This window comes from Stenotrophomonas sp. CFBP8980, from assembly GCF_034046095.1.
Lineage (GTDB): Bacteria > Pseudomonadota > Gammaproteobacteria > Xanthomonadales > Xanthomonadaceae > Stenotrophomonas > Stenotrophomonas lacuserhaii.
Genome location: NZ_JAXCXF010000004.1, coordinates 1 through 57,671 on the forward strand (window position 1 = coordinate 1; position 57,671 = coordinate 57,671).

Genomic DNA, 57,671 nt, shown 5'->3' on the forward strand with positions numbered 1-57,671 from the left:
GGGCGGGGGCGTTGAGCGCCATGGATGGCGCGAAACGAGGCCCGCAGGAGCGGCTCTTGCCGTCCCCCGCCCAGCCCCACCGCCCGGCCCCACCCCAGCTACAGATGCCCCACCGCCAAGCGCATTGCGAATGGGTCGCAATTGCGTTGCGAATGCCGCGACAGTAGACTGTGGCCCACCTCTCCGACTGCATCGCTCGCGGCCTCCGGATCATCGACCCGGCGCACGCAGGCACGCCCGCGCACGCCCATGACCCGACCCACCGCACTCCCCTCGCCCTTCCGTTTCCGCCCGCTGGCCGTTGCCTGCGCGCTCACTGCATGCACTCCTGCAGTCCACGCGCAGCAGGCCGCCACCGACCTGGACGCCGTGCGCGTCAACGCCTACCGCGCGGCCAACAGTGTCAGCAGCGCGACCAAGACCAGCACCTCGGTCGCGGAAACGCCGCAGTCGGTTTCGGTCATCGAACGCGCCGAACTGGATGCGCGCGGCGTGCAGTCACTCAACGATGCGATGCGTTACGTGGCCGGCGTAAGCCTGGAAAGTTCGGGCATCGACAACCGCGTGGATGACTTCCGCATCCGTGGTTTCGATGCCGGCAGCTGGGCCAACAACGTGACCCTGGACGGCATGCGCGCGCCGCAGGGCAGCCAGTGGAACCGCGGCATGTTCGACAGCTGGAACCTGGAGCGCGTGGAAGTGCTCAAGGGCCCCTCAGCGGTGATGTACGGCCAGGTCGCACCGGGCGGCATGGTCAACCAGGTCAGCAAGACCCCGCAGCCGGGCCAGTTGCAGCAGCTGCGGCTCGGGCTGGACGCGCACGGCCAGTACAGCGCCGCGTTCGACGTGGGCACAGGCAGCGACGACGACGTGCACCTGGCGCGTCTTGTCGGCCTGTATCGCGATGGCGACACCCAGATCAAGCACACCGGACAGGAGCACTGGTTCCTCGCCCCCAGCTACACCTGGCAGATGGCCGAACGCACCCGCATCACGCTGCTGGGGATGTACCAGAAGGACGATGGCGGATCGACCTACCAGTTCCTGCCGATGGACGGCACGCTGCGCGCCACGCCGTATGGCCACATGAAGAACACCACCTTCATCGGCGAGCCGTCCTGGAACACGTTCAACCGCACGCTGTGGACCGCAGGCTGGATGTTCGAGCACGCGTTCAACGACCAGCTGACCTTCAGCCAGAGTGCGCGCCGCACGCATGTGGATTCGCTTTACCGCGGCGTGGTCACCAATGGCGCACTCAACGCCGACGGCCGCACGCAGGCACGCCGCGCCACCTACGGCACCGGCGATTCCGATGGCGACACCTTGGATACGCGCCTGCAGGCACGCTTCCGCACCGGCGGCGTGGACCATGTCGCCCTGCTCGGCTGGGACTGGCAACGCGCCGATTGGGAAGGCGTGCGCGGCGCGATGAGCAGTCCGCGCCCGATCGACATCTTCAACCCGGTCTACACCGGCTACGTGCCGCAGGTGACCAGCCTGAGCCCGACCGAAGGCAGCAACCGGCAGAGCGGCATCTACCTGCAGGACCAACTGGCGCTGGGGCAGTGGCGCCTCACCGTGGGCGGCCGCTACGACTGGACCAAGGACGATGCTTCGAGTGCGACCCGCAACCCGGTCACCGGTGCGACGGTGACCCAGCCGCGCAGCGTGATCAAGAACGAAGCCTTCACCGGCCGCGCCGGCGTGCTGTACGTGTTCGACAACGGGCTTACCCCGTACATCAGCTACGCCGAATCGTTCCAGCCCTCCTCCACCAGCCCGCTGAACAACTTCGATGGCAGCGCGTTCGATCCGGTCACCGGCACCCAGTGGGAGGCGGGCCTCAAGTACCAGCCGGCCCGCATCGATGGCCTGGTGACCCTGTCGGCGTTCGAGCTGCGCCAGCAGAACCTGCTCACCCAGGATCCCGACCCCAGCCACAACACCTGCGGCGCAACCGCCAATGCACGCTGCTCCATCCAGGACGGCGAAGGCCGCGTGCGGGGCGTGGAACTGGAAGGACGGATGACCCCGTTCGAGGGTTTCAGCCTGATCGGCGCAGCAACCTGGATGGATTCGGAGATGACCCGTTCGGACCAGTACCAGGGCAAGCAGCTGATCATGGTGCCTGACTACACTGCGTCGTTCTGGGCCGATTACACCTTCGCGGGCGGCGCCCTGGAGGGCCTGAGCCTGGCGGCGGGTGCACGCTACAACGGCCGCAGCTACGGCGACAGCGCGAACCTGTACCGGATTCCGGGGTACACGTTGTTCGATGCGGCGATCCGCTATGACGTCGGGCGGGTTGGCAACAGCGACCTGCAGCTTGCCGTGAACCTGAGCAACCTGGCGGACCGGCGCTATGTGTCCACCTGTACGACGGTGTCGTCGTGTTACTACGGCAGCGGCCGCACGGTGATGGCCACCGCGCGACTGGGGTGGTAGTGACGGCCGCTGGCCGTCTGCCTCTGCTACCCGGTGGGTGACGACCGTTGGTCGTCACGCTCCTGCCTTCCGCTGCGCTCGCCGACCATGGGTCGGCGCTACCCGCAAAAAAAAGGGGCGGCCGAAGCCGCCCCTTACCCGTTGGATCATTGCGCCGGCGCATAGCCGTGCAACTGCATGGTGCTGCTTGCCCGGCCCTGGCTCATCGAACGCAGTGCCGTGCTGTAGCCCTGCAGCTGCGCCAGTGGTGCGAACCCGCTCACCTGCGAACGACCTTCCCGCTCGTCGATCGCCTGCACCCGTCCGTGGCGCCGCTGCAGGTCACCCACCACATCACCGACATTGGCCGCGGGCGACAGCACCTGCAACGCCATCACCGGCTCCAGCAGCTGCGTGCCCACCTCGGCCAGTGCCGCCTTCACCGCTTCCATCCCGGCGCGATGGAACGCCTGCTCGGATGAATCCTTCGCATGCGTCTGGCCATCCACCAGCACCACGTCCAGGCCGACCACCGGATGGCCCTGCGGACCGTCCTGCAGCGCAGCGCGCACGCCCTGCTCCACCGCGCGTATGAAGTTGCGCGGCACCACGCCACCGACGATGCGGTCGCTGAATTCCACCCCGTCATCCTCGCGCGGGCGCACCTCCAGCACTACATGCGCGAACTGTCCCTGGCCGCCACTCTGCTTGACCACCCGGCCGACCACGCCAAGCGCCGCGCTACGTGGTTTCTCCAGATAGGCTACGCGCGGCTGGCCGACCTGGACCTCGACCTTCCACTCGCTGCGCAGGCGCTCCACCATCACTTCCAGGTGCAGCTCGCCCATGCCCCATACCAGCGTTTCGCCGGTTTCCGCATCGGCCTCGACGCGGAATGACGGGTCCTCCTGGACCAGGCTTGCCAGGCCCTGGCTGATCCGGATCAGGTCACCGGCGCGGCCCGCCTGCAGCCGCCACGCCAGCACCGCTGGCTGCGAGTGGATGGCTTCCAGCAGCAACGGCTGCTGCAGGGAGGACAGCGTTTCACCGCTGATCGCATCCTTCCAGCCCATCACCGCCACGATGTCGCCAGCCTCGGCCTGTTCGATGTCATGCACCTGGTCAGCCTGCACTCGCACCAGCCGTCCCACCCGACGCGCGTCGTGCCGCGAACTGGCGATGCGATCGCCCACCCGCAGCGTGCCCGAATACACCCGGATGAAGGCAAGCGCACCCTGCTGCATGTGGGTGACCTTGAACAGCAGCGCGGCCAGCGCACCCTCCGCGTCAGGCAGCAACTGCACCGTCTCTTCGCCGGCAATGGCGCTCACCGACGGCCTGTCCAGCGGCGAGGGCAGGTAATCGACGATGGCATCCAGCAACGATTCCACGCCCTTGCCCTTGAACGCCGCACCGGCCAGCACCGGCACGCCGGCACCGCTGACGGTGATGCGTCGCACCGCCGCACGTAGCGCATCGGCGTCCACCGCCGAGCCGGCCAGCCAGGCATCGGCAAGCACATCGTCCAGCTCGGCCGCGGCCTGCACCAGCGCATCACGCTGGGGCTGCCACTGCAGCGCTTGCGCATCGGTCCACGGCTGTTGCTGCAGCGAACCGGCGGCATCCCAGTGCAGCATCTTCCGGTCCACGAGGTCGACCCAGCCATCGAACGCGGCTTCGCTGCCCAGCGGCAGGCCCAGCGCAAGCGGGCGCGCCTGCAGGCGATCAGCAAGCTGCGCCACGACGCGGTCGAAGGACGCACCGATGCGGTCCATCTTGTTGACGAAGGCGAGCAGCGGCACGCCATGCCGGCGCGCCTGGTGCCAGACGGTTTCCGACTGCGGCTGCACACCGTCCACCGCCGAGAACACGGCCACCGCGCCATCCAGCACGCGCAGCGAGCGCTCCACTTCGATCGCGAAATCGATGTGGCCTGGGGTGTCGATCAGGGTCAGCCGGTGCGCTGGGAGGTCGCGCGGCGCCCACTGCGCCTGCACGGCAGCCGCGCCGATGGTGATGCCGCGTTCGCGCTCGATTGCCGAAAAATCGGTGGTCGCCGCGCCGTCGTGCACTTCACCGACGCGATGGATCTGGCCGGTTTTCCACAGCAGCCGTTCGGTCAACGTGGTCTTGCCCGCGTCGATATGGGCAATGATGCCGAGATTGGGACGCAGCGAAAGGGTCTGGGTGTTCATGAGTTGCTCCTGCAATGCCAACCACGGAGGACCGCGCGTCCCGGTTGGCGGCAGGGCGCGCGGCTAGGTCTGGGTGTCGTCGAGCGGGTGCATGGCACGTTCTCCTTCGCTTTTCAGGTAAATCGGTGGATCGGTGGATCGGAAATAAAAAAAGCGCCCGGTTGGGCGCTCTGCTGGGGGTCCAAGGCAACCGCAATGCGGTCAGCCGCCTTGTCTTCCGCCGGGCAGACGCACCCGTTCCGCGCAGGCGCGGAGCAGGATCTGAAACGTCAGCAGCGGAAAAGCGTTCATTGGACTCACCACGGATGGGAGCCGCTAGTGTGCGCCTGTTTGCGGGGGAAGCAAGGGCCTATTGACAGCAAAAATAGAACGCTGAGGGGGAGGCTTGCTATGTCACCACCACCAGCGGTACCGGCCGCCGCGGATGCTGCAGCACCAGCACGTCCTGCTGGTACACGCGGCGCAGGGTGTCTTCGGTCAGCACCTCGCGCGGGGTGCCATCGGCGGCCACACGGCCGCGTTCCAGCAGCACGATGCGGTCGGCATGGCCGGCGGCCAGGTTGAGGTCATGCAGCACCACGATCACGCAGGCACCCCGGTCCGCCAGCGCACGCACGCTGCGCAGCGTGCGTTCCTGGTGGCGAAGGTCCAGCGCGGCGGTGGGTTCGTCCAGGAACAGCAACGGCGTGTCCTGCGCGAGCACGCGCGCGAAAGTGGTGCGTGCCGATTCGCCGCCGGACAGCTGCTGCACTTCGCGCTGGCGCAGGGCCTGCAGTTCGGCCGCGTCCAGCGCCGCTTCGACGTGGCGCGCATCCTCGGCAGGCGCTGGCAAATGCGGCAGGCGCCCCATCGCCACCACTTCTTCCACGCTGAAGGCAAAGCGCACTGCATGTTCCTGCGGCATCACCGCGCGCTGGCGCGCCAATGCCCCCGCACGCAGCGCCGAAAGCGGTCTGCCGGCCAGCAGCACCTCACCGCTGTCCGGCTGCAGGTCGCCGCAGGCGATGCCCAGCAGCGTCGATTTACCCGCCCCGTTAGGGCCGACAAGCGCGGTCAACGTACCGGGCTCGAACACCAGCTCGACATCGGCCAGGATCGGCCGCTGCTGCCGCAACACGCCGACCTGCCGCAAGGAAAGCAGTGCACTGGTCATGCCCCCACCCTGCCCCGGCGCTGCATCACCAGCCACAGGAAGAACGGTGCGCCAAGTGCCGCAGAAAAAAGCCCCAGTGGAACTTCCGCCGGCGGATCCAGGGTGCGCGCGGCGGTGTCGGCCACCACGATCAACAACGCACCGAGCAACCCGGACAGCGGCAACAGCCAGCGATGGCCCGGACCGACCAGCAGCCGCGACACGTGCGGCACCACCAATCCGACGAAGCCGATCGACCCGGCGAACGCCACCGCCGCGCCCACCAGCAATGCGCTGTACGCCACCAGCCTCCGGCGCGTACGCGCGACATCCAGCCCGAGGTGCTGCGCCTGGCGCTCGCCCAGCGCCAGCATGTCCAGCGGCGTTGCCAAGCGCAGCAGGCAGAACGTGCCCACGGCGAACAGCGGCATGACCGCCGCGACGTCGCGCCAATCGGCGCTCGCCAGCGAACCCAGCTGCCAGAAGACGAGCGACTGCAGTTGCGCTTCGGTAGCGATATAGGTGAAGAAGCCGATCAGCGCCGAACAGAAGGCGGCCATCGCGATGCCGACCAGCAGCAGGGTGGCATTGCCATCGCCGCGCCCGGGTCGTGCCAGCAGGTAGGTAAGGCTGATCGCCGCCGCACCGCCGGCAAAGGCCGCCAGCGGGATCACCCAACTGCCCAGCGTCGCCGCACCCAGCACGATCGCCGCCACCGCGCCCAGCGCGGCGCCCTGGCTGACCCCGACGATGCCGGGGTCGGCCAGCGGATTGCCGAACAATCCCTGCAGGCTGGCGCCGGCCATCGCCAAGGAGGCGCCCACGATGGCACCCAGCAACACGCGCGGGATGCGCAGCTGCCACACCACCGCGACGTCGCGCGCGCTCGCGTGCGCGGCATCCAGCAGCCCCAGCTTGACCCCGATGGCCTGCAGCACGGCCAACGGCGGCAGCCGCAGCGGCCCCACCGCGAACGACGCCAGCACCGCCAGCAGCAACGCGCCCAGTACCAGCAGCAGCATCAGCTGGCCGCGACGTCGGCGCCGGTCACCGGCCATCGTCCACCGCGGTGGCGTCATGCCGGCGGCAGCGCCGCCAACGCGCGCGCCAATGCCAACGCGCCGGCACCGGACCCCACGCTGGTGTACTTCAGTTGCAGGTCTGGCATTACCCAGACCCGGCCAGCCTGGCCGGCGGGGGTCTGCTTCAGCGTCGGATAGGCCTTCCACAGCCCGTCGGCACCGCCGAACAACTGCAGGTCATGTTCGGTGACCAGGATCACTTCGGGGGCCGCTGCCACCACGCCTTCGTTGCTGAGCGCGGAGAAATTGGCGACGCCCGCTTCGGTGCCGATGTTGAGGCCGCCCGCCAGCGCGATCAGCTTACCCGAGGCGCTGTCGGCGCCGGCCACGGTCGGGTTGCCGCCTGCGCCGGTGGCCGAGACATGGATCACCCGCGGCTTGCGCGTTGTCGCCGTAGCGACCCCGGCGGCCTCGTCCAGCTGCTTCTGCACCGCATCAGCCAGCGCCACGCCGGCCTCGGCACGCCCGATCGCCGCAGCGACCTTGCGCACCTTGTCCGGTGCCGGCTGCAGATCATCGATGATCACCGCATCCTGGCCCACCGCGCGCAGTTTTTCGGCCAGGTCGCTGTGGCGACGCAGGCTGTTGCCCAGGAACAGCGAGCCGCCCAGGCTGAGCACGCCTTCCACGCCGGTGGTGCGGTTGAACAGGAACCGGTGTGGCGCGGCGCGTCCGGCGTTGGTGGTGGCATTGGTCGGTGCGGCGAATACCTGGCTGCCCTGCCCCAGTGCTTCGATCACCGCGATGATGTCGTCGCCACCGGCGATGATCCGGCTGGCATCGTCGACCTGCACGTCCACGCCATCATCGGAATGCACGGTGGCCGGCAACGTGGCCGCGCCCGCCGCCACCGAAGGGGCGGTCTCGCCGCCGACGCGCTGCCAGCCTGCCGGTAGCGCGTCGTGCTCCGCCGCAGCACCCGAAGCGGGCGGCGTCGCGCTGGCCTGTGCCGGCGCGGCAGGCTCGCCCCTGCCGGAACACGCGGCAAGCGCGAGCGCCAGCGCTAACGACGGTGGCAGCGTCCTGGCAGCGCGGATCAGATTCGAATACATGGGGACGTTACTCCTGCGGGGTTCACGGCGTGGCGGCCTCGCCACTACGGTCGGCGATGCCGTACAGCGCCGACAAGGTCGCCTTGAACGATGCCGGCAACATGGGCCCGTGGCCAAGCCCGGGGAACTCGCGGTACTGCACCTGCAGGCCGGGCAGCGCACCCAGGCGCTCGCCCAGTGCGTGCGCGGCATCCGGTGCGGCGCCCCCGATGCGACGCAGGTGCGCGACTACGCGCGGGTTGGCCATGTCACGTACGCCGCGGTTGCCGCTGCGCTCATCGCCACCCAGCATCACCCACAGCTGGGCCGGCTGGCCGGCGCGGTTTTCGACGAACTGTTTTTCCAGGTCGCCGAGAGCTGCGCCCTGGCTCCACCACAGCGACGGACTGGCCGCCACGTACTGCTGGAAGGCGGCCGGGCGGGTGTACAGGCTGCTGAGCACGAACAGTCCGCCCAGCGAATGCCCCCACAGCGCCTGCCGCTGGGTGTCCACGTTTGCGCGGCGCGTGACTTCCGGTTTGATCTGCCGTTCGATCACGTCCTGGAAGGCGAACGCCCCGCCGCCGACCACCTGCTGGGTGCCGCTTTCATCATCGGCACGGTCGATCCAGGCGGTGTAGTCGCGGGTGCGCTGGGCCGAGTCGATGCGACGCTCGTTGTCATAGCCGATCAGCACCAGCACCGGCGGCGCCTTGCTGGCGGCCAGCTGGTCCAACATCGACCGGTCCAGCACCATCGCCACAGCGTTGCCATCCAAGGCGTACAGCACCGGCGAAGGCGCGCTGGAGGCCTTGCCGGGAACCAGCAGATTGACCCGCCAACGGCGCTGGCCGTCCGCGCTGCCTATAACGAAACGTTCGACACGATAGCTGCCAGCGGGCTGGTCCAGCACCGTCTGGCCCATCATCTGGTCTGGATTGCGCTGCTGCGCATGGGTGCAGAACGAGGCGCCAGCCAGCGCGAACAGCGCGGCAAGGCCAAGGAGACGGTGAAGCATGGGGGGCACGGCTCACAGCGGGGGTCGCCGAGCAGTCTATCAAACGCGAATGGTTCTCGCTTTCGCTGGGCGCAATGCTGCGCGCAGTGAGATGGGTCGCCCCTACCCCGGGCCACACGCGCGAAGGGTCAGCGCGCCGCCTCGGCCAGCCGCGCACCCAGCCATACCAGCAGCATGCCACCTGCCAGGCTGACGCCCAGGTACAGCGGCACCATGCCGCCGCGGTCGCTGCGCGCGAACACCAGGGTCTCCAGCATCAGCGAGGAAAACGTGGTCAGCCCACCCAGCAGGCCGATCACCAGGAACGCACGTAGCAGGGTCACGTTGCCGCCGCGCTGCTGCAGCCACACCAGCAGGTAACCGGCGGCGAAGGCGCCGATGAAGTTGGCGCTGAGCGTGCCCCAGGGAAACCCTTGGCCGAAGCGCTGGAGCATGGCGTCACCGATGACGAAACGCAGTGCCGACCCCAGTGCGCCACCGGCCATGACCAGCCCCAGCTGCTGCCACCAGACCGCGGTCATCCGCCGCCCTGTCCGCTGAGCTTGGCGGCCCGCGCCTGCTCGCGCTGAGCGCGAAGGCGATCGAGTTTCTCCTTCAGCTTGATCTCCAGCCCTCGCGCCACCGGCTGGTAATAGACCTGTTCGCCCATCGCATCCGGGAAGCCGGTCTGGTCCAGCGCGATGCCGCCTTCCATGTCATGGTCGTACTGATAGTCCGCGCCGTAGCCGAGGTTCTTCATCAGCTTGGTCGGCGCATTGCGCAGGTGCAGCGGCACTTCCAGCGTGCCCGACGCGCGCACTTCGGCCTTGGCCTGGTTGTAGGCGGCATAGCCGGCATTGGATTTGGCCGTGCTCGCCAGGTACAACACCAGCTGGGCGAATGCCAGCTCGCCTTCCGGGCTGCCCAGCCGCTCGTAGATATCCCAGGCTTCCAGCGCCATCGACTGCGCGCGCGGATCCGCCAGGCCGATGTCCTCGATCGCCATGCGGGTCAGCCGGCGCGCCAGGTAGGACGGATCGCAGCCGCCATCGAGCATCCGCGTAAGCCAGTACAGCGCCGCATCGGGGTTGGAGCTGCGCACGGATTTATGCAGCGCGGAGATCTGGTCGTAGAACTGCTCGCCCCCCTTGTCGAAGCGGCGGGTGCGGTCCGCCAGCACCTGGGTGAGGGTCTGCGGGGTGATCCGGCCGCCTTCGTCGACGGCCAGTTCGGCGGCGATTTCCAGCAGGGTGAGCGCGCGCCGGACATCGCCATCGGCGGCGCTGGCGATCTGCAGCAGCAGCGCGTCGTCGACCTGCACGCCCTCCCCGCCCAGCCCGCGCTCGCTATCGGCCAGCGCCCGCTGCAATGCTTCGACGATGTCCTGCGGTGACACGCCTTCCAGCACGTGCACGCGGCAGCGCGACAACAGCGCGGAGTTCAGTTCAAAGGACGGGTTTTCGGTGGTGGCCCCGACGAACACGATGGTGCCGCGTTCGATGTGCGGCAGGAAGGCGTCCTGCTGGGTCTTGTTGAAGCGGTGCACCTCGTCGACGAACAGCACCGTGCGTCGGCCTTCGGCGAAACGCTGGGCCGCTTCGGCCAGCACCTGGCGCACCTCCGGCAGGCCGGACAGCACCGCGGAGATCGCGCGGAATTCGGCGTCGGCATATTCGGCCAGCAGCAGCGCCAGGGTGGTCTTGCCACAGCCCGGCGGCCCCCACAGGATCATTGAATGCACGCGTCCGGATTCGACCGCGCGGCGCAATGCGCTCTCCGCGGCCAGCAGGCGTTTCTGCCCGACCATTTCGTCCAGGGCGCGCGGCCGCATGCGCTCGGCAAGCGGTCGCAGGTGATCCCGATCCACGCTCAGCAGATCAGGGCCGGGGAATGAAGAAGTACGTTGTCTGGCCACGCGGCATTGTACCGCTTGGCCATACCGTCATTCACCGATGACGTCGGTACCGGCCGGCGGGGTGAAGCGGAACGTGCCGGCGGCGAAGGACGGATTGCGCTTCCAGCCGGTGAAGGCGATCACCGTGCGCTGGCCAACCGCATCGGTGATTTCCATCTTCGCCAGCCCGCTGCCATTGAAGCCCAGCGCGGCGTACTGGAAGCTGGCCTCGGTTTCGCGCTTCGGGGTCAGCGACAGCCACTGCAGGCCATCACGCGGCGCGGCTTCTTCGCTCAGGTCGTACTGCTGCTCCAGCAGCGCCGGATTGATCAGTGCGGTCAGCGGGCTGTTCTGCTCTTCCTTGCCCTGTGCACGCACGGTGGCCTGTTCCAGGTCCGGTTCGTACATCCACACCTTGGTGCCATCGGCCACGATCTGCTGCACGTGCGGACGCTGGTATTCCCAGCGGAACAGGCGCGGCGCCGACAGCGCGACACGGCCACTGGTGGTTTCCTTGACCTTGCCACGGGTATCGAACACCTGCTGGCTGAACTGCCCGTCCAGGCCTTTCAGGCCGGCGGTGAAGGTCTTCAGCTCATCACGCGCGCCGGCCCAGGCACTGGTCGAAACCAGGCACGCGGCGGCGAGCACGGAAGTAGCGAGGGTGCGGCGGAAGCTGGCGTGCATGCGGGTATCCAAGAGAAACGTGGAAGGATGGGATGAAGTGTGCCCAAAGCATCCTGAATGGGCGATCCACTGCAGTGGGCGCAGCGCTCAGCCGCCGCTTGCCGCAGGTACCCGACCGTACACGATCTGCCCGCGGAAGCCGCGCCGCACCTGCTGGAACAGCTCGCGGAAGGCGGCATAGTCGGCGGGCTGGCAGAGTGCATCGTTGCCGCGCACTGCATTCTGGCGCAGCCGGTGGCGGGCGATGACCTGCTGCCCTTCACGCTCCCAGCTGACCGAATACTGGCCGGCTGCGTTGCTGAACTGTTGGTCATGCGGCACCGCGATCAGCGGCACGCCGGGCGGCAGGGTTACCCGGTAGATTTCCTGGCGCAGGCTGGCATCGCACTGGAACGGGGTGGCATTGTCCGGCGCCGAGGTCGCCGCGTAGGCGTCACGGAACGATTCCGCGCCGGGCGGATCGGGCAGCTGCATGCCGCCGACCAGGTTGAAATCCACGTAATCGGACGCGCTGAAATCAAAGGTGTAATTGAAGGGCTGCTGAAGGTCCTGCGGGTCACCCTGCAGTTCCAGGCGGCCCTGCCCGTCGAAGCCGGAGGCCGCCACCATCGAAGCTTCGGCACGGGCACGGTTCTGCGCGTTCAAACGCGCGAACGAGGCGCGCATGCCGATTTCCGCGCTGTCGCCGGGCTGCAACCGGGTGCTGCCTTTCAGGTTGCCGGCGGCATCGAACACGAAATCCGCCTCGAAGCCCATGCCATTGCGCAGCTCATCGTTGGCAGGAGTGCGCGCCAGCTTGGCCGGCCCGGTCAGCAGCACCGGCGCGCCGAGGTCGCCGTCGGGCAGCTGGCCGGGACGTGCCCAAGCGCTGGTGGAATCCAGGTACAGGTCGAATTCCGGCACGTAGGTGATGGCGTGGTTGAAGCGCCCCAGCGTCGGTACCGCCGGCAGGGTCGGCCCACCGCCTGCGCCGATCAACACCGCCGTGCTGTCGATGCCCTTGGCCGCCAGCAGTGCTTCCAGGATCACCACGTGGTCCTTGCAGTCGCCGTAGTGGTTGTCCAGCACGCTCTGCGCGGGGTTCGGCTCCAGCCCGCCGTTGCCGAGATAAACGGCTACGTAGCGGATGTTGCGGGCTACCCAGCGGTACAGCGCATCCACCTGTCCACGGCGGTCGGCGATGCCGCGGGTGACCTCCTCGGCCAGCGCCTGCAGCTGCGGCGTGACCTTCGCCGCCTGCCCTGCCTTGAGCTGGTAAGCACGCGCCATCTGCGGCCAGTCCGCATAGGTGCTGGCCATGATGGTCGGGCTGAACTCCCACGGCGCGGCGGTCCAGTTCTGCGCCGGCAGCGGCGTGCCGCGGCGATAGGTCCAGCTCCACTGCGCGCGGCCAGCACGGACCGTGGGCGCATCGCTGCCCTGCACGCCCCTGCTCAGCACCTTCATCGGCAGGCTGGCTGGCGCGCTCAGGGTGACCTGCGCATCGTCGTACTGGTTGAACACGCTGAAGGTTTCCCACAGCCCGAAATAGCCCGGGAAGTACGGCTGCCGCTGGGTACGGCGGGTGGCATAGACCACGCGCGTGCCGGGCGCCAGGTTGGGGAACACGATCACCCGCACCTTGCGGTCGGCGTACATCGCCGCCGAGGCGCTGGAGTAGCTTTCCTGGGTATAGATGCGATCAGCCGGAACGTCGCGGCGCTGGCCATCGGCGGTCAGCGTGTAAGCCTCCAGCACCTCCAGCGTTTCCATCTTCTCGCTGTAACTCAGCCGCACCTGGCTGAACTGGTCCACCGCGCTGCGGGTCTTGAGCAGGATGTCGTAGTGCTCGGCCTGGGTGTTGCCGGCATCGGCATCGACCACGTAATCGGCGCGGTAACGGGCGAAGCTGAAGTTGTTGCTGGCCTCGGCCGGCGCCGCGCCCTGCATCGGGGCGGCGGCGGGGATGGCGGGGACCTCCACCGCCAGGGCGGCCCCGAAAGGCAGCAGCAGGGCGGCCAGCAATCCGTTGCGGAGGGGTGCCATGAGGGGTTCCGGTTGGTCAGGGGGTGGATGCCGGCCAGCGGCCGGCACTACCGGGATTGCATTATTTGGGCGGTGGCGGGGCCAGCACGGTGCGGTCGCCGTTGTGCTCGGGCGAGCTGACCACGCCGGCCGCTTCCATCGCCTCGATCAGCCGCGCGGCGCGGTTGTAGCCGATCTTCAGTCGGCGCTGCACCCCGGAAATGGAGGCGCGGCGGGTTTCAGTCACCACCCGCAGCGCTTCGTCGTACAGCGGATCGGATTCATCGCCGGACGATGCGGTTTCCGGCAGGCCGCCGGCACCGACCACCACGCCGTCGCCCATGGTCTGCACTTCGTCCAGCACGCCTTCGATGTAGTCCGCCGGCCCCATCGCCTTGAGGTGTTCCACCACGCGATGGACTTCTTCGTCGGACACGAACGCGCCGTGTACGCGGTCCGGCATCGCCGTACCGGGCGGCAGGTACAGCATGTCACCGTGGCCGAGCAGGGTCTCGGCGCCGGACTGGTCTAGGATGGTGCGCGAATCGATCTTCGAACTCACCTGGAAGGCGATGCGGGTCGGGATGTTGGCCTTGATCAGGCCGGTGATGACGTCCACCGACGGCCGCTGGGTGGCCAGGATCAGGTGGATGCCGGCCGCACGCGCCTTCTGTGCCAGGCGGGCGATCAGCTCTTCGACCTTCTTGCCGACGATCATCATCATGTCGGCGAATTCGTCGATGAAGATGACCACGAACGGCAGCGTTTCCAGCGGGCGCGGGGCCTCGCCCAGCTCCGGGTTCGGCTTGAACAGCGGATCCATCAACGGCTGCCCGGCGTCCTGCGCGTCCTTGACCTTCTTGTTGAAGCCGGCCAGGTTGCGCACGCCGACCGCGCTCATCAGCTTGTAGCGGCGCTCCATCTCGGCCACGCACCAGCGCAGGCCGTTGGCGGCCTCCTTCATGTCGGTGACCACCGGCGCCAGCAGGTGCGGGATGCCCTGGTAGACGCTCAGTTCGAGCATCTTCGGGTCGATCATCAGCATGCGCAGGTCTTTCGGGCTGGCCTTGTACAGCAGGCTCAGCACCATCGCATTGACTGCCACCGACTTGCCCGAGCCGGTGGTACCGGCCACCAGCAGGTGCGGCATGCGGGCCAGGTCGGCCACGGTCGGGCGGCCGGCGATGTCCTTGCCCAGGGCCAGGGTAAGAGGGCTGGTCGCCTTGTCATATTCCTTCGAACGCAGCAGCTCGGAGAGATAGATCATCTCGCGGGTGACGTTCGGGATCTCCAGGCCAATCACCGACTTGCCCGGAATCACATCGACCACGCGCACCGACTTGACCGACAGCCCGCGGGCAATGTCCTTGTCCAGCGTGCTGATCTGGCTGACCTTGATGCCCGGCGCAGGCTCGATTTCGAAGCGGGTGATCACCGGGCCCGGATAGGCGCCGACGACCACCGCATCGATGCGGAAATCCTTGAGCTTGAACTCGATCTGCCGCGACAGGGTTTCCAGCGTCTCTTCGTCGTAGCCCTTGGGCTGCGGCTTGGGATCATCCAGCAGCGCCAGCGGGGGCAGGTCCGAGCCATCGCCGTTGACGCCCTGGAACATCGGGATCTGGTTGTCGCGCTTGGCCCGGTCGCTCTTCTCGATCACCGGTTCCGGGCGCGGCTCGATCTTCACCGGCTCGCGCTTGGCGCGCACCTCGGCATCGACCTTGCGCACTTCCTGGCGCTCTTCGCGCATCACGCGCGTCTGCTTCCACTCGGTTGCCTGCTCTTTCTTCTTTTCCAGCAGCGGCGCCAGCGCCATCACGCCCTTGCCAATGCGTTCCATGACCATCAGCCACGACAGGCCGGTGGCCAAGGTGATCGAGGCCAGCAGCAGCACCAGCACGAACAGATTCGCACCCAACGCCCCGAAACCGACGCTCAGCGAAGAGCCCACCAGCTTGCCGAGGATGCCGCCGGCCGAGGCCACGTCGGCACTGAACAGGCGCAGGTGCAGGAAACCGGTGCCGGCGATCAGGAAGCCGACCAGGCCGACCAGCCGCAGCGCCGGGTCGAGGTCATTTTCGCCCTTGGCTTCGCGCTTCAGCCCGAACATCGCAAACCAGGCCAGCGCACCGAGGATCACCGGCAGCAGGAAGGCCATGTAGCCGAACAGCTGCAGCAGCACGTCGGCGATCCACGCCCCGGCACGCCCGCCCATGTTGTTGACCGGCGCCACGATGCTGCCGGTGTGCGACCAGCCCGGGTCGGTCGCCGAATAGGTGAACAGGCTGGCCACCAGGTACAACAGCGCCGGGGCCACGGCGATCAAACCCAGATCGCGCCACAAGCGCTGCCGCGTGGGGTTTTCAGACGGAGACGGATCGCGGCGACGGGCTTTGCCTTCGCTCGATCGGCTGCGTTCGGGGACCTGCTTCGCCACCTTGGACACTACCTTTGGAATACGCTGTTAGTGGTTGATAATAAACGAAGCGCGTCGGTTTTCCGTCACTGCTGGCTGACCGCGATACGCCATCGGCCGGCAGGCCCCGTCGAAACGGCCTGACCGGTCCCGCGTATCGCCGCGTTCCAGGCCTGCGGGTTGAAACCCCCTGCCCCTGCCATCACTCTATGGTCTGCCCCCAGCGCGCGCAAACCGTCGCCGCGCCTTGATCCCCTTACCTTTCGCGAGTCTACATGAGCACCACGCTGCCCTCCCGCCATCAGAAGCTTGTCATCCTCGGTTCCGGCCCGGCCGGTTGGACTGCCGCCGTCTATGCTGCCCGCGCCAACCTCAAGCCGGTGGTGATCACCGGGCTGCAGCAGGGCGGCCAGCTGATGACCACCACCGAGGTCGACAACTGGCCGGGCGACGCCCATGGCCTGATGGGCCCGGACCTGATGGCGCGCATGCAGGCCCACGCCGAGCGCTTCGAAACCGAAGTGATCTTCGACCACATCCACACCGCCGACCTGTCCCAGCGCCCGTTCAAGCTGATCGGCGACAGCGCCGAATACACCTGTGATGCGCTGATCATCTCCACCGGCGCGACCGCCAAGTACCTGGGCATCCCGTCCGAAGAGACCTTCAAGGGCCGCGGCGTGTCCGCCTGCGCCACCTGCGACGGCTTCTTCTACCGTGACCAGGACGTGGTGGTGGTCGGCGGCGGCAACACCGCCGTTGAAGAAGCGCTGTACCTGTCCAACATCGCCCGCAAGGTCTACCTGGTCCACCGCCGTGACACGCTGAAGGCGGAAAAGATCATGCAGGACAAGCTGTTCGCCAAGGTCGCCGCCGGCAAGATCGAAACCGTCTGGCACCACCAAGTGGACGAAGTGCTGGGCAACGACGCCGGCGTGACCGGCGTGCGGGTGAAGTCGGTGCAGGACGGCAGCACGCGCGACATCCAGGCCCATGGCTTCTTCGTGGCGATCGGCCATCACCCGAACACCACCCTGTTCGACGGCCAGCTGGCGATGAACCACGGCTACCTGGAAATCCGTTCCGGCCTCGGCGGCAATGCCACCCAGACCTCGGTGGAAGGCGTGTTCGCCGCTGGCGACGTGGCCGACCAGCACTACCGCCAGGCGATCACCTCGGCCGGCTTCGGCTGCATGGCCGCGCTGGACGCCGAGCGCTACCTGGACGCACAGGGCAAGGCGAGCTGAGGCATGCCGCAGGGCGGTTTTTGAAAGGCCGGCCTTGGTGCCGGCCTTTCCGTTTCAACAACGAGGGACTCGGGCCACCTCCCCGCTGCATCGAGTGCGGCGCGAGAGCACGGTGTCCGCCGATCACGGCGCCTGAAGAAGCGCCGTGGGAGAGTGGCCCTGACCCCGCCCCCATAGAGGATCGTCGGGTGACTTTCCTCCGAGGGACGCTGATGACGCACCCGCTGCTGCACCTGTTTCCCTCCGAGGGTTCTGCCGAGGCCCTGCGCGCCGGGCTCGGCCCCGGGCTGGATGGCCATCGCATAATGGCGCTGCCTGAGCTTTATGCCGTAGGACCGCTGCGGGACGCAGGACGGCGCAGCGACTTCTGGCGGCGGTGGCTCGCCGGCTTCCCCGACACTGCGGAACCGGGGGTGGATACCGCCAGGCCCTTTGCTGCATGGGACGCCCTGGACAGCCATCTGCTAGAACAGCCGCAGCAGCAGATCGTGGTATGGCACACCGGGTCTGGCCAGGACCAGACGTTCCTGCACATGGCATGCCACCGGCTTGCCGGATCGCTCCTGCCGATGCATGAAGTATCCGTACCTCCCGTCCAGGGCCTGTATAACATGGGCGCGAATCCACCGCGCGTGCTGGCGCCACTCGTTGCACGGGCCACGCCGCTCAGCGCCTCCCGCCGCAGGCAGCTCGCCGCCGCATTCCCCACCGTGGCGGCTGCCGAAGGACTGCGGGAATGCAGCCAGGAGGGCGTCCTCGAGCTACGCGCCATCTCGTGTCACGATCACGAAATACTCGCGCATTGCCCGCGCGAGTGGTGGCCTGCCGCTCGCGTGTGTGGCAACGTGATGGGGCACGATGACATGCGCAATCCACTGTCGGAAGCCTTCTTGGCCGGTCGCTTGGCGAAGCTGATCGATGAAGGCCACATCGAGGCCAGGCACCGACACGCCGGGTGGCATGCGACGCGCGTCCGGCGGGCCGGGTAAACGCTGGTTGCCCGTGTACCCGCGCGCTTGCCCGACGCCTACGCAGGGGCATCTTCCCGTGGCTCAGCGGCGAGGAGCCGATTTTCTGGTGGTCGTTTGAACCACGCATTGGGTTCCCGACCGACGGTGGCACCTGTCGCGGCGGCTCCAGCGTCAGCTACGCAGCCAACGCCTTCGAGCAGGAGATGCGCACCTGTGCCGAGACGCCGCGTCCAGGCCAGCACGGCACATGGATCAGCGAGACGATGGTTCAGGCCTAAGTTACGCTGCATGACCTGGGCCGTGGCCGCTCCATCGAGGTCTGGCAGCATGACGTCCTTGTCGGCGGAACTCCGGCGTGGCGGTGGGCGAGGTGCCTTCCGGCGGAAGCATGTTCAGCGCGCGCCGCGGCGGCGAAGATGCGCCCGCCCACGCGCTGGCGCTGGCCAGTGCACACCCCAGGTTGAATGCCATCTCCCGCGCCATGGTTATTCATATTGAACTCATCCGACCGCTCCCTCCTGCCAGCCGAACCGGCTTCTACGCCGGCTTTCTCGGTTCAGGGTAGCTTGCGGGCTGTCGCCGCCCCGCCATCCTCACCGTGCGTTGCCTGTGGCGCGACCATGCCCGGCCCCCGGACGCACTGCACGATATGCCGGACCGGCGGTGACTTCACCCCGTCGTCGTCAACCATCCGGGTGTCCCAGTAGATCGGCGCACTTCCGGCGTTCTCGCAACGCAGGGTGATCTGGGCTGGCTTGGTGTCTGCGTCAGGCAGCGTCACCGTTCCATCCGTGCACTTCCAGCCGGGAAGGCATCCGAGGTTCTTCGTCTCGATCACGACGGGGTACTGGGGAAAGCCGGCGAAGGCAAGATCCACCACCCGGGATTGGCCGGCCGCCACGCAGATGGTCTGGATCGGATCAACTTTCAGCGGGTCGCACCCCTTGCCCTCGCGCCAGAGGCGGTACCCCTTTTCGACGCCTTTCATCGAAGCTTCTCGAAAAACGGGATCCTGCAAGGCGAGTGCGTCGTTGGGGTTGGAGTGAAACGCTGTTTCGATGATGATCGATGCCATATTCGCTATACGGTTCTCCCTTTGTTGTCAGCACGGGGATCCGACTCAACATTGAATCCGGAATAATCATCCTGGCCGGTGATCAGCTCGCGCATGTAGCAGAGAACACTGCGCGCCAAAGCGCGATCTTCTTCTCTCCCCGTCTGATAAACCACCCTCGTTCCGCTCGGAATTTCAGAGTCGGAACCGTTGGTGTGCAGATGCAAGGCGACATCTGCACCGAGATGGTTCGCCAGCAGAGGGCGACTGCGCAGGTCCTGATCATAGTCACGATTCGAATCGCCTACTGGCGAGTTCCAGATTTCTGGGTTGGCCGGAAATCTCTCCTCCAGGTGATACTTGGCCGCGACCTGCCACCATTCCACGCCACTTTCTTCATGCAGATCAAATGACGATGTCCGGGGCCTTACCACAGGCATGCGGCCTCGCTCCTGGATCCAGTGCTTCAGCTCCTCCGCGTAAGCTGGCGTAACCAGGTCCTCTCTCACATCATTCATCAGAGGGCGCTGCCATAACCAGGCTGCTTTGCGCTGATGCCTGTAATAGCCATGCGCGGCGGAAACCATCGCCATCCCCGAACCCCGAATTCCGCGTCTGCGCGCATCAGCGTCCTCCTGTTGTTGTTCAGGGAAGTAATGCATGATCTCGCGCCCGTCGAACTTGTACTCGACGTTTCCAGGTGGCGTGTATTTCCTCACCGCCTCCGTTACGCCGTGACGGAACAGGTCCATCTGGTGCTCGAAATCGGCCCCCGCGTACTGCGGGATAAGGTCCCGTCCAAACTCAAGTGTGATGGTGGATGTAGCCAGATCAACCGATGCGTGGACGCGCCCACCGCTGCTCTGGCCCGCGATCCGATCAAGTCGATCTAGAATCCTCTGCGCCTCACGAGTCACTTCCGCATCCAAACTGCGATCACGTGCCTCGCCTGCTCCGGCCTGGCATGTTGCCACCATCGATAGCAGTGTCGCGATTGACATGCCAAGGCTCCGCCCGCCAAAGCGTGGCGATGCGCCGGCACCACCCGCCACGTCTGCAGACGCGACACATGCCGGTGCAACGACTGCCGGGTCGGTCTCGGTCAACTTACTTATCCCGTTCATTTTTCTAGATGGCTCTTGGTACTTGCAGCCAATCAGGCTGCGGGAGAGCACGAGAATGGGCCGCGCCACAGCAGATCAACGTGCTGTGATTCACGCTATTCAAAAATAGAATCGGGCTCATCAGTAGCAGTCGCCACAAGATCTGAAGCGAGTGCCGGACTCAGGCCTGGTGCTCTATCCTGTCCCCATGCCGCAGATCCGCTTCCTCGAAGACCTCCAGACGCTCACTGCGTCCCAATGGGACGCCCTCCACGACGGCGACAACCCGTTCGTCAGCCACGCCTTCCTGTCCGGCATGGAACAGTACGGCTGCCTGCGCGAGGACTGGGGTTGGCGTCCGCGGCACCTCACCTTGTGGGAGGACGACACGCTGATCGGCGCCGTCCCAGGCTACCTGAAGGAAAACTCCCACGGCGAGTTCGTGTTCGACCACGCGTGGGCCAATGCCTATGCCCGCCACGGTCACGACTATTACCCCAAATGGCTGGGCGCAGTGCCCTACTCGCCCGTGACCGGACCGCGCGTACTGGCCCGCGACCCTGGCACGCGTGCAGCGCTGCTGGCCGCGCTGGTGGAAAAGCTACCCGCACTCGGGGTCTCCTCCGCGCACATCAACTTCCATCGCAAGGACGAGGATGGCGACTTCAGCGATGCCTGGCTGCTGCGCGAGGACATCCAGTTCCAGTGGCAGAACCCGGGGCAATGGCAGACCTTCGATGACTTCCTCGGCGCGATGAACCACAAGCACCGCAAGAACATCCGCCAGGAACGCAGCAAGGTCGCCCGGCAGGGGATCAGCTTCCGCGTGGTGCATGGCGACGAGGCCAGCCGTGCGGACCTGCAGGCGATGTACCGGTTCTACCTGCAGACCTTCCTGGAGTATGGCAACGCCCCTGCCCTTACCGAGCCATTCCTGCGCCATCTCGCCAGTTCGCTCGGCAAGGGGCTGGTGCTGTTCCTGGCCGAGCAGGACGGCGAGCCGATCGCCGGCGCGCTGTGCCTGCGCGGTGGCCAGACCCTGTATGGCCGCTACTGGGGCGGCACCACCCTGCCCGGCCTGCACTTCGAAGCCTGCTATTACCAGGGCATCGAGTATTGCCTGCGCGAAGGTCTTTCACGGTTCGAGCCTGGCGCGCAGGGCGAGCACAAGCTGGCGCGTGGCTTCCTGCCAACGGTGGTGCGCAGCCGGCACTGGATGGCCGACGCTGATTTCAGCGAGGCCCTGCGCGAATGGTGCGCGCACGAGCGTGCGGACATCACGCGCTATCGTGACGAACTGCTACTGCACTCGCCCTTCCGCAGTGGCTGATCCGAACGCGGCAAGGTAATCCAGCACCGGTGCGGGATCATCCAGCGCAGCACTCGTGGCGATATGACTGTCGGGACGAACCAGCACCAGCAGGCCCGCATACGGGCAGGACGGATCGTCGATCCGAAGGACCTGCACGAAGCTCGGCATCGTGGGCACGGCACCCCGGGTACCGCATACCAGCAGCGTGAAGCAACGATAGTCCAGCAGCGGGTAAAGCCGTGAAGGACGGCCTGCATCCGGCCCCATCAGGACATCATGCACGCGCTCGCCGGCCAGCCCTTCGCCCGCGTAGCGCACCCCCATCCCTGTTACGTATCCAGACCGTTGCGCCACGATGCCCACGTAGTCCGTCGCATGCTGCTGGCTGGACGGGTCGCGGGTGGCAAGACCCAGCAGGCGCGATGTTTCCACCACGCCCAACGCCACCGGTTTGCGCTCGGCTTCGTAGCTGCCCAGAAGACCAGCCGGGACGGGCTGGTTGACCACCATGCCGATCTTCCACATCAGGTTGAAGGCATCGGCCAGCGCCGTGTTGAGGCCCTGGCCGCCGTGGACGGAATGGATGTGGCACGCATCCCCGACCAGGAAGACCCGGTTCTCCACGGCAAAGCGTGCGGCCACAGCCTCTTTGACCGAAAACTTCGAGAACCACCGTACGTCACTGAAGCGCACGCTGTAGGGCCGGGTCGCCCGGTTGATCCGCGCCATGACCTGTTCGAACGTGAACTCACGGGTATCCATGCGGACGTAGAACCGATCCAGTTCGCCCTCCCGGGGGATCCAGGCCACGTCGGAGGATTCGGCCTGGAAGACGATGATCTCCGGCACCTTCGGGAAATCGGTATCGATCACCCCGTCCACGACCGCCCAGGTCATGCGCGGGCGGGTCACTTCGAATGGGATCCGCAGCTGTTCACGGACAAACGAATGCGCGCCATCGGCACCTATCACGTAGCGTGAGGTGATCGATCGCCCGTCCGAGAGTCGGGTCAGGCATCCCCCTGCCTGCTGTTGCACGTCGGTCACCGCGGTGCCGCGCTGCACGGCGATGCCGGACGCACGCAGGCGCTGATCCAGCAGCTGCTCCACGAAAGACTGGCCGATCATCAGGAAATGCCTGTGGAAGCACCCCTGCAGGGCATCCCACCAGTCAGACTGCCGGGAGGCGAATGCACCCTCGGCCCACACGGAACTGGTGTTGCACGGCTTGCCGTGGGGATAGAGATCATCGAACAGGTCCACGATCTGCAACAGCTGCAATGTGCGCGCATTGAGCGCGTCCGCGCGCCCGGCCTGCAGCGGGCCGGCGCTGTGGTCAGCGATCAGCACCCGAAGCCCAAGCTGGCTGCCGAGGTAGGCGCACATCAGCCCCGCAGGTCCAGCGCCTGCGACGACCACATCCACGTCGGTGTCCACGCCCGCAGCCATCATGCGCTGGCCACCAGGTGCGGGTTGTCCAGCGGCGGATCACCCAGGATGTGCAGCCGACGAAGGTGGCGTGGCGCACCACTGGTGAATGCCTCACGCCCGTGCAGCAGCGTGTGGTTGTCGGCGATGACCAGGTCACCGGCCTCCCAGGCATGCGCATACAGGCAGCTGGGCGCGTGCAGCGCCTCGGCGAGACTGCAATGCAACAGCGCGGCATCCGCTTCCTCCATCCCCGTGAACGACGCCGATGCAGGGTTGATGAAGGCCTCGCCCTGCTGGTCCTGTGGTGCGCTGTAGCGGATGACCGCCGCGTCACGGTCCGGGTGCCGGGTCACGACGGGCGCCTCGGCCACGCTGTGGTAGTACTCCATCTTCCTTTCGTAACGCCCCGTGGCGCGCTCCCACAGCAGCCGGACCGACGCCGGTGCTTGATCCAATGCGCGCACGGTATGGGAGAACAGCGTCCGCCCTCCGCAGCCGGGTCCGGGTGCACGCAGGCACTGGAAGATCTGGAACTCCGGCACCTGCCGGCGGTACATGCCATCCCAGTGCAGCGGCACGGCCGAACTGTCGAAGATATGATCCTGCGGCGCTTCCCGTTCGAGAAGCTCCAGCACTTTCCCGAACGGCCATTCGGCGATGCTTCCCCAGCGCTCCCCGTACGCGACGAGGTCTGCAGGGTCTTCGGGGCCGCAGAATCCGCGCAGCAGCACCAGGTGATGGTGTCGGGCGAGGATGCGCAGTGCATCGACGGACAGGTCAGTGACGGCGTCATTCGGGGATGCGGCCTGCAGCATGACGCCGAACGGCTCAAGGGGGGTGACGGGAGTCGTCATGGCATCGGCCTTCCTGTTCTCGGGCCTGTGCCCGGCCTGGACCACGCTAGGCATCCGACCACCTGAAAGCGAGTGGTTTTCCGACGTCCACTGCAAGAACTGCCGCCTGCGCCACGGTGACGCGCAAGCTGCAGTATCCTGCCCGCATGCACGCCACCGCTTCGCCCTGGAAAGATGGCCACACCCGCCGCCTGCGTCATGTCACAGCCTGCAGCCGCGGCCTGGCCCGCTGCCACCGTGCAGCAGCCGGCCAATGAGTCGTCAGTTTCCGTGGCGCTTGGGCGAGGCCGAAGATGCTCCTTTTCCACCCGCTGAAACGGCGCTGCACCACCCCGACGGTCTGTTGGCCATCGGTGGCGATCTGCGCCCGCAGCGATTGCTGAACGCTTATGCGCAGGGCGCCTTCCCGTGGTTCAGCCAGGGTGAGCCGGTCCTGTGGTGGTCACCGGATCCCCGCACGGTGTTCGCTACCGATGGCGTGCATCTGTCACGCAGATTCCGCAGGCAGCTGCGGACCCTGGAGTGGGAGGTCACCGCCGACACCGCCTTCGAACAGGTCATCCGTGCCTGCGCCACAGTGCCGCGACCAGGTCAGGACGGCACCTGGATCGGTACCGACATGATCCACGCCTATACCGAGCTGCACCGACTGGGGCACGCCCACTCGGTCGAAGTGTGGCAAGGGTCGGAGCTTGTTGGCGGCATCTATGGCGTGGCGCTGGGCAGCATGTTTTTCGGCGAAAGCATGTTCAGCGCACGCAGCGGGGGCTCGAAAGTGGCCTTGGCTGCGCTGGCCTCGCTGCTCCATGCGGGGGGCGTGTCCGTACTGGATGCGCAGGTGCACAACCCTCACCTGGTGCGGATGGGGGCGACGCAATGGCCACGCGAGCGTTTCCTGGCGCACGTGCGGCAGGCCATCCAACAGCCGGTGGCGCCTGGCAACTGGTCGGCGGCAGGGGCCCGGCTCCCGTTGCGGCATTACCTCCCCGACTGAGCACGGACTCAGGCTGCGGCACGCTCGTGGAGCGCGCTTGGACGTCCGTCCGTCCACGCGCTGTAGTGGCTGGGACGACCATCCACATGGATCAGCCTGGCTCCTTGGCTCTCCGCCTGGTGCCGTTTCATCAACACGGCGCGGTCCCCGAGATCGACCGCCACCGCATGCCAGGGCGTCAGCCAGGCATCAGCGGTGGGCAGCATGTGGATGCCCAGTTTGTCGCTGCTGCGCGCCTGTGGATGGATGGACAAGCGGACCGACCGCGGAAAGACCGCCTGCAGAAAACTGCCCCATGCCAGGCTGCGCTGCACGACCTGGTACGCCCGCGCCTTGGCCTCGCGCTGGACCTGCGTGGCACTTCGCGCATCATCAGCGCGCCAATCATCTTCGGCCATGAAGCGGATGATGCCGCGCAGCTGCCGCACTCCGTCCTCGGACCGCAGCAGTCCAGTCCGGATGTCATCCAGCGACTGGCCATGCCGCGCCAGCAATGCCGCACGGCGATCGTCGTGGCTTGTGCTGCCGGCAAACACTGAAGTGCAGTCACACAGGCAGAAAGTGTCCAGGTGGGCCAGGCTGCGACGAGCGATCATCGCGCGGATGGCCGCCTGGTAGTGATCGATGACCGGGTCGGAAACGCCGATGGTGGGTCCGAATACATGGCCATCCGAGCAGATCGTCAGCCGGGCGCCTGCAGGGTGGATCGCGGCAATACGGGCGCACATCCGATCCAGTGCATCCAGCGACAGCGCTTCGGCCAGGTCAGGCAGCGGCCCCAGGACCTTTCGAAGGGAGGGCGATTTGGCGGGAAATGCGGGGAGGACCATGTGGACCGGTTCCCCCGCCCGGACGAAGCCGCGTAACCGCGCCGTGACCGGATCCGACAACGCGTTGGTGGGGGCCCTCGCCCGGTCGCACCGCTGGTGAAAGGCCAGCGTCCGGGCAATGGCCTGGACAACGGCCTCGGCTGCGTGCTGAGGATGGCTCATTGCTCGCTCTCCCTACAGATGCGCTGCGCCAGGTGGCCGCGACGTCGGCGACCTGGGCGAATTGACGGATGAATCCTGTGATGAGAGGCACGATAGCAACGAGATATGGGGCTCGAAATAGCTCAACCCGGCAAATTCTGACCCCGCCAAGAGAGAATGGTGGGCCGATCCCGGGAGGGGCCTATCCCGCAACGGAATGACGGTTAACGCAATCTTTGCAAAATGGGGTGCATGTGCGTAAAATGCAGCGGCTTAGGCCCCCGTGGCCGCTCTCTGAACCGCACAGGATTACATGTCGAAAGACGACTCCATCGAGTTCGAAGGCACCGTCAGCGAGACGCTGCCGAACACGACGTTCCGCGTCCGCCTGGAAAATGGTCATGAAATCATTGCCCATATCTCCGGCCGCATGCGCAAGAACTACATCCGCATTCTGACCGGTGACCGGGTCAAGGTTGAAATGACCCCGTACGACCTGACCAAGGGCCGTATCACCTACCGCATGAAGTAAGCGGTCCGACGCATCCGCGTCGACGAGAAAGGCCAGCCATCGAGCTGGCCTTTTGGCGTGCCTGGATGTCGTTGGTGTCGAACCCTGCCTGGCGTCCAGCCGCCCCAGCGCCGGGCAGGACCCGGCGCTGCAGCATGGAGCGGATTATTCCACCGTGGCCGGCAGCAGACGCTCCGGTTCGGCGAAGGTTTCCACGAACAGCTCGTTGTCGCGCACGTCGATGCTGGCCCTGCCGCCGTTGACCAGCTTGCCGAACAGCAGTTCGTCGGCCAACGGACGCTTGACCTTGTCCTGGATGACACGGGCCATCGGGCGTGCGCCCATCAGCGGATCGAAGCCGTGCTGGGCCAGCCAGTCGCGCGCGGTCGGCGTGGCCGAGAGGCTGACGTGCTTTTCCTGCAGCAGCATTTCCAGTTCGATCAGGAACTTGTCCACCACGCGCAGGATGTGCTCGAAGCCCAACGCCTGGAACTGCACCACCGCATCCAGCCGGTTGCGGAACTCCGGGGTGAAGCTGCGACGGATGGTCTCCATCGCGTCGGTGGCGTGATCCTGCTTGGTGAATCCGATCGAACGCCGTGAGGCCTGCGCCGCACCGGCATTGGTGGTCATCACCAGCACCACGTTCTTGAAGTTCGCTTCACGGCCATTGGTATCGGTCAGCACGCCGCGGTCCATGACCTGCAGCAGGATATTGAAGATATCCGGGTGCGCTTTCTCGATTTCATCCAGCAGCAGCACGCAGTGCGGCGTCTTGACGATCTTTTCGGTCAGCAGGCCACCCTGGTCGAAGCCCACGTAGCCCGGAGGCGCACCGATCAGGCGGCTGATCGAATGGCCTTCCATGTACTCGGACATGTCGAAGCGGACCAGCTCGATCCCCAGCTGCAGGGCCAGCTGCTTGGTGACTTCGGTCTTGCCGACTCCGGTGGGGCCGGCGAACAGGAAGTTGCCGATCGGCTTTTCCGGGTTGGCCAGGCCGGAGCGGGCCAGCTTGATCGCCGAAGACAGCGTTTCGATTGCCGGATCCTGGCCGAAGATCACCATCTTCAGGTTGCGCTCCAGGTGCTTGAGCACGTCCTTGTCGGTGGCGCTGACCTGCTTGGCCGGGATGCGTGCCATCTTGGCCACGATCGCCTCGATCTCCTCGATGTCGATGAGCTCCTTGCGCTGTCCTTCCGGCATCAGCCGCTGGCGCGCGCCAGCCTCGTCGATGACGTCGATCGCCTTGTCGGGCAGCAGCCGGTCGCCGATGTGCTTGACCGACAGGTCCACCGCCGCCTGCAGCGCATCGTCGGCATAGGTCACGCCGTGGTGCGCTTCGTACTTAGGCTTGAGTCCCTGCAGGATCTCGTAGGTTTCGCCCACGGTCGGCTCGACGATGTCGATCTTCTGGAAGCGCCGCGCCAGCGCGCGGTCCTTTTCGAAGATGCCGCGGTATTCCTGGAAGGTGGTCGAGCCGATGCAGCGCAGATCACCGGAGGCCAGCGCCGGCTTGATCAGGTTGGAGGCATCCATCGTACCGCCGGACGCCGATCCGGCACCGATGATGGTGTGGATCTCGTCGATGAACAGCACCGCGTTGGGCACCTTCTTCAGCGAGGTCAGCACGCCCTTCAGGCGTTTTTCGAAGTCGCCGCGGTACTTGGTGCCGGCGACCAGCGCGCCCAGGTCCAGCGAGTAGATGACCGCATCGGCGAGCACCTCCGGCACGGATCCTTCGACGATACGGCGGGCCAGGCCCTCGGCGATGGCGGTCTTGCCGACGCCGGCTTCGCCGACATACAGCGGATTGTTCTTGCGGCGGCGGCACAGCACCTGGATGGTGCGCTCGATCTCGTCGGCACGGCCCACCAGCGGATCGATCCGGCCGTTGCGGGCCTGCTCGTTGAGGTTGCTGGCGAACTCGGCCAGCGCATCGCCCTTGCCCTCGCCTTCCCCGCCTTCGGCACGGCCCTCGGGATCGGCCGGCGAGGACGGCTCGCCTTCCTCGCCGAGCTTGGCGATACCGTGGGAGAGGTAATTGACTACGTCCAGCCGGGTGACATCCTGCTGGTTGAGGTAATAGACCGCGTGCGAATCCTTCTCGCCGAAGATCGCCACCAGCACGTTGGCGCCGGTGACCTCCTTCTTGCCGGAGGACTGCACGTGGTAGACCGCGCGCTGCAACACGCGCTGGAAGCCCAGGGTCGGCTGGGTGTCGCGCCCATCGTCTTCGGCAAGCCGCGAGACGGACGCCTCGATGGCCTGCTCCAGCTCCTGGCGCAGGCGCTCGGGCTCGGCCCCGCAGGCCTTCAGGACGGCCTGGGCCGAGGGATTGTCCAGCAGCGCCAGCAACAGGTGCTCGACGGTCATGAATTCATGCCGCGCTTCCCGTGCCCGCTTGTAGCACTGGCCAATGGTGTGTTCGAGGTCTTTGCTGAACATGCTCTACTCCGGCGGCAGTTGAAGACAATATGCGGCCTGACCACACGTTTTCCATCACCCTAGCGGAACTGCCCGTTCATACGGCGTTAGCATCCCGTCGCGCGTCCGGCGAAGGTGATTCCACCATAACCTAAACCGATTTCCCGGCGGGCACGGCCTGCCCGCCCTGAACCACCCATGATGAGGCGATCCACGGCCAGTCGCGCCGCAAACCAAGGGAGGAGAGGCGCATTGCTGCCGCCAACTGCGTCGTCGGCGGAAAGCCCGATCGTGCCGTACATGGAACGCACCGGACTACCACGCTGCGGTCATGCCCGCCTGATCAGGCCTTTTCCATCGTGCAGAGCAACGGATGCTGGTTCATCCGGGCATATTCATTGACCTGCGCCACTTTGGTTTCGGCCACCTCGCGGGTGAACACACCGCAGACGCCGCGGCCCCGGGTGTGCACATGGAGCATCACCTGCGTCGCGCGGTCCAGGTCCAGGTTGAAGAACTGCTGCAGTACATCGACCACGAAATCCATCGGGGTGTAGTCATCGTTCAACAGCATGACCTGGTAGAACGGCGGGGGGGCGACCTCCGGGCGTGCCGGCTCAAGCAGCACGCCATGGTCGGAATGGGATTCGTGGGAAGTGTCGCGAGGCATCCGCTTATTATAGTGGCTGCCTTGGCCGGATTGGACGGCAAGCCGACGCGCCTTCACAATCTGCGCGACTCCCCGCACTACCTTCACAGGATTCTCATGGAAAGGACGCTTCGCTTCGCCCTGCTGCTGGCTGTCGCCGCAGCGGCGGCCCCCTCCTTCGCCGCCGAGCCGGACAAGGCCATCGGACGCCATCTCGACAAACTGGGCTATCCCTACGAGATCGACGAGGACGGCGACTACCGCATGGTGTTCGACATGGAAGGCGAGCGCACCCAGCTGGTCTATGTACGCTCGGTGGTGGAAGAGTTCGGCAGCCAGCATGTGCGCGAAATCTGGTCGCCCGGCTACCAGGCCAACGCCGACCAGTTCCCGGTGGCGGTGGCCAACCGCCTGCTTGAAGATGCGCAGGATGCGAAAATGGGCGGCTGGGTGAAGCAGGACAAGGTCGCCATGTTCGTGGTGAAAGTGGATGCCGATGCCTCTTCCGAAGCGTTGGACGATGCCATCGAGGCCGCCAGCCGGACCGCCGATGCGATGGAACTGGAACTGACCAAGCAGGACGAATACTGAAGTGAATGCTGCTGCGCCGCGCTGGGCACCCCGCGTCACCGTTGCCACCGTGGTGGTCGACGAGGGCAGGCTGTTACTCGTCGAAGAACGCATCGATGGTGAGCTGGTGCTCAACCAGCCCGCCGGCCACCTGGAACCGGGTGAGTCGCTGGCCGAGGCCGCGCTGCGCGAGACGCGCGAAGAAACCGGCTGGGAGGTCGAACTGACCGCGTTCATCGGCACCTACCAGTGGACCGCTCCGGATGGCACGCCGTTCCTGCGCTTCAGCTATGCCGCGCGCCCGCTCCGGCACGATCCGCTGCGCCCGCTGGATACCGGTATCGAACGCGCACTGTGGCTGCAGCCCGGCGAGCTGCTGGCCGCGCGCCAGCGGCTGCGCAGCCCGCTGGTCTGGCAGGTGGTGGCCGACTTCCTCGCCGGCCAGCGCCATCCCCTCTCCTTGGTCAAGGAGGTCGCTCCATGAGCGCGCCACGGATCATGGTCGGCGTGTCCGGCGGCGTGGACTCTTCAGTTGCCGCCTGGCGTCTGGTGCAGCAGGGCGAGCCGGTGGCCGGACTGTTCATGCAGAACTGGGCCGATGATGGCAGCGGCGAATGCCGCGCCGAGGATGATCGCCGCGACGCGGTGGCGGTGTGCGGACTGCTCGGCATCCCGTTCCACTTCCGCGACTTTTCCAGCGAGTACTGGAAAGGCGTGTTCGAACACTTCCTGGCCGAGTATGCGGCCGGACGCACCCCCAACCCGGATGTGCTGTGCAACCGCGAAGTGAAGTTCAAACACTTCCTGGATGCCGCCCGCGAGCTGGGCGCCGAGCGCATCGCCACCGGCCACTACGCGCGGATCGCCCGCGACGGCAACCAGTGGCTGCTGCTGCGCGGCGCCGACCGCAGCAAGGACCAGAGCTATTTCCTGCACCAGCTGGGCCAGGCACAGCTGTCGGCAACCTTGTTCCCGATCGGCGACCTGAACAAAAGCGACCTGCGCCGGATGGCGCGTGACGCCAACCTGCCGACGCATGCCAAGAAGGACTCCACCGGCATCTGCTTCATCGGCGAACGTGATTTCCGCGAGTTCCTCGGCCAGTACCTGCCCGCACGCCGGGGCCGCATCGTGGACCCGGACGGGGCGGAGATCGCCGAGCACCCCGGGGTGTTCTACTTCACCCTGGGCCAGCGCGAAGGGCTGAACATCGGCGGGGTCCGTGGTCGCTCGGCGGCGCCGTGGTACGTGGTGGGCAAGGACGTGGCCTCCAACACGCTGTATGTCGACCAGGACCGCGAAAGCCGCTGGTTGATGTCCACCGAGCTGGTCAGCGAAAGCGCGCACTGGATCGCCGGTGCGCCGCCCGCCACCCGCTTCGAGTGCACCGCCCAGACCCGCTACCGCCAGCCCGATGAGGCCTGTACGGTCCAGGTGCGCGATGATGGCAGCCTGCATGTCCGCTTCCCCACTCCCCAGCGGGCGGTCACCCCCGGCCAGTCGCTGGTGTTGTACCAGGGCGATGTCTGCCTCGGTGGTGCGGTGATCGCCGCCACCGACGCGCCGCTTGAACAGCGGTTGCGCCCTACTCCTTCTCCTTTCGAGGTACCTGCTGCATGAGTTTCACTGTCGACGACCGCGTACTGGCCTTGGCCGGCATAGCACAGGCCCTGCAACAGGTCCGCCGCATCGCCGATACCGGCCACTCCGAAGCGGGTGCGGTGCGCACCGCCATGGACAGCGTGTTCCGCATCGACGCCGCATCACCGCAGGACGTGTACGGCGACCGCGAATCGCTGAAGCCGGGCCTGCGCCTGCTGCACAACTACTTCCGCAACCAGGGCCAGGACCCGATCCTGCCCAAGCTGGCACTGGCGGTGCTGCAGCTGGAGCGCCGCTTCGTGCGCGAGCCGGACACCATCGCCAAGGTCACCGCCGGCATCGAGCGCGCCAGCCGCCAGGGCCGTGAGCTGGGCGACAGCGGGCACCCGGACGTGCTGGCCACGCTGGGCGGCGTCTATGCCGACACCATCAGCCACCTCAAGCCGCGGGTCATGGTGCAGGGCAATCCGCATTACCTGGGCCAGGCCGGGGTGGTGGCCGAAATCCGCGCGCTGCTGCTGGCGGCGGTGCGCTCGGCGGTGCTGTGGCGCCAGCTGGGTGGCAGCTACTGGGATTTCCTGCTGGCTCGCAAGGCGATGGTGGAAGCGGTGGACCGCGCGCTGCGCTGAGCCGCACGGCGAGCGCAGCGGCGGCAGCACGGTAGCGCCGAGCCATGCTCGGCGAGCGCAGCGGCGAACCAAACGCAGATGCAACATCGGCGTTAAAGAGAACCGGGGTACGGCCGATACTGCATTTGTGACTCTCCCGGGAACGTCCATGTACTCTCGCACCATCATCCGTCTGGCCGCACCGTTGGTGCTGACCCTGCTTCTGCCCCTCGCCTTTGCTCTGGAGTGGCCTGCGGCCCTGCGCTGGGCGATCCTTACCACGATGACGCTGAGCTGGCTCGGCCACGCCTGGTGGAGCACCCGTGCTCCGGTCGGGCGTTCGCCGGAACAGGCCCGCATCCTGCGCGAGCAGGACCAGCTGCTGACCGAACTGCGCAACTTCGTCGGCAATGAAATCGACGGCTCGCGCAGCGAAGTCGAGCGCGCCCGCGACCTGATCCGCCAGGCGGTGTCCGGCCTGGGCGGCAGCTTCGAAGCGATGAACCGCAAGTCCCGCCAGCAGAGCCAGGCATTGGCCCGCATCGTCGACCGCACCGGTGAAGACGGTTCGGCCGGACTGGACGTGGCGCGCTTCGCCCAGCACGCCAGCCACCAGATGGAACAGCTGGTGGAAGCGCTGGAACAGGTCAGCGGCCAGAGCAGCAACACCGTGCAGCACATCGACCAGATGGCGCAGCACCTGGATGGCATCTTCGCGCTTCTGGAAGACGTCAAGTCGATCGCCGACCAGACCAACCTGCTGGCACTGAACGCGGCCATCGAAGCGGCCCGTGCCGGTGAAGCCGGCCGCGGCTTCGCCGTGGTGGCCGACGAGGTGCGCAATCTGTCCGAGCGTTCGACCACGTTCAACGAGCAGATCCGCAAGCTGGCCCACAGCTCCAAGGACGCCATCGCCAAGGTCCGCGAGACGGTCACCCACATGGCCTCGCGCGACATGGATCGTTCCCGCGAAGCCCGCATGGAAGCCGCTTCCATGGTCGACAACGTGGCGCAGATCAACGCCTCACTGGGCGATGGAATGCGCGAAGTGTCCGAGTGCGCCCGCGCCATCGACGGCAGCGTGGCCGAAGCGGTGCGTGCCCTGCAGTTCGAAGACATCGCCACCCAGGCACTGGGCGGCGTGCATGTCCACCTGGACCGCCTGACCTCGATCAACCGCGAAGCGCTGGCCCTGCAGGAGCTGCTGCATCGCCATGGCGGCGCGGCCGACGAAGAAATGGTCACCGCCCTGGCCCGCACCGGCAATCGCCTGCGTGACCTGCGCAGCGAATGGGAACGCCCGCCGCACAAGCCGGTCACCCAGCAGAGCATGGGTGCCGGAACGGTGGAATTGTTCTGATCCCGCGTGGTGCTTGACGCCCCAGGTGAACCCCAAAGCCCCGGCACTGCCGGGGCTTTGTCGTGCCCGGCGCCGGCCGCGCACGCATGCGCCGCTGGCACCATGCCGCAAGCGCAGACACCGCGCCAGCAACTGCAGCAACTTGAGGTCCTGGCGCAGGCAGAGCTGGCGCAGCTGGAGCTGACGGCCGGCAGGCAGGCGGCCAAGCGACACAGCCTTGAGCAGGCCAGCCTGTGCTGGGACCTGGGGCTGGATGCAAGGGACCTGGCGCCTGCCGGCGCAGGTCACGCATCGGGGGCAACGGTGCGCTGACGCGCTCGGCAGGCCGCCACGAAGGGTGAGTCCGGAGCAACATGCGGGCGACGATCATCAGCCCCGGTAACGGGCGCCGCATGCGCGACGCCCACCGTGTTCAGCCCGCCAGCACCGCAGCGGTGTCCCGCATCGATGCCCCGGTGGCTGCATCGCGCAGCCAGTGCGCCAGCTCGCGCGGCACCAGCGGCCGCGAATACAGGTAGCCCTGGATCTCGTCACAGCCCTGGCGGCGCAGCAGGTCTTCTTCCTGCTCCGTTTCCACCCCTTCGGCCACGACCTTCATACCCAGCGCGTGGCCCAGGTGGACGATCGCCTGGGTGACTTCGGCGGTACCGGCATCTTCCAGCATGCCCTGCACGAAGCTGCGGTCGATCTTCAGCCGACCGACCGGGAACCGGTTGAGGTAGTGCAGGTTGGAGAATCCGGTGCCGAAGTCGTCCACCGCCAGCGGCACACTGTGCCGCTCGAATACGTCGAAACAGTGCCGCAGCACTTCGGTGTCACGGATCAGCGCCGACTCGGTGAGCTCCAGCTCCATCCGGGTCGGCGACAGGCCATGCGCGTGGCAGACCTCGATCACCCGCTCGGCGAATCCCCGCTCGCGCAGCTGCACCGCCGAGACGTTCACCGCGATCCGGTCAAACAGCAGGCCCGCACGGTCCCAGGCCGAGGCCTGTCGACAGGCTTCGTTGAGTACCCAGTCGCCGACGCGCACGATCTCGCCGCACTTCTCCGCGATGGGGATGAACTCGGCCGGGCTGCAGTAGCCCAGGCCGGGGCGGTGCCAGCGCAGAAGCGCCTCGATAGCGGGCGGCTGCCCGGGTTGGGCATGCATCAGCGGCTGGTAGACCAGGCTGAACTCTTCACGCTCGATGGCCCCGTGCAGGGCGTGTTCGATATCCAGCCTGCGCTGGATCCGGCTGAGCGCATCCTGGCTGTAGTACTGGTAGGTATTGCGGCCCGCCTCTTTTGCCGCGTGCATGGCCGCATCGGCGGCACGCAGCAGGGAATCGAAATCTTCGCGGCCGTCTTCCAGCATCGCGATGCCGACGCTGGCGCCGACCTTCAGCAGGTCCTGCCCGCGATGCAGCGGCTCGGCCAACGAGGCGATCAGCTTGCGCGCCACGTGCCCGGCGTCTTCGGCTTCGGCCAGGTCACGCAGCACGACGATGAATTCATCGCCGTTGAAACGCCCGAACAGGTCGCTGTTGCGCAGGTTCTGGTGCAGTCGGCTTGCCGCTGCCTTGAGCAGGGTATCGCCGGTGGCATGCCCGAAGCTGTCGTTGATGGTCTTGAAGCCGTCCAGGTCGATGAACAGCATCGCCAGCGGCGTACCGCGACCACGCGCCTCTTCGATCGCATCAGTGGTCTGCTCGCGCAGCAGCATGCGGTTGGGCAGCCCGGTCAGCAGGTCGTAGTGGGCCAGCAGCTCGATGCGTTCATTGGCCTCGCGTTCGCGGGTGATGTCACGGAACAGCACCACGAACCGCGGGGGCAGACCGTCACGGCGGTCCAGTTCGATCAACACCTGCACCCAGACGCGCATGCCGGATTGCCGGTAGAAGCACAGGTCCAGTTGTTCGGGCAGGCCGCCGGCGGCGATGCGCTCAAGTGCGGATTCGAAGGCGCTGCGCGAGTCGTCGGTGTACAGCGCCAGTGCCTGGTCCAGGCTGATCGACTCCTTGCGCAGGCCATGGATGCGATAGCACTCCTCGGTCCACTGCATCAGCCGGGTGTCCACTTCGATCTCGCAGCCGCCGATGCGCCCCAATGCCGAAACACGGTTCAACAATTCGGTGCGCCAGCGGATCAATGCATCGGTCTGGTGCTGTTCGCTGATGTTCTGCACCTGGCCGAGCAGGCGCTGGATCTGCCCATCGGCGGCCTGCAGTGGCTGCATCCACAAGCGCAGCTGCAGGGCCGGTTGCTGCCGGTGACTGCGCAGTTCCAGGTCCAGGTTGACCGCCTGGCCGTCCCGCCACAGCCGGCGCCAGGCCATCCGCAGCGCGCCGCGCGAGCGCGGCTGCAGCCGCCGCAGCCAGGCGCGCGGACTGAAGGAAGGATCGCCTGCCGTGCCCAGCAGGGCATGCAGCTCCGCCGACCACCAGAACCGACGGCAGCCGGGCTCCCAGGACCAGCTGCCCATGCTGGCGATCTGCTGCGCCTGGCGCAGGTGAAGCTGCTGGTCGTGCAGGTGGGCTTCCAGCTGCTTCTGGTGCTCGATATCGGTATGGGTGCCGACCATGCGCAACGGCTGGCCGTCGGCGGTCCGTGCCACCACCCGTCCGCGATCCAGTACCCAGCGCCAGCTCTGGTCCGGCTGGCGGTAGCGGAATTCGGCGCTGTACTGGTCGACCTCGCCACGCAGGTGGCGCTGGACCTGCGCATGCACGCCGGCGCGGTCGTCGGGGTGGATCCGCTCCAGCAGCGCACCCGCGCGTTCCTGGACCTCGATCCTGCCCTCGACCGGCGGCGATCGCAGCACGCGGTCGCTGGCCAGGTCCCAGTCCCACAATCGGTGCCCGGCACTTTCCAGCGCAAGCTCCCAGCGCTCGCCGGACGGGCTGCCGTCGGGGTGTGGAATGCTCAGGGTGAAGGCCAGCAGATGGCCGCCCTGGTCATGCACCGCGCGCATCCAACCGTCGTGGCGACCGCGCGGGCCGCCGGGCAGGCTGCAGGGCACGATGCCCCCGTCGGCGGCCTGCAGGCGGATGTCTTCCAGCATGGACTGGTAGGCAGCCGCTGCCGCAGGCAGGCCATGCTCGCGCGCGGCGGGGTTGGCGGCCAGCGGCGCACCATTGCGGTCAAGGATCACCAGCGCGGAGGCGAGCGGGTGCTGCAACAGGCTGGCAATGATCCCTTGGTCCACGCAACTTGCTCCAATGACGCCCCCGACAGCCGGGAACGAAATCGTTAGCGGCCAGCGGGCGGGATAATTGAGGACGGGCTGGCCGCATGGGCGTCATCGCGGCGAGTTAAGATGCGATTCGTTGCTGCCCTCCTTCCGCGACCCGGCCCCGTCCCGCCATGCCCCTGCCCCCTGTTGGCGAAACCCTGATGACGGTCTGCCCGACCCACCTGGCCAACACCCTGCGGCGGGAACGGCGGCGCGTGGTGCTGGTCTACCTGCTGCTGGCCGTTGCCTGGATCGTCAGCAGCGACGCGGCCGTGGGCGCGATGATCGGCGATACCCGGATGGCGGCCTGGCTGCAGACCGTCAAGGGTGTTTTTTTTGTCTTCGCCAGTGCAGCGATGCTGTACCTGCTGCTGCGCCCGCTCGGTGCCCATGTGCTTCAGGCCAATGCCCGTCTGGCTGCTTCCGAGCTGCGCCATCGCCAGGCCTTCGTCGGCAACCCCGGCCCCATCCTCATCTACGACCTGCAATCGGTGCGGATCCTCGACGCCAACCCCGCCGCCTGCGCGCTGTTCGGCTGGAGCCGGGAGGAACTGCTGCAGGAGTCGGTCAGCCTGCTCTGGCCAGCGGGCAAACAGGGCGCGTTGGAAGCCACGCTGGAACAGCTGCGCGAGCACCCGGAGCAGACCTGCGTGCTGCGCGCGCCGCTGCAGCTGCGCGATGGCCGCCTGCGCCAGATGGAACTGCGCAGCAATGCGATCGATGTCGACGGACGCCCCGCGCGGCTGCTGATCGTGATTGACCGCACCGCCGAAGACGAGGCGCTGGCGCGCCGCGACCAGGCACTGGAACGCCTTGAAGAAGCGCATGAACTGGCCCGCATCGGCGCTTGGCAGCTCGACCCCGCCACTGGCCTGGCCAGCTTCTCGCGGCAGGTCTACCAGTTGCTGGGCCGGCGTTCGCCGCAGGCACGCACCTGGCACCGCTTCGATGAACTGCTGGTGCCGGCCGATGCGGCGACCACGGCGATGACCGAGCAGCTGCTGGCCGGGATGAGCAGCGGCGAGCCGGTCCACGTCGACGTGCTGCTGCCCCTGCTGGGCATGGATGGGCGACCATTGATGACCCACCTGCGTGCCGAAAGTGGCGTGGACGAGCTGGGCCGTCCGCGGGTGATGGGCACGCTTCAGGACGTTACCGAACGCGAACAGTCGCGCCGGTTACTGCGCGAGCGCGAGGAACAGTTCCGCGAACTGGTGCGGGTGCTGCCCGATGGCGTGGTGATCCTGTCCGAAGAACACGTGCTGTACGCCAACGCGTTCGCCGTGCGGCTGTTCGGCTATGAAGGCCACACCCTGCTGGGCGAGCCGCTGCATGCGCTGGTGGGTGATGCAGGCCTGCCTGCAGTGCGCGCCCAGCTGCGCAACCCGGTGCCGGAAGCCAGCGCCGGCCACATCGCGATCATCGGCATGCAGCGTGCCGATGGCAGCCGTTTCCAGGCCGGGTTGGCGGTGGGCGAGGTGCGCTACGGCGGGCGCGACTGCCGCCTGCTGATCGTGCGCGACCTCAGTGATGCCGAGCGCACGCGCGCGGCGCTGGAGAACAGCAATCGCGAACTGCAGGCGATGGCCGGCCGGCTGTTCTCCCTGCAGGAAGACGAACGCCGCGCCATTTCGCGCGACCTGCACGATGACATCGGCCAGGCGATCACCGCGATCAAGCTTTCGGCCTGGGCTGCGCTGGATGAAGAAGACAGCGCCCGCCGCCGCGAAGACCTGCAGCAGATCGTCAGCCTGGCCGATGGCACCGTGGCCAAGCTGCGCGACCTGTCCACGCTGCTGCGTCCGCCGCAACTGGATGCGCTGGGCCTGGAGGCCGCGCTGCGCTGGCAGGCCGGCGTGCTGTTCCGCTCTTCGCAGGCCGAACTGCTGTCACGCATCGACACCCTGCCCCAGCGTCCGGACAATGCCATCGAACAGGCCTGCTTCCGCATCGCACAGGAAAGCCTGACCAACGCCCTGCGCCACGCCAAGGCCAGCCAGGTGCTGCTGCACCTGCGCGACATCGACCAGGACCGCCTGCACCTGCAGGTGCGCGATGATGGCGAAGGCTTCGATCCGCATGGACCGCGCGGCCTGGGCCTGATCGTGATGCGCGAACGTGCGCAGAGCGTGGGCGGACAGCTGCGCATCGAATCGGCGCCGGGTGAAGGTACCCTGATCGAACTTCATCTCCCCTACCGTGTCGGCATGATGCCGGACGAACCGCTGGAATCACGCCTTTGATGTGGAATACCTCCCTGCCTCCGGTCAGTATCGAGGACGCCCCGGACCGGCTGGGCGCCGGCAACCCCGAGCTGCAGGCGATGGTCGCCGAAGCGGCCGCCGGCGGTACGCCGATGATGGTGATGCACGTAGACATCGACCACTTTGCATCGGTCAACGAGAACATGAGCGCCGAAGTCGGCGACCAGGCGCTGGTGCTGGTGGCCCAGCGCTTGAAGTCCTGGCTGCGCGGCCGTGGCACGCTGTGGCGCCATGGCAGCGACGAGTTCCTGGTGGCCGTGCCGCGTACCAGCGAGGTGGCCCTGCCGGAGGACTTCGCCGAAGAGCTGCGGCAGCAGCTGGAACTGCCGCTTTCGGTGCTGCCCTACACCTTGTTCATGACCGGCAAGCTGGGCGTCAGCCTGTGCCCGGAACACGCCAGCACCGCCTCGCGACTGCTCGACCACGCCGAGGACGCGCTCTACCAGGCCGCGCGCGAAGGCGGCAATGCGGTGCGCATCCACGCGGTGGATACCGTGCCCAGCGCGCACAGCGAGAGCATCATCGCCCGGCAGATCATCGACGCCATTCCCAATGGCGAGCTCAAGCTGCGCTACCAGCCGCTGGTGAGTTCACGCGATGGCCACGTGGTCGGCATGGAAGCGCTGCTGCGCTGGCAGTCGCCAACGCTGGGGATGCTGGTGCCTGAACGCTTCATGCGTACGGCAGAACGGCTGGGCATCATCGTGCAGATCGGCACGTGGGTGCTGGAAGGCGCCCTGAAGCAGGCGCGGCTGTGGCGTGACCAGGGCTTCGATGACTTCACCATCGCAGTCAACGTCTCCACCCTGCAGCTGCTGCGCCCGAATTTCTTCACCGAGGTGATGGGCCTGATCCAGGCCGCCGGCGTTCCGGCACCGATGCTGACCCTGGAAATCAACGAAAGCGCATTGACCAACAATGTCAATTTCGTCCACGAAACCCTGGTCAACCTGCGCAATGAAGGTATCAGCCTTAGCCTGGACAATTTCGGTACCGGCGACTCCAGCCTGAGTGCGCTGGTGCGCTACCCCGTGGACAAGCTGAAGATCGACCGCAGCTTCATCAAGAGCGCCCCGGCCGGCAATCGTGAGGCGGCGATCGCCCGCGCCATCATTGCCATGGGCCACCAGCTGGGCATGACCGTGATCGCCAATGGCGTGGAATCGCAGGCCCAGCTCGGCTTCCTGCGCCGCAATGACTGCGATGTGTTCCAGGGTTACCTGTTCGGCGAGCCGATGTCCGCCGATGCGGCGGGCATGACCCTGCGGCGGCGTTACCTCCGCCCAGAAGCGTTCGCCGAAACCCGTCCGGACCGCACCCTGCTGCTGCTGGACGACGAAGAGAACGTGCTGCGCTCGCTGGTGCGCCTGTTCCGCCGCGACGGCTACCGGATCCTGGCGGCGGGCAACGTGCGCGATGCGTTCGACCTGCTGGCGATCAACGATGTGCAGGTGATCCTGTCCGACCAGCGCATGAGCGACATGAGTGGCACCGAGTTCCTGGGCCGCGTGAAGATGCTCTACCCGGACACGATCCGGCTGGTGCTGTCCGGCTATACCGACCTCAACACGGTCACCGATGCGATCAACCGTGGGGCGATATACCGCTTCCTGACCAAGCCGTGGAATGACGATGAGCTGCGCAAGCACATCCACCAGGCGTTCCGCACGTACGAAGAGCAGCGGCGCAGCAATGGCGGTTCCGTTGCGGCAGAGCCGGTGGAGTCTTTGGATGATCGGTCGGTGTTGCGCTGAGGCGTGGTCGAACGGGTGGCACCCCCTCGCGGGTGGCTGATTCTAGAGCCGCAGCTCGGGGGGGGGGGCGGGGCGGTGGGGCTGGTCGGGGGACGGCAAAAGCCGCTCCTGCGGGCCTCGTTTCGCGCCATCCATGGCGCTCAACGCCCCCGCCCAACCCCACCGCCCGACCCCCTGACAGGTTCCGGTGGCCGCCACCCGCGTAATAAAGAAAGAAAAAGCGGTAGCGCCGACCCATGGTCGGCGAGCGCAGCGGGCCCTTGGCGGAAACATTCCGCCGACCATGGGTCGGCGCTACCGCGGTTCCAAGGCCGCCATGAACCTGTCGAAGGTGGGGCGGGGTGGGTTCGTGGGAACGCTCATCCGCATGGGTCCGGCGCATGCGCCGGACGGGCAGGGCAGGAGCCCAGCGCGGGTCTTGCCGCCTGTGCAGGACTGCACCGGCGAGCAAGCGGATGGCGAGCCTCCATGGACGGATTCACGGCGATTCCCACGAACCCACCCCGCCCCGCCCACAACCAGCCCTGCAGCTGTTGACGTTGGCATTTGCCGCTGCTCTGGCCTGAGCAGGTGCCGGGCGCAGCCCGGCAATACACCAACTACCGTGGCTGTTTGATCGGCAGCACGATGCGGAACGTGGACCCCACCCCCGGCGTGCTGTCCAGGTCGATCCGGCCGTTGTGCTTGTTGATGATGCTGTAGGAGATCGACAGGCCCAGGCCGGTGCCGCTGCCCACCGGCTTGGTGGTGAAGAACGGATCGAAAATACGCTGGCGCAGTTCCGGCGAAATGCCACCGCCGCTGTCCTGGAACTCCACCCACACGTGCTCGCCTTCCACCCCGGTACGCACGGTGATCACCCCCCGTTCGGCGATCGCATGGCCCGCGTTGAGCAGCAGGTTCATGTAGACCTGGTTGAGCTCCGAAGGCAGGCACTCCACCAGCGGCAGCTGGCCGAACTCACGGTGCAGTTCCACCTTGTACTTGAGCTCGTTCCAGATGATGTTGATGGTCGACTCCAGCCCGGAGTGCAGGTCGACCAGCTTCCACGACTCGTCACGCCCGGAATAGGAGAAGTCCTTCAGGTCGCGCACGATGCGGGTCACCCGCTCGATTCCCTCGCGCGATTCAGCCATCAACTGCGGAAGATCCCGGCTGATGAAGTCGATGTCAAGGCGATCGCGGATGTCATCGATTTCCGGGATCAGCGTCTTCGGATCCGGCGCACGCAATGCGCGCTCGTAGGCCTCGATCACCGTGAACAGACTGCGCAGGTATTCCTGCAGGCTGCCCAGGTTGGAATGCACGTAACCGATGGGGTTGTTGATCTCGTGCGCCACGCCCGCAGCCAGCTGGCCGATCGAAGCCATCTTCTCCGACTGCAGCAGTTTTTCCTGTGCGCCGTTGAGGCGCAGATAGGCCTGGCGCAGCTCTGCGTGCCGCTGCTGGAGTTCGCGTTCGTAGTCTTCCTGGCCTTCGACCCGGCGGAACAGGCCCAGGTAATACCCTGCACCCTGGTCACGGTGGTGGTAAAGCTGGGCGGTGACGACCGCTTCGCCCATCACCAGGCTGCCGCTCCACTGCCCCTCGCGACGCGCAACAGCCATCGCATCGGGCGGCAGCAGCGCGCGCAGCCGCTGCGCCGGACCGGCACCACTGGCCGGACCGGAGGCCAGCAACGCCTCCACCGCCGGATTGGCCAGGATCACTGAATCATCGTCGGTGAAAAGCAGCAGGCCTTCACGCACCGGCGCAAGCAGCGCCTGCAGGAGCGCGGGCGAAGGGAAGGACGGCGTCGGGTTCGGGAAGGCGGCAGGCACGGGCGCTCGGCGTGGCAGGGATGAGCGCCACTATACGATGCCTGCGTGCCGCAAGGCGGCGCGGGTGCGCCGCTCGGCTTCAGGCGACGGCGAGCGGACGTCCGGCCGTCATCTGCTGGGACTGCCCCTTGCTGTCATACGCCGGCGCATCCTCGCTGCGGCCCAGCTGGCGCAATGCCCAGTTGACCTCGCGCCGTCGGCGCGACAGCAGCACGCCGTTGGCGCGGTTGCGTTCGGCCAGTTCCTGCAACTGGCTGGATTCGCCGACCGGCAGCGCCCTGTCCAGTGCGCGCAGGGCATCCAGCTTGGCCCCGGTGGCACGGATCAACGCATGCACATCGTGCGCGACCAAGGCCTGGCGCTCGGCATCCAGGGCTTCGCTCAGCCGTTGCATGGGCTCGCTCATGGGCGTGCTCATCCCTGCAGCTGCTGGTCCAGATCAAGCATGCGCGATGCGATCGCCTCTGGATTGATCCGGTAGCTGCCGTTCTGCAGTGACTCACGCACTGCGGCCACGCGCTCGGCATCGATCGCCGGGGCGGCCGCAAGGCTGCGTTCCAGGGCTTGCAGGTTGGTGGCTTCACCGGTCAGCTTCAAGCTGTCGGCTGCCTGCACCGGACGCGCGGGCGCATCGGTACTGATGCCGGGCCGACTGGCCGGACCCACCGCGCGCAGGGTCTGCGCCGCCTGCAGGGTACCGTCGATTTTTTGGCTCATTGGAGCTCCAAGGGTTGCCGTACTGTAACGATAACGGCCACCGGACCGTGATCTTTAGCGGGTTTTACGATTTTTTTCAGCGCGTCACTAAAACGTCGCCACTGGCGTCCACGGTGCCCTGCACTATCTTGCGCGAGGTCAGGTTCTCCACCGACAAGCGTTCGTTCTCGCCGGCATCGCCCAGCGCCTTGCCGGCCACCCGGACTTCCACCGAGCCGCGCCGGGACACCAGCGCCACGCTGTCGCCGCGCCGGACCAGCCGCTGTGCGACCAGGTCAGAAGCGGACAGCAGGCTGCCCGCCTGCAGCGTCCGGCGTGCCACCCGGCCGACGGCCGCGGCGGGGTCGGCCAGCACGGCGCCGGCAATCCGCGCTGCATCACGCTGGGCGGTGGATATATCGGCAGCAGCCAGCGTTTCTCCAGCGGCAATACCACGCGCCAGCACCAGCACGGTCTGCTCGCGGCGCACCTTCACCGGCACGAACAGGCGCCAGCCGCCGGCATCGGGGCAGCTCACTTCCACGGTGGTGCTGGCGGTGGGCTGGGCGGCCAGGCCATGCGCGCACGCAGGCAGGCGCAGCGCATCGGCCACCACGGCCTCGCCCTGCTCACCGGCCGCCAGCGTGGAAAGTGCGGCAGCGCGGATGCTGTCCACCGGCTGCCACGAGGGCGCGGCCCCGGCGGGCGCGGCCATCGCCAGCATCAGCCAGCACATCGTCTTGAAGGATGGCATGCCACCTCCGGTCATGGGATCAGCCGCCCTGTTGCAAGCACCGTGCCAATCGCAACGCCGCCGCGCCGCTCAAGTACATCGCCGGCGCGCCGATACAGCCTGCATGTCACATGACCTGCTCAACCGCATCGACCAACGCACCCGGCTTGCTGGACACAACCGGCTGGCACTCCTGTTGTTCCGCCTGGGCGGACGCCAGCTTTTTGGCGTCAACGTGTTCAAAGTGCAGGAAGTGCTGCGGCGCCCTGCCCTGTTCCAGGTTCCCGGCCTGCCCAGCCAGTTCTCCGGGGTAGCGGATGTGCGTGGCCGCTCGGTACCGGTGCTGGACCTGGGCGTGGCCATCGGCCATCCCGAGCGCGGCACCAATGGCGAAGGCCCGGGGTATCTGGTGGTGACCGAATTCAACCGGTCCATCCAGGGCTTCCTGGTCAGCGGGGTGGAGCGCATCGTCAACATCGCCGTGCAGGACATCCATCCGCCGCCGGAGCTGGGGGCCGAATCCAGCTACCTGACCGCGGTGACCCGCTTCCAGGGCGAGCTTATCCAGGTCATCGACGTGGAAAGCGTGCTGGCCGACATCGCCCAGACCCGCAGCGAAGCGATACTGGACCCGACGATGGCCCTGCCCGCCGATGCACCGCCCATGCAGGTGCTGGTGGTGGACGACTCGCGCGTGGCCCGCCAGCAGATCCGCAGCGTGCTGGACCAGTTGGGCGTCGGCGCGACCCTGCTGTCCGACGGCAAGCAGGCGCTGGACCACCTGCTGCAGATCCACGCCGCCGGTGAAGACCCGGCCCAGCGCTACGCCATGGTGATTTCCGATATTGAAATGCCGGCGATGGACGGCTACACCCTGACCACCGAAATCCGTCGCCACCCGGGCCTGTCCGGACTGTTCGTGCTGCTGCACACCTCCCTGTCCGGCGTGTTCAACAACGCGATGGTCGAACGGGTGGGCGCCAACGCCTTCGTCGCCAAATATTCCCCGCACGAACTGGCCGACTTCGTCCTGGACCGCCTGCGCCGCGTCGCCGAAGCCGCCTGACTCCGGCATCCCCGTCGAGCGTGACCCGGCGCTAGCAGCTCTGGCCGACCGCGCACGTAGACGGTCCAGAGGCGGGGGGCGGGCCCGTGCGGGACCGTTGGAGCCCCGGATGGGCGGAAACGAGACCCCATGGATGGGTTCACGGCGTGTCCCGCACGGGCCCGCCCTCCGCCTCCCACGCGCAGCCGCAGTAGGCCGCCAAAGACGCTTTGGCACGGCGCTTGCAGCCTCCCCGGCACAGTTCCGTGGGAGCGCGCCATGTCCAACCTGATTTCCGACTACCTGGGTGTCCATGCCCAGGCCATGCCGTTGCGCGAGCAACGCATGAAGCTGATCGCCAGCAACCTCGGCAACGCCGACACCCCCGGCTACAAGGCCCAGGACCTGGACTTCGATGCCGCCCTGCGCAGCGCCCAGGGCCAGTCCGGCAACGGCCTGATGGCCACCACCAACGAACAGCACCTGGCGATCGGCGGGGGCCTCAACCCCTTCCAGATCTCCCGTGAAGGCATCCAGCCCAATCTCGACGGCAACACCGTGGACCCGGACACCGAGCGCGCCGCCTACGGCCGTGCCGCGCTGGAATACCGGGCCTCGCTGAGCTTCGTCGAATCCAAGGTGCGCTCCATGCTCACCGCCATCACGGGGCAATAAGCGATGAGCAACCTGCCGATCTTCGACATCGCCGGATCCGCCCTGCAGGCGCAGTCGGTGCGCATGAGCACCATCGCCTCCAACCTGTCCAACGCCGATTCGGTGGCCGGCTCGGCCGAGGCGGTCTACAAACCGCTGGAGCCGATCTTCCAGGCCGTCACCAGCCGCACCGATCCCAACATCACCACGGTGCAGGTCAAGGAAATCAGCCAGAGCAACGCCGCGCCGATCAAGCGCTACGAGCCCGGCCATCCACTGGCCGACGGCGATGGCTACATCTACCAGGCCGACGTCGACCCGGTCGCGCAGATGGTCAACCTGATTTCCACCTCGCGCAATTACCAGGCCGGCGTGGAAATGCTGAGCACCGCCAAGGAACTGGCCCTCGCCACGCTGACGATGGGCCGCTGACGCGCGCCCGCAAGGATCTCCCCATGAGTACTGCCATCACCACCCAGTCCAGCCAGGACGTGTACGCCGCCCTCGGCCTGAACTCGCCCAACAGCAGCGCCAGCAAGAAGAAGGACACCCTGGAGCAGGCCGACTTCCTGCGCCTGATGACCGAACAGCTGCAGCACCAGGATCCGCTGAAGCCGATGGACAACACCCAGATGGTCGCGCAGATGGCGCAGATGTCCACCGTGCAGGGCATCACCGACCTCAACACCACCGTGCAGGGGTTCCAGACCTCGATGGCCAGCGACCAGGTGCTGCGTGGCGCCGCGCTGGTCGGCCACGATGTGCTGGTGCCGTCGGAAAAGATGGTGCTGGAAGCCGAAGGCAGCGTCGGCGGCGTGGTCGCCGCACCGAGCGCCGGCATGATCAACGTGGACATCACCGATGCCAACGGCCTGAAGGTCGCCCAGATCAGCGTGGAAGCCAGCGCCGCCGGCGAGACCAGCTTCGAATGGGACGGCAAGGACAGCAGCGGCAACCGCCTGCCGCCCGGCAATTATTCGCTGGTGGCCAACCACACCGACACCGCCGGCGCGCAGACCAAGCTCGGCACCTACGTGGAGGCCCCGGTGGAAAGCGTGACCGTCGGGTCCGACGGCCTGTACCTGAATCTCAAGGGATTGGGCGCCGCCCCGATCGACTACGTGCTCCGCATCAGCTGAGCCCCCAGACCGCATAATCGAGGAGTCCACCATGGCTTTCAATGTCTCGCTGTCCGGCATCAACGCCGCCAACACCGACCTCAGCGTCACCGCCAACAACGTCGCCAACGTCAACACCACCGGCTTCAAGCAGTCGCGCGCCGAGTTCGCCGACCTGTTTTCTGCCACCAGCTACGGCCTGTCACGCAATGCGGTGGGCTCCGGCGCACGCGTATCCAACGTGGCCCAGCAGTTCAGCCAGGGCAACAACAGCCAGACCGGGCGCAGCCTGGACCTGGCCGTGTCCGGCGAAGGCTTCTTCACCATGAGCATGAACGGCCAGCGTACCTACTCGCGCGCCGGCAATTTCCAGACCGATGCGCAGGGCTTCGTGATCAACCCGGCCGGTGCACGCCTGCAGGTGTTCACCCCGAATGCCGACGGCACCACCTTCGACTCCGGTCGCCTGACCGATCTGCAGCTGCTGACCACCGACAGCCCGCCCAAGCAGACCGGCAGCGTGCAGCTGGCCTTCACCCTGCCGGCCAACAGCACCCAGCCCACCGTGACCCCGTTCGACCCGACCGATTCGAACAGCTACAGCCAGTCCAGCGGCGGCGTGACCGTGTATGACTCGCTCGGCGTCAGCCACACCCAGACCTCGTACTTCGTGAAGGGGACGGCCGCCAACGAATGGCAGGTCTACAACTACGTCGACGGCCAGGCCGCCGGCGCACCGACCACCCTGCAGTTCAATGAAAGCGGCGCGCTGGTGGCCCCGGCCAACGGCCAGATCACCCTGGACGGCTTCACCCCGGGCACCGGTGCCGGCCAGCTCAACCTGACCCTGGACGTGGCCGGCTCCACCCAGTACGGCGAGAAGTTCGCGCTGCGCAACTTCCAACAGGACGGCTACGCGTCGGGCAAGCTCAACGAGATCAGCGTCTCCGAACAGGGTGTGGTCTATGCGCGCTATTCCAATGGCGATGACAAGGCGCTGGGCCAGGTCGCACTGACCAACTTCAACAATGCCCAGGGCCTGCAGTCCACCGGCGACAACATGTGGGTGGAAACCTTCGCATCGGGCTCGCCGCGCACCTCCGCGCCGGACTCTTCGGACCTGGGCAAGATCCAGGCCGGCGCGCTGGAATCGTCCACCGTGGACCTGACCGAGCAGCTGGTGAACATGATCGTGGCCCAGCGCAACTTCCAGGCCAACTCGCAGATGCTCAGCACCCAGGACCAGGTCACCCAGACCATCATCAACATCCGTTGATGATGGCCGGCTGACCGCAGCACGGAGCTTCCATCATGGACAAGGCCCTCTACGTCGCGATGACCGGTGCCCGCGCCTCCCTGCAGGCGCAAGGCACGGTGTCGCACAACATCGCCAATACCGATACGCCCGGCTTCAAGGAAGCGCTGGCCAACACCGAAGCCTTCGCGATCCGCGGGCAGGGCTTTGCTTCGCGTGTGGACGCCATCCATGTCGACGCCGGCTTCAACCGCCGCGTCGGTGCCCAGCACATCACCGGCAATCCGCTGGACCTGTCCCTGCAGGCCGGCAGCTGGCTGACCGTGCAGGCACCAGGCGGTGGCGAGGCCTATACCCGCGGTGCGGCACTGTCGCTGACCCCGAATGGGCAGCTGGTCACCGCCGGCGGCCATGCGGTGCTGGATGAAAACGAAAACCCGATCGCCATCCCGCCCCACCAGGCGATGGAGATCGGCAACGACGGCACCATCTCCATCATCCCGCTCGGCGAAGGTCCACAGACCATGGCGGTGGTCGGCCGGATCAAGGTCGTGGCGGCCGATGATGCGCGGCTGGAGCGCGGGCTCGATGGCCTGTTCCGCAACACCGATCCGCAGCAGCCGTTCGTGCAGACCCAGGGCAAGGCACTGGAAAGCGGCCAGCTGGAAGGCAGCAACGTGGACGCCGCCGGTGCGCTGGTGCAGATGATCCAGCTGCAGCGCCAGTACGAAATGCAGGTGAAGGTGATCAAGCACGGCGACGAAAACGCGCGCAGCGCCAATAGTCTGCTGCGGCTGAACGGCTGAGTCCACGCCGACGACGGAATACCGGCGCGCCGCAATGGCACGCCGCTTGCAGTACCCCTGGTGAAGCACCTGCGAGCGTTCGCAGGTACCTGCCCCGCCCCGCTGGGCCGGACACCACGCAGAGGAACCGACCATGAACCAGGCACTGTGGATCGCCAAGACCGGACTGGACGCGCAGCAGACGCGCATGTCGGTGGTATCCAACAACCTCGCCAACACCAACACGACCGGCTTCAAGCAGGACCGTGCCAGTTTCGAGGACCTGCTGTACCAGCAGGTGCGCCAGCCTGGCGGTGCCACGTCGGCGCAGACGCAGTTGCCGACCGGCCTGCAGCTGGGAACCGGCGTGCGCGTGGTGGCCACCGCCAAGAACTTCGAACAGGGCAGCCAGCAGCAGACCGGGCGCGCACTGGACGTGATGGTCAACGGCCGCGGCTTCTTCGAAGTGTCCATGCCCGACGGCAGCTCGGCCTATACCCGCGACGGCTCGTTCAAGGTCAACCAGGACGGCGAGCTGGTCACCAACAGCGGTTACCCGGTGCAGCCGGGTATCCAGATCCCGGAAGGCGCACAGACGCTGACCATCGGCAGCGACGGCACGGTCAGCGTGAAGATGGCCGATGACGCGGCCACGGTGGAGATCGGCGCGCTGACCCTGACCGACTTCATCAACCCGGCCGGCCTGCAGTCGCGCGGCGAGAACCTGTACCTGGAGACCACCGCATCCGGTCCGGCGCAGAACGGCAATCCCGGCCTCAACGGACTGGGCAACGTGGTCCAGGGCGCACTGGAAGGCAGCAACGTCAACGTGGTGGAAGAGCTGGTCTCGATGATCGAAACCCAGCGCGCCTACGAAATGAACGCCAAGGCCATTTCCACCACCGACTCGATGCTCGGCTACCTCAACAACAACGTCTGATCGGACCGCCATCATGCTGCCAGCCGCTTCTCTCGCCCGCCTGACCTTCGCTGCCGCCGCCATCGCGCTGCTGGGCGGCTGCGTGATCGCCGGCGACGTGCGCCCCTACCCGGCCCTGGCGCCCGTGCAGCCGGTGATGCCGCCGCAGGCGCAGGCAACGGCCGGGGCGATCTACGCCGCCGGTCCGTCGCTGCAGCTGTATTCGGACCGCCGCGCACGCGACGTCGGCGACCTGCTGACGATCACCCTGCTGGAAAACACCCAGGCACAGATGAGCGCGAACACCGCCACCAGCAAGGAATCCGAACTGGCCATCGGCACGCCGACCATTTTCGGCGCACCGGTGACCCTGGGCGGCAAGGACATCCTGTCGGCCACTGCCAACGGTTCGCGTGACTTCACCGGCCGTGGCAACAGCGCACAGAGCAACCGCCTGCAGGGCAACGTGACGGTCACGGTGATGCAGCGCCTGCCCAACGGCAACCTGGTGGTGCAGGGCCAGAAGAACCTGCGGCTCAACCAGGGCGATGAGCTGGTGCAGGTGCAGGGCATCGTGCGCGCGGCCGACATCGCACCGGACAACACCATTCCCTCCAGCCGCGTGGCCGATGCCCGCATCGTCTACGGCGGTCGCGGCGCGGTAGCGCAGTCCAATGCCATGGGCTGGCTGAGCCGCTTCTTCAATTCCGGCCTGGCGCCGTTCTGAGCATGCCTGCCATGACCCTCCTCACCCTCCCCGCCCGCCTGTTGATCGCGGCCCTGGCCGTTGCCGGCGCCGCGTTGCCGGCGCATGCCGAACGCATCAAGGACCTGGCCCAGGTCGGCGGCGTGCGTGGCAACGCGCTGGTCGGCTACGGCCTGGTGGTCGGCCTGGATGGCAGCGGCGACCGCACCAGCCAGGCACCGTTCACCGTGCAGAGCCTGAAGAACCTGCTCGGCGAACTGGGCGTCAATGTTCCGGCGAACGTCAATCCGCAGCTTAAGAACGTCGCCGCCGTGGCGATCCATGCCGAGCTGCCCCCATTCGCCAAGCCGGGCCAGCCGATCGACATCACCGTCTCCTCGATCGGCAATGCGGTGTCGCTGCGCGGTGGTTCGCTGCTGATGGCCCCGCTGAAAGGCGCCGACGGCCAGGTCTACGCGATCGCCCAGGGCAACCTGATCGTCGGTGGTTTCGGCGCGCAGGGCCGTGATGGCTCGCGGGTGTCGGTCAACGTGCCCAGCGTCGGCCGCATCCCCAACGGCGCCACCGTCGAACGGGCGCTGCCAGATGTGTTCGGTGCGGCCGGCGAGATCACCCTGAACCTGCACAAGAACGACTTCACCACCGTCTCGCGCATGGTCGCCGCACTCAACAACGCCTTCGGCGAGGGGTCTGCCCGCGCCGTCGACGGGGTCACCGTCGCGGTCAACGCACCGACAGATCCGGGCGCCCGCATCGGCCTGCTTGCACGCATTGAGAGCCTGGAGCTGACCCCGGGCGCGGCATCGGCCAAGGTCGTGGTCAACTCGCGCACCGGCACCGTGGTGATCGGCCAGCAGGTCCGCGTGGGCGCCGCCGCGATCTCGCACGGCTCGCTGACGGTCACCATCCAGGAAGGCACCAACGTCAGCCAGCCCAATGCGCTGGCAGGCGGCCAGACCGTGGTGAGCCCGCAGTCCACCATCACCGCCACCAACGATGGCAGCCGCATGTTCAAGTTCAACGGCGGCACCTCGTTGGATGAAATCGTGCACGCGGTGAATGCCGTGGGCGCCGCCCCGGGCGACCTGATCGCCATCCTGGAAGCCCTCAAGCAGGCCGGTGCGCTGAGCGCCGAGCTCGAGGTGATCTGACATGCGCATCCAGCCATCCTTCGAGCTCAATCCTTCGCAGCGCAATGATCCGGCCCAGGTCGACAAGGTCGCGCGCCAGCTTGAAGGACAGTTCGCGCAGATGCTGGTCAAGAGCATGCGCGATGCCAGTTTCGGTGACGCACTGTTCCCGGGCGAAAACACCATGTTCCGGGAGATGTACGACCAGAAGATCGCCGAGTCGATGACCCGCGGCAAGGGCTTGGGCCTGTCGGCGGTGATCAGCCGCCAGCTTTCCGGCGCTGCGGCGGAAGGCCCGGCACTGGATGGGCGGATCAACGCCACCGAAGCCACCCGCGCCTACCAGCTCAACGCCCCCGCCGCTGAAGCGCCGGCGATGCCGCTGGAAGACGCCGACCAGGCCGTGCGCATGCTGCAGCAGATGGCCGCAGGCACCTCCCCGCGCCTGTTGCAGCCGATGGAACAGACCCTGGACCTGATTGCCGGGCGCGACAGCAGCAGCATGCACCAGGCGCTGGGCAGCAGGGATCCGTATGCGGCGCAGCCCTTGGCCGCGCCGGCACCGGTCGCGGCCGAAGACCAGTGGGCGGCAACAGCGACCAACCGCGGCACCGGCCCATCGGCGATCGATACCCTGGCCAGCAGTTCGGCCGTTGCGCGCCTGGGTTCGCATACCCCGGAAGGCTTCGTGGCGGGCATCTGGGCACACGCGCAGACCGCCGCCAAGGAACTCGGCGTAGATGCGCGCGCGCTGGTCGCGCAGGCCGCACTGGAAACCGGCTGGGGCAAGCGCCAGATCACCCACGGCGATGGCCGTACTTCGCACAATCTGTTCGGCATCAAGGCCACCGGCTGGAGCGGCGACCGCGCCACCGTGGGCACCCACGAATATGTCAACGGGGCACGCCGCAACGAAACGGCCAGCTTCCGCAGCTACAGCTCGCCGGCCGAAAGCTTCGCCGACTACGTGCGCCTGTTGAAGAGCAACCCGCGCTACCAGAAGGCACTGGAAGCCGGCACCGACGTGCGCGGCTTCGCGCGCGGCCTGCAGCAGGCCGGCTATGCGACCGACCCGTCGTATGCCAACAAGATCGCCAGCATCGCTGGCGGCCCGACCATCGAACGCGCGGTCGCCGCCATCGGCGATGCCGGCGCGCAGTTGGGTCGCACCTTCGCCAGCACTGCCCAGGCAGCGCTGGGCATCGCCCGTCGCTGAGGACCCCCATGACCAGCGTACTTTCTACCGGTACCAGTGCCCTGCTCGCCTTCCAGCGCGCACTGGCCACCACCAGCCACAACGTGGCCAACATCAACACCGTTGGCTACAGCCGGCAGCGCGTGGATTTCGCCACCGCCGATCCGCAGCAGATGGGCTACGGCACCGTTGGCAACGGCACCCGCATCGCCGATATCCGCCGGGTCGCCGACCAGCTGGCGATCTCGCGCCTGCTCGATGGCAGCGGCGAACTGGCCCGGCTGAAGCAGCTGTCCACCATGGCCGACCGCGTCGATTCGCTGTTCTCCGATGCCTCCACCAACGTGGCCGGTGTGTGGTCGAACTTCTTCGATTCGGTCAGCGGACTGTCGTCCAACGCGTCGGCCACCGCTGACCGCCAGAACGTGCTGGACAGCGCCAACACGCTGGCCAATCGCTTCCGCCAGCTCAATACCAGCCTGGACAGCCTCAACAGCGAGGTCAACAACGGCATCAGCGCGGCAGCCACCGAGATCAACCGGCTGGCCGCGGAAGTGGCGCAGATCAACGGCGCCATCGGCAGCAACGCCGCCAACGCCGCACCGGACCTGCTGGACCGCCGTGACCAGCTGATCGCCAGCCTGGTGGGATACACCGGCGGCAACGCGGTGATCCAGGACGGCGGCTTCATGAACGTCTACACCGCCGGTGGCCAGGCGCTGGTGGTGGGCAGCACCGCCAGCAAGGTCACCACGGTCACCGATGCCTACCAGCCAGAACGGCTGCAGCTGGCGCTGGAAACCCAGGGCGCCAAGGTGGTGCTGGATTCGAAGGCGCTCGGCGGCCAGGTGGGCGGGCTGATGGAGTTCCGCGAAACCGTGCTGACCCCGGCCCAGGCCGAACTGGGCAAGCTGGCGGTGGGCCTTGCGACCACCTTCAACGACACCCACCGCAACGGCGTGGATCTGTACGGGCAGATGGGCACCGACCTGTTCAACATCGGCAGCCCGCGCATCACCGAGAACACCGCCAACACCGGCAGTGCGACGATCCAGGCCAGCTTCGGCGACCTGTCCAGGCTGGATGCGCAGAACATCGTGCTGCGCTTCGACGGTACCCAGTGGCAGGCCAATCGCGCCGATACCGGCGCGGCCATCCCACTGACGGGCACCGGCAGCGCGGCCGATCCGCTGGTGATCAACGGCGTGCAGATGGTGGTCGGTGGCACCCCGGCGGCCAATGACCGCTTCCTGCTGCAGCCGACCGCCAACGTGGCCGGCAGCATGAGCGTGGCGATCACCGATCCGTCGCGGCTGGCCGCGGCGGCGCCGATCAAGGGCGCGGCCGCCACCGCAAACACCGGCACCGGCAAGCTCACCGACGTCAAGGTGGCCGACGCCGCCAATGCAGCGCTGCGCAACCCGGCCGCGATCGTCTTCACCGCCGCCGGCCAGTACACCATCGACGGTGCTGGCCCGTTCGCCTACACCGCTGGACAGACGATCACCGCCAATGGCTGGAGCTTCGTGCTCGATGGCGCGCCCAAGCCCGGCGACAGCTTCAACATCACCCCGGTCGGTGCCGGTTCGTCGGACAACAGCAACGCGCTGGCGCTGGCCAAGGTGGAGGACGCCAAGACCTTCAACAGCGGCACGGTCACCCTCAATGGCGCGCTGGGTGGACTGACCACGCAGGTCGGCGCGGCCGCACGTTCAGCGCAGTACTCGCTGGATGCGCAGCAGGTGATCACCGACCAGGCACAGGCGGCGCGGGATTCGGTATCCGGGGTCAATCTGGATGAGGAAGCGGCGGACATGCTCCGCCTGCAGCAGGCCTACCAGGCCGCTTCGCAGCTGATCTCCACCGCCGACACCATGTTCCAGACCATCCTCGGAGCCGTCTCGCGATGAATGACCGTATTTCCACCGGGATGATGTTCAGCCAGTCGGTTTCGCTGATGCTGGGCAAGCAGTCCAAGATCAACCACCTGGAACAGCAGATCGCCACCGGCAGCAAGATCGTATCTGCCAAGGACGATCCGGTCGCTGCCGGCACCGCCGTCGGGCTGGACCGCGTGGTAGCCGGGCTGGAGCAGCTCGGCAAGAACGCCAACAACGCGCAGAACCGCCTGGGCCTGCAGGAAAACGCCCTGGCCCAGGCCAATGAACTGATGACCCGCGCGGTCGAGCTGAGCATCCAGGCCAACACGCCGGTGCCCGGCAACACCGACCTCAAGGCCATCGTCAGTGAGCTGAAGACCATCCAGGACAGCCTGCTGTCGCTGGCCAACAGCAAGGACGGCAGCGGTCGTTACCTGTTCGGCGGCAGCAACGATTCGGACGCGCCCTTCCTCAAGGCCGGCGGCGCGGTCAGCTATGTCGGTGACCAGACCCAGCGCCAGGTGGAAGTGGCACCCGGCCAACTGGTCAACGATGCCCTGCCCGGCAGCGAGATCTTCATGCGCATCCGTACCGGCGACGGCACGGTGGACGCCAGCGCCGCCGCCGGCAATACCGGCAGCGGCCTGCTGACCTCGGTCAGCCGCGACGGCAGTGCGGACTGGGACGGCGGCGCGCTCAACGTGCGCTTCACCGCGGCCGGCGAAGGCGCCTACGAGGTGCTGGACGATACCGGCGCGGTGGTGGCTACCGGCACCCATACCAAGGGCGAAGACATCGTGGTCGGCGGCGTGCGCCTGCGCATCGAAGGGGCACCGGCCGCCGGTGACAGCTTCGACGTGGTGGCCTCCAGCTCGCGCGACATCTTCGCCACGATGGACACGCTGATCGGTGCACTGGAATCGGATCCGCAGACCGCGGCCGACCGCACCGGCATGCAGAACCTGCTGCAGTCGAGCATGCGCGACATCACGCGTGCCTCGGAAAACATGATCGATGCACGGGCAAAAGGCGGTGCGCAGCTGGCCGCCATCGACGACGCCGCCAGCGCACGCGACGCCACCGCCGTAACCGTAAAGACCACCCTTTCCACCCTGCGCGACCTGGACTACGCCGATGCCATCGGCCAGTACAAGCTCGAAAACGCGGCCCTGCAGGCCGCGCAGACGATCTTCAGCCAGATGCAGGCGATGTCCCTGTTCAACAGTATCCGCTGACCTTCATCCGGGCGCCCCAAGCGCGCCTCTACCAACAGACCCGAGCAACCCACGGAGACGCCCCATGGCACAGATCATCAACACCAACACGATGTCGCTGAACGCCCAGCGCAACCTTTCCACCAGCGGCAACTCGCTGGCCACCTCGATCCAGCGCCTGTCATCGGGCCTGCGCATCAACAGTGCGAAGGACGACGCGGCGGGCCTGGCGATCTCCGAACGCTTCACCACCCAGATCCGCGGCATCAACCAGGCCGCGCGCAATGCCAACGACGGCATTTCGCTGGCGCAGACCGCCGAAGGCGCGCTGGGCGAGATCGGCAACAACCTGCAGCGCATCCGCGAGCTGGCCGTGCAGGCGCGCAACGCCACCAACTCCGATTCCGACCGCCAGGCACTGAACGCCGAAGTGCAGTTGTTGAAGGCCGAGATCCAGCGCGTCGCAGAGCAGACCAACTTCAACGGCACCAACCTGCTGGACGGCAGCTTCACCAACCAGGCCTTCCAGATCGGCGCCGACCAGGGCCAGACGATCAACATCTCGCAGATCGCCAACGCCAACATCAAGGAACTGGGCAACTGGAACCAGGTTGACACCTCGGCCACGTTCACCGCCATCGCACCAGCAGGCACCGGCGGTGGCGTGGCCGGTCCGGGCCTGGCCAGCCTGAGCCTTGCCGGCGTGGCTGACCCGACCGCGACGTTCACCTTCGAAGTGGATGGCACCGAAGTGACCGTTGCAGCCGATGGCGCGCGTGATGCGGCCGGTCTGGCGGCTGAAGTGGCCACCCAGATCAACAGCGTGCGCCCCGGCCTGGCCAGTGCCGACGGCAACGACGTTGCGCTGGAAAACACGGGTGCGGCTGCCGTGGTGGTCGATACGTTCTCCAACGGCGTTGCAGCACAGACGGTCGCCGCACAGGGCGCGGGCGGCACTGCGACGTTCTCTGCCGGCAGCTTCACCCTGACCGGTGCCAAGGGCACCGCTACCATCAACTTCGCTGCGGCCGGCGGTGCAGGACAGCGTGCCAGCGATCTGGTCAAGTCGATCAACGACCAGAGCTACAACACCGGCGTGACCGCTTCGCTGGACAGCAATGGCCGCCTGCTGCTGGCATCGCAGGACGGCGATTTCACCCTCGCCGGCGGCGCGACGCTGACCGAACAGACGGGCCTGACCGCGGGTACCACGGCGGGCGCCGCCATCGGCAGCGCGTGGGCGGCCGGTCTGCCCAAGTCGGGCTTCGCCGACCTGGACATCACCTCTACGTTGGGCGCGGACAACGCACTCAACGCAATGGATGCGGCGCTGACCTCGATCAACTCCTCGCGCGCGGATCTGGGCGCGGTGCAGAACCGCTTCAGCTCGACCATCGCCAACCTGACCACCTCGTCGGAGAACATGTCGGCCGCGCGCAGCCGTATCCGCGATACCGACTATGCAACGGAAACCGCCGAACTGACCCGCACGCAGATCCTGCAGCAGGCCGGCACGGCGATGCTGGCCCAGGCCAACCAGGCGCCGCAGAACGTGCTCAGCCTGCTGCAGTCGTAAGCAGGTGTCCGGTAGCGCCGAGCCATGCTCGGCGTGATCCATCCACGCGCGCACGCCCCGAGGCCCCGCCAGATCACTGGCGGGGCCTTTTGATGTGTATTGCCGGCAAGAAGCCGCCGAGCACGGCTCGGCGCTACCGGAAAGCCAACGGTAAGCCACCGTGTGCGGCGCCCTCACGAAAAAATAA

The 57,671-nt window shown here is 66.9% G+C and carries 49 protein-coding genes; 27 read left to right on the top strand and 22 right to left on the bottom strand.

The features are described 5' to 3' along the window. Nucleotides 1-249 precede the first annotated feature (249 nt). The gene (locus SOM47_RS10195; protein ID WP_320505481.1) at nt 250-2,448 is read left to right on the top strand and encodes a TonB-dependent siderophore receptor; all 2,199 of its coding nucleotides are present in this window, start codon (nt 250-252) and stop codon (nt 2,446-2,448) included. A gap of 146 nt (nt 2,449-2,594) precedes the next feature. Here the strand turns inward: SOM47_RS10195 and fusA are convergent, their stop codons facing one another. The 10 genes from fusA to SOM47_RS10245 all read right to left on the bottom strand — a co-directional run bounded on the left by fusA (nt 2,595) and on the right by SOM47_RS10245 (nt 15,886). After that, nucleotides 2,595-4,622, bottom strand: coding sequence for an elongation factor G (gene fusA, locus SOM47_RS10200; protein ID WP_320505482.1), 2,028 nt, complete (start codon nt 4,620-4,622; stop codon nt 2,595-2,597). Between the two features lie 388 nt (nt 4,623-5,010). After that, a complete protein-coding gene (locus tag SOM47_RS10205; RefSeq protein ID WP_320505483.1) occupies nt 5,011-5,775 on the bottom strand; it encodes a heme ABC transporter ATP-binding protein in 765 nt (254 codons plus the stop codon). Then, complete coding sequence (locus SOM47_RS10210; RefSeq protein ID WP_320505643.1) at nt 5,772-6,776, bottom strand: FecCD family ABC transporter permease; 1,005 nt, start codon at nt 6,774-6,776, stop codon at nt 5,772-5,774. The genes SOM47_RS10205 and SOM47_RS10210 overlap by 4 nt, the downstream gene beginning before the upstream one ends. Before the next feature lie 53 nt (nt 6,777-6,829). After that, entirely contained in the window at nt 6,830-7,888 is a 1,059-nt protein-coding gene (locus tag SOM47_RS10215; RefSeq protein WP_320505484.1) for a heme/hemin ABC transporter substrate-binding protein, read from the bottom strand. Between the two features lie 22 nt (nt 7,889-7,910). Next, nucleotides 7,911-8,885, bottom strand: coding sequence for an alpha/beta hydrolase (locus tag SOM47_RS10220; protein ID WP_192083470.1), 975 nt, complete (start codon nt 8,883-8,885; stop codon nt 7,911-7,913). A 128-nt stretch (nt 8,886-9,013) separates the two neighbouring features. Then, a complete protein-coding gene (gene crcB / locus SOM47_RS10225) occupies nt 9,014-9,406 on the bottom strand; it encodes a fluoride efflux transporter CrcB (protein WP_042614107.1) in 393 nt (130 codons plus the stop codon). Continuing rightward, complete coding sequence (locus tag SOM47_RS10230) at nt 9,403-10,779, bottom strand: replication-associated recombination protein A (RefSeq protein WP_320505485.1); 1,377 nt, start codon at nt 10,777-10,779, stop codon at nt 9,403-9,405. Before SOM47_RS10230 ends, crcB begins: the two co-directional genes overlap by 4 nt. 27 nt (nt 10,780-10,806) lie before the next feature. Further along, nucleotides 10,807-11,445, bottom strand: a complete 639-nt coding sequence (lolA, locus tag SOM47_RS10235) for an outer membrane lipoprotein periplasmic chaperone LolA (RefSeq protein ID WP_320505486.1) — start codon at nt 11,443-11,445, stop codon at nt 10,807-10,809. A gap of 87 nt (nt 11,446-11,532) precedes the next feature. Beyond that, complete coding sequence (locus SOM47_RS10240; protein WP_042614110.1) at nt 11,533-13,470, bottom strand: DUF3857 domain-containing protein; 1,938 nt, start codon at nt 13,468-13,470, stop codon at nt 11,533-11,535. 61 nt (nt 13,471-13,531) lie between these two features. Continuing rightward, nucleotides 13,532-15,886: a DNA translocase FtsK gene (locus tag SOM47_RS10245; protein WP_057507282.1), complete on the bottom strand. Its 2,355-nt coding sequence runs from the start codon at nt 15,884-15,886 to the stop codon at nt 13,532-13,534. A gap of 254 nt (nt 15,887-16,140) precedes the next feature. On the opposite strand from SOM47_RS10245, the gene trxB reads away from it, so the two are divergent. Together trxB and SOM47_RS10255 are read left to right on the top strand one after the other, a co-directional pair. Continuing rightward, the gene (gene trxB, locus SOM47_RS10250; RefSeq protein ID WP_042614111.1) at nt 16,141-17,112 is read left to right on the top strand and encodes a thioredoxin-disulfide reductase; all 972 of its coding nucleotides are present in this window, start codon (nt 16,141-16,143) and stop codon (nt 17,110-17,112) included. 212 nt (nt 17,113-17,324) lie between these two features. Next, nucleotides 17,325-18,101 (top strand): DUF3658 domain-containing protein, encoded by a 777-nt coding sequence (locus tag SOM47_RS10255; protein ID WP_152620654.1) that lies wholly within the window; start codon nt 17,325-17,327, stop codon nt 18,099-18,101. 538 nt (nt 18,102-18,639) lie between these two features. Here SOM47_RS10255 and SOM47_RS10260 read toward each other — a convergent pair. Further along, a complete protein-coding gene (locus SOM47_RS10260; protein WP_320505487.1) occupies nt 18,640-19,158 on the bottom strand; it encodes a hypothetical protein in 519 nt (172 codons plus the stop codon). A 5-nt stretch (nt 19,159-19,163) separates the two neighbouring features. Beyond that, entirely contained in the window at nt 19,164-20,243 is a 1,080-nt protein-coding gene (locus SOM47_RS10265; RefSeq protein WP_320505488.1) for an N-acetylmuramoyl-L-alanine amidase CwlD, read from the bottom strand. A 205-nt stretch (nt 20,244-20,448) separates the two neighbouring features. On the opposite strand from SOM47_RS10265, the gene SOM47_RS10270 reads away from it, so the two are divergent. Further along, nucleotides 20,449-21,570, top strand: a complete 1,122-nt coding sequence (locus SOM47_RS10270; protein WP_042614113.1) for a GNAT family N-acetyltransferase — start codon at nt 20,449-20,451, stop codon at nt 21,568-21,570. On the opposite strand, the gene SOM47_RS10275 is transcribed toward SOM47_RS10270, so the two are convergent. Together SOM47_RS10275 and SOM47_RS10280 are read right to left on the bottom strand one after the other, a co-directional pair. Further along, complete coding sequence (locus tag SOM47_RS10275; RefSeq protein WP_320505489.1) at nt 21,541-23,004, bottom strand: FAD-binding protein; 1,464 nt, start codon at nt 23,002-23,004, stop codon at nt 21,541-21,543. The two genes, SOM47_RS10270 and SOM47_RS10275, sit on opposite strands and share 30 nt — an antisense overlap. After that, nucleotides 23,001-23,882 carry a TauD/TfdA dioxygenase family protein gene (locus SOM47_RS10280; protein ID WP_320505490.1) on the bottom strand — a complete coding sequence of 294 codons (882 nt, stop codon included), beginning with the start codon at nt 23,880-23,882 and terminating at the stop codon, nt 23,001-23,003. The genes SOM47_RS10275 and SOM47_RS10280 overlap by 4 nt, the downstream gene beginning before the upstream one ends. A gap of 208 nt (nt 23,883-24,090) precedes the next feature. On the opposite strand from SOM47_RS10280, the gene aat reads away from it, so the two are divergent. After that, complete coding sequence (aat, locus tag SOM47_RS10285; RefSeq protein ID WP_320505491.1) at nt 24,091-24,831, top strand: leucyl/phenylalanyl-tRNA--protein transferase; 741 nt, start codon at nt 24,091-24,093, stop codon at nt 24,829-24,831. Between the two features lie 8 nt (nt 24,832-24,839). Here the strand turns inward: aat and SOM47_RS10290 are convergent, their stop codons facing one another. Beyond that, complete coding sequence (locus SOM47_RS10290) at nt 24,840-25,823, bottom strand: L-tyrosine/L-tryptophan isonitrile synthase family protein (protein ID WP_320505492.1); 984 nt, start codon at nt 25,821-25,823, stop codon at nt 24,840-24,842. 292 nt (nt 25,824-26,115) lie between these two features. Between SOM47_RS10290 and infA the strand changes: the two genes are divergently transcribed. After that, nucleotides 26,116-26,334, top strand: a complete 219-nt coding sequence (infA, locus tag SOM47_RS10295; RefSeq protein ID WP_005409596.1) for a translation initiation factor IF-1 — start codon at nt 26,116-26,118, stop codon at nt 26,332-26,334. A gap of 144 nt (nt 26,335-26,478) precedes the next feature. Here infA and clpA read toward each other — a convergent pair whose 3' ends face one another. Together clpA and clpS are read right to left on the bottom strand one after the other, a co-directional pair. Next, nucleotides 26,479-28,761: an ATP-dependent Clp protease ATP-binding subunit ClpA gene (gene clpA / locus SOM47_RS10300; RefSeq protein ID WP_101100452.1), complete on the bottom strand. Its 2,283-nt coding sequence runs from the start codon at nt 28,759-28,761 to the stop codon at nt 26,479-26,481. 322 nt (nt 28,762-29,083) lie between these two features. Next, nucleotides 29,084-29,410: an ATP-dependent Clp protease adapter ClpS gene (gene clpS / locus SOM47_RS10305; RefSeq protein WP_042614117.1), complete on the bottom strand. Its 327-nt coding sequence runs from the start codon at nt 29,408-29,410 to the stop codon at nt 29,084-29,086. Nucleotides 29,411-29,506: 96 nt separating this feature from the next. Between clpS and SOM47_RS10310 the strand changes: the two genes are divergently transcribed. The 6 genes from SOM47_RS10310 to SOM47_RS10335 all read left to right on the top strand — a co-directional run bounded on the left by SOM47_RS10310 (nt 29,507) and on the right by SOM47_RS10335 (nt 33,841). Next, nucleotides 29,507-29,980: a hypothetical protein gene (locus SOM47_RS10310; protein WP_192083462.1), complete on the top strand. Its 474-nt coding sequence runs from the start codon at nt 29,507-29,509 to the stop codon at nt 29,978-29,980. Between the two features lies 1 nt (nt 29,981). Beyond that, nucleotides 29,982-30,443: an NUDIX hydrolase gene (locus SOM47_RS10315; RefSeq protein ID WP_042614119.1), complete on the top strand. Its 462-nt coding sequence runs from the start codon at nt 29,982-29,984 to the stop codon at nt 30,441-30,443. After that, nucleotides 30,440-31,579 (top strand): tRNA 2-thiouridine(34) synthase MnmA, encoded by a 1,140-nt coding sequence (gene mnmA, locus SOM47_RS10320; protein WP_320505493.1) that lies wholly within the window; start codon nt 30,440-30,442, stop codon nt 31,577-31,579. Before SOM47_RS10315 ends, mnmA begins: the two co-directional genes overlap by 4 nt. Next, a complete protein-coding gene (hflD, locus tag SOM47_RS10325) occupies nt 31,576-32,190 on the top strand; it encodes a high frequency lysogenization protein HflD (protein ID WP_320505494.1) in 615 nt (204 codons plus the stop codon). Before mnmA ends, hflD begins: the two co-directional genes overlap by 4 nt. A gap of 148 nt (nt 32,191-32,338) precedes the next feature. Continuing rightward, a complete protein-coding gene (locus tag SOM47_RS10330; RefSeq protein WP_101100446.1) occupies nt 32,339-33,529 on the top strand; it encodes a methyl-accepting chemotaxis protein in 1,191 nt (396 codons plus the stop codon). Between the two features lie 102 nt (nt 33,530-33,631). Then, nucleotides 33,632-33,841, top strand: a complete 210-nt coding sequence (locus SOM47_RS10335) for a hypothetical protein (RefSeq protein ID WP_042614123.1) — start codon at nt 33,632-33,634, stop codon at nt 33,839-33,841. Between the two features lie 100 nt (nt 33,842-33,941). On the opposite strand, the gene SOM47_RS10340 is transcribed toward SOM47_RS10335, so the two are convergent. Next, complete coding sequence (locus SOM47_RS10340; RefSeq protein WP_320505495.1) at nt 33,942-36,713, bottom strand: bifunctional diguanylate cyclase/phosphodiesterase; 2,772 nt, start codon at nt 36,711-36,713, stop codon at nt 33,942-33,944. A 158-nt stretch (nt 36,714-36,871) separates the two neighbouring features. On the opposite strand from SOM47_RS10340, the gene SOM47_RS10345 reads away from it, so the two are divergent. Together SOM47_RS10345 and SOM47_RS10350 are read left to right on the top strand one after the other, a co-directional pair. Next, nucleotides 36,872-38,983 carry a sensor histidine kinase gene (locus tag SOM47_RS10345; protein WP_320505496.1) on the top strand — a complete coding sequence of 704 codons (2,112 nt, stop codon included), beginning with the start codon at nt 36,872-36,874 and terminating at the stop codon, nt 38,981-38,983. Further along, nucleotides 38,983-40,758 carry an EAL domain-containing protein gene (locus SOM47_RS10350; protein WP_042614126.1) on the top strand — a complete coding sequence of 592 codons (1,776 nt, stop codon included), beginning with the start codon at nt 38,983-38,985 and terminating at the stop codon, nt 40,756-40,758. Before SOM47_RS10345 ends, SOM47_RS10350 begins: the two co-directional genes overlap by 1 nt. Before the next feature lie 599 nt (nt 40,759-41,357). Here the strand turns inward: SOM47_RS10350 and SOM47_RS10355 are convergent. The 4 genes from SOM47_RS10355 to flgA form a co-directional block, all read right to left on the bottom strand. Next, on the bottom strand, nt 41,358-42,578 hold the full coding sequence (locus SOM47_RS10355; RefSeq protein ID WP_042615447.1) for an ATP-binding protein: 1,221 nt from the start codon (nt 42,576-42,578) through the stop codon (nt 41,358-41,360). A gap of 79 nt (nt 42,579-42,657) precedes the next feature. Continuing rightward, entirely contained in the window at nt 42,658-42,996 is a 339-nt protein-coding gene (locus SOM47_RS10360) for a flagella protein (RefSeq protein WP_042615446.1), read from the bottom strand. Then, nucleotides 42,993-43,295: a flagellar biosynthesis anti-sigma factor FlgM gene (flgM, locus tag SOM47_RS10365; protein WP_042615445.1), complete on the bottom strand. Its 303-nt coding sequence runs from the start codon at nt 43,293-43,295 to the stop codon at nt 42,993-42,995. The genes SOM47_RS10360 and flgM overlap by 4 nt, the downstream gene beginning before the upstream one ends. A 76-nt stretch (nt 43,296-43,371) precedes the next feature. After that, on the bottom strand, nt 43,372-44,028 hold the full coding sequence (gene flgA / locus SOM47_RS10370) for a flagellar basal body P-ring formation chaperone FlgA (RefSeq protein WP_320505497.1): 657 nt from the start codon (nt 44,026-44,028) through the stop codon (nt 43,372-43,374). A gap of 103 nt (nt 44,029-44,131) precedes the next feature. On the opposite strand from flgA, the gene SOM47_RS10375 reads away from it, so the two are divergent. The 13 genes from SOM47_RS10375 (at nt 44,132) to SOM47_RS10435 (ending at nt 57,484) form a co-directional block, all read left to right on the top strand. After that, nucleotides 44,132-45,073 (top strand): chemotaxis protein, encoded by a 942-nt coding sequence (locus SOM47_RS10375; protein WP_042615443.1) that lies wholly within the window; start codon nt 44,132-44,134, stop codon nt 45,071-45,073. Nucleotides 45,074-45,331: 258 nt separating this feature from the next. After that, nucleotides 45,332-45,727: a flagellar basal body rod protein FlgB gene (gene flgB, locus SOM47_RS10380; protein WP_042615442.1), complete on the top strand. Its 396-nt coding sequence runs from the start codon at nt 45,332-45,334 to the stop codon at nt 45,725-45,727. Between the two features lie 3 nt (nt 45,728-45,730). Then, nucleotides 45,731-46,138, top strand: coding sequence for a flagellar basal body rod protein FlgC (gene flgC / locus SOM47_RS10385; RefSeq protein ID WP_042615441.1), 408 nt, complete (start codon nt 45,731-45,733; stop codon nt 46,136-46,138). Nucleotides 46,139-46,161: 23 nt separating this feature from the next. Next, nucleotides 46,162-46,845 carry a flagellar hook assembly protein FlgD gene (locus SOM47_RS10390; RefSeq protein ID WP_042615440.1) on the top strand — a complete coding sequence of 228 codons (684 nt, stop codon included), beginning with the start codon at nt 46,162-46,164 and terminating at the stop codon, nt 46,843-46,845. Nucleotides 46,846-46,876: 31 nt separating this feature from the next. Continuing rightward, nucleotides 46,877-48,100 carry a flagellar hook protein FlgE gene (gene flgE, locus SOM47_RS10395; RefSeq protein WP_042615439.1) on the top strand — a complete coding sequence of 408 codons (1,224 nt, stop codon included), beginning with the start codon at nt 46,877-46,879 and terminating at the stop codon, nt 48,098-48,100. A gap of 35 nt (nt 48,101-48,135) precedes the next feature. Next, the gene (locus SOM47_RS10400; RefSeq protein WP_042615438.1) at nt 48,136-48,885 is read left to right on the top strand and encodes a flagellar basal-body rod protein FlgF; all 750 of its coding nucleotides are present in this window, start codon (nt 48,136-48,138) and stop codon (nt 48,883-48,885) included. Nucleotides 48,886-49,018: 133 nt separating this feature from the next. Further along, a complete protein-coding gene (gene flgG / locus SOM47_RS10405; protein WP_042615437.1) occupies nt 49,019-49,804 on the top strand; it encodes a flagellar basal-body rod protein FlgG in 786 nt (261 codons plus the stop codon). A 13-nt stretch (nt 49,805-49,817) separates the two neighbouring features. After that, nucleotides 49,818-50,510: a flagellar basal body L-ring protein FlgH gene (gene flgH, locus SOM47_RS10410; RefSeq protein WP_042615436.1), complete on the top strand. Its 693-nt coding sequence runs from the start codon at nt 49,818-49,820 to the stop codon at nt 50,508-50,510. An 11-nt stretch (nt 50,511-50,521) separates the two neighbouring features. Next, a complete protein-coding gene (locus tag SOM47_RS10415; protein WP_080335266.1) occupies nt 50,522-51,640 on the top strand; it encodes a flagellar basal body P-ring protein FlgI in 1,119 nt (372 codons plus the stop codon). 1 nt (nt 51,641) lies between these two features. After that, entirely contained in the window at nt 51,642-52,835 is a 1,194-nt protein-coding gene (flgJ, locus tag SOM47_RS10420; RefSeq protein ID WP_320505498.1) for a flagellar assembly peptidoglycan hydrolase FlgJ, read from the top strand. An 8-nt stretch (nt 52,836-52,843) separates the two neighbouring features. After that, entirely contained in the window at nt 52,844-54,724 is a 1,881-nt protein-coding gene (gene flgK / locus SOM47_RS10425; protein ID WP_320505499.1) for a flagellar hook-associated protein FlgK, read from the top strand. Next, on the top strand, nt 54,721-55,929 hold the full coding sequence (flgL, locus tag SOM47_RS10430) for a flagellar hook-associated protein FlgL (protein WP_320505500.1): 1,209 nt from the start codon (nt 54,721-54,723) through the stop codon (nt 55,927-55,929). The genes flgK and flgL overlap by 4 nt, the downstream gene beginning before the upstream one ends. 64 nt (nt 55,930-55,993) lie before the next feature. Further along, entirely contained in the window at nt 55,994-57,484 is a 1,491-nt protein-coding gene (locus tag SOM47_RS10435) for a flagellin (protein ID WP_320505501.1), read from the top strand. The last annotated feature ends 187 nt before the right edge of the window (nt 57,485-57,671 follow it).

What these genes read in the sequence shown, in the direction of transcription:
- flgK (WP_320505499.1), top strand. Translation starts at nt 52,844, where the DNA reads ATGACCAGCGTACTTTCTACCGGTACCAGTGCCCTGCTCGCCTTCCAG.
- SOM47_RS10210 (WP_320505643.1), bottom strand. Translation starts at nt 6,776, where the DNA reads ATGCTGCTGCTGGTACTGGGCGCGTTGCTGCTGGCGGTGCTGGCGTCG.
- flgM (WP_042615445.1), bottom strand. Translation starts at nt 43,295, where the DNA reads ATGAGCCAAAAAATCGACGGTACCCTGCAGGCGGCGCAGACCCTGCGC.
- SOM47_RS10220 (WP_192083470.1), bottom strand. Translation starts at nt 8,885, where the DNA reads ATGCTTCACCGTCTCCTTGGCCTTGCCGCGCTGTTCGCGCTGGCTGGC.
- SOM47_RS10375 (WP_042615443.1), top strand. Translation starts at nt 44,132, where the DNA reads ATGTCACATGACCTGCTCAACCGCATCGACCAACGCACCCGGCTTGCT.
- flgG (WP_042615437.1), top strand. Translation starts at nt 49,019, where the DNA reads ATGAACCAGGCACTGTGGATCGCCAAGACCGGACTGGACGCGCAGCAG.
- hflD (WP_320505494.1), top strand. Translation starts at nt 31,576, where the DNA reads ATGAGTTTCACTGTCGACGACCGCGTACTGGCCTTGGCCGGCATAGCA.
- SOM47_RS10270 (WP_042614113.1), top strand. Translation starts at nt 20,449, where the DNA reads ATGCCGCAGATCCGCTTCCTCGAAGACCTCCAGACGCTCACTGCGTCC.
- SOM47_RS10205 (WP_320505483.1), bottom strand. Translation starts at nt 5,775, where the DNA reads ATGACCAGTGCACTGCTTTCCTTGCGGCAGGTCGGCGTGTTGCGGCAG.
- SOM47_RS10360 (WP_042615446.1), bottom strand. Translation starts at nt 42,996, where the DNA reads ATGAGCACGCCCATGAGCGAGCCCATGCAACGGCTGAGCGAAGCCCTG.
- flgJ (WP_320505498.1), top strand. Translation starts at nt 51,642, where the DNA reads ATGCGCATCCAGCCATCCTTCGAGCTCAATCCTTCGCAGCGCAATGAT.
- SOM47_RS10215 (WP_320505484.1), bottom strand. Translation starts at nt 7,888, where the DNA reads ATGTATTCGAATCTGATCCGCGCTGCCAGGACGCTGCCACCGTCGTTA.
- flgE (WP_042615439.1), top strand. Translation starts at nt 46,877, where the DNA reads ATGGCTTTCAATGTCTCGCTGTCCGGCATCAACGCCGCCAACACCGAC.
- aat (WP_320505491.1), top strand. Translation starts at nt 24,091, where the DNA reads ATGAGTCGTCAGTTTCCGTGGCGCTTGGGCGAGGCCGAAGATGCTCCT.
- flgH (WP_042615436.1), top strand. Translation starts at nt 49,818, where the DNA reads ATGCTGCCAGCCGCTTCTCTCGCCCGCCTGACCTTCGCTGCCGCCGCC.
- SOM47_RS10390 (WP_042615440.1), top strand. Translation starts at nt 46,162, where the DNA reads ATGAGTACTGCCATCACCACCCAGTCCAGCCAGGACGTGTACGCCGCC.
- flgA (WP_320505497.1), bottom strand. Translation starts at nt 44,028, where the DNA reads ATGCCATCCTTCAAGACGATGTGCTGGCTGATGCTGGCGATGGCCGCG.
- flgC (WP_042615441.1), top strand. Translation starts at nt 45,731, where the DNA reads ATGAGCAACCTGCCGATCTTCGACATCGCCGGATCCGCCCTGCAGGCG.
- lolA (WP_320505486.1), bottom strand. Translation starts at nt 11,445, where the DNA reads ATGCACGCCAGCTTCCGCCGCACCCTCGCTACTTCCGTGCTCGCCGCC.
- SOM47_RS10335 (WP_042614123.1), top strand. Translation starts at nt 33,632, where the DNA reads ATGCCGCAAGCGCAGACACCGCGCCAGCAACTGCAGCAACTTGAGGTC.
- infA (WP_005409596.1), top strand. Translation starts at nt 26,116, where the DNA reads ATGTCGAAAGACGACTCCATCGAGTTCGAAGGCACCGTCAGCGAGACG.
- SOM47_RS10255 (WP_152620654.1), top strand. Translation starts at nt 17,325, where the DNA reads ATGACGCACCCGCTGCTGCACCTGTTTCCCTCCGAGGGTTCTGCCGAG.
- SOM47_RS10275 (WP_320505489.1), bottom strand. Translation starts at nt 23,004, where the DNA reads ATGATGGCTGCGGGCGTGGACACCGACGTGGATGTGGTCGTCGCAGGC.
- fusA (WP_320505482.1), bottom strand. Translation starts at nt 4,622, where the DNA reads ATGAACACCCAGACCCTTTCGCTGCGTCCCAATCTCGGCATCATTGCC.
- SOM47_RS10260 (WP_320505487.1), bottom strand. Translation starts at nt 19,158, where the DNA reads ATGGCATCGATCATCATCGAAACAGCGTTTCACTCCAACCCCAACGAC.
- SOM47_RS10290 (WP_320505492.1), bottom strand. Translation starts at nt 25,823, where the DNA reads ATGAGCCATCCTCAGCACGCAGCCGAGGCCGTTGTCCAGGCCATTGCC.
- SOM47_RS10415 (WP_080335266.1), top strand. Translation starts at nt 50,522, where the DNA reads ATGACCCTCCTCACCCTCCCCGCCCGCCTGTTGATCGCGGCCCTGGCC.
- trxB (WP_042614111.1), top strand. Translation starts at nt 16,141, where the DNA reads ATGAGCACCACGCTGCCCTCCCGCCATCAGAAGCTTGTCATCCTCGGT.
- clpS (WP_042614117.1), bottom strand. Translation starts at nt 29,410, where the DNA reads ATGCCTCGCGACACTTCCCACGAATCCCATTCCGACCATGGCGTGCTG.
- mnmA (WP_320505493.1), top strand. Translation starts at nt 30,440, where the DNA reads ATGAGCGCGCCACGGATCATGGTCGGCGTGTCCGGCGGCGTGGACTCT.
- SOM47_RS10330 (WP_101100446.1), top strand. Translation starts at nt 32,339, where the DNA reads ATGTACTCTCGCACCATCATCCGTCTGGCCGCACCGTTGGTGCTGACC.
- flgB (WP_042615442.1), top strand. Translation starts at nt 45,332, where the DNA reads ATGTCCAACCTGATTTCCGACTACCTGGGTGTCCATGCCCAGGCCATG.
- SOM47_RS10310 (WP_192083462.1), top strand. Translation starts at nt 29,507, where the DNA reads ATGGAAAGGACGCTTCGCTTCGCCCTGCTGCTGGCTGTCGCCGCAGCG.
- SOM47_RS10435 (WP_320505501.1), top strand. Translation starts at nt 55,994, where the DNA reads ATGGCACAGATCATCAACACCAACACGATGTCGCTGAACGCCCAGCGC.
- SOM47_RS10400 (WP_042615438.1), top strand. Translation starts at nt 48,136, where the DNA reads ATGGACAAGGCCCTCTACGTCGCGATGACCGGTGCCCGCGCCTCCCTG.
- clpA (WP_101100452.1), bottom strand. Translation starts at nt 28,761, where the DNA reads ATGTTCAGCAAAGACCTCGAACACACCATTGGCCAGTGCTACAAGCGG.
- SOM47_RS10350 (WP_042614126.1), top strand. Translation starts at nt 38,983, where the DNA reads ATGTGGAATACCTCCCTGCCTCCGGTCAGTATCGAGGACGCCCCGGAC.
- SOM47_RS10195 (WP_320505481.1), top strand. Translation starts at nt 250, where the DNA reads ATGACCCGACCCACCGCACTCCCCTCGCCCTTCCGTTTCCGCCCGCTG.
- flgL (WP_320505500.1), top strand. Translation starts at nt 54,721, where the DNA reads ATGAATGACCGTATTTCCACCGGGATGATGTTCAGCCAGTCGGTTTCG.
- SOM47_RS10345 (WP_320505496.1), top strand. Translation starts at nt 36,872, where the DNA reads ATGCCCCTGCCCCCTGTTGGCGAAACCCTGATGACGGTCTGCCCGACC.
- crcB (WP_042614107.1), bottom strand. Translation starts at nt 9,406, where the DNA reads ATGACCGCGGTCTGGTGGCAGCAGCTGGGGCTGGTCATGGCCGGTGGC.
- SOM47_RS10240 (WP_042614110.1), bottom strand. Translation starts at nt 13,470, where the DNA reads ATGGCACCCCTCCGCAACGGATTGCTGGCCGCCCTGCTGCTGCCTTTC.